This is a genomic window from Streptomyces sp. NPDC015346 (genome assembly GCF_043078785.1).
GTDB lineage: Bacteria > Actinomycetota > Actinomycetes > Streptomycetales > Streptomycetaceae > Streptomyces.
In genome coordinates this window covers 401,655-457,918 of the sequence record NZ_JBIBTW010000005.1, presented here as the reverse complement: position 1 = coordinate 457,918, position 56,264 = coordinate 401,655, and the positions used below count along the sequence as shown (strand labels likewise).

General features: G+C 69.2%; 56 protein-coding genes, 1 tRNA gene and 2 pseudogenes (2 of these 59 cut by a window edge). 44 read left to right on the top strand and 15 right to left on the bottom strand.

Annotated elements, in window-relative coordinates:
• Both ACF06X_RS21100 and ACF06X_RS21095 read left to right on the top strand, forming a co-directional pair.
• Positions 1 to 1,268, top strand: the 3' portion of a protein-coding gene (locus tag ACF06X_RS21100; RefSeq protein WP_392288785.1) for a DUF262 domain-containing protein. The gene continues 625 nt to the left of window position 1, outside the view; only the last 1,268 of its 1,893 coding nucleotides appear in the window; its start codon lies off the left edge, out of view; its stop codon occupies positions 1,266 to 1,268.
• Positions 1,252 to 2,283: a CBS domain-containing protein gene (locus ACF06X_RS21095; RefSeq protein WP_392288784.1), complete on the top strand. Its 1,032-nt coding sequence runs from the start codon at positions 1,252 to 1,254 to the stop codon at positions 2,281 to 2,283. Before ACF06X_RS21100 ends, ACF06X_RS21095 begins: the two co-directional genes overlap by 17 nt.
• A gap of 87 nt (positions 2,284 to 2,370) precedes the next feature.
• Here the strand turns inward: ACF06X_RS21095 and ACF06X_RS21090 are convergent.
• Positions 2,371 to 2,716, bottom strand: a pseudogene (locus ACF06X_RS21090) (DNA-binding protein); the annotation flags it as partial.
• 3 nt (positions 2,717 to 2,719) lie between these two features.
• Here ACF06X_RS21090 and ACF06X_RS21085 point away from each other — a divergent pair.
• Positions 2,720 to 4,085: pseudogene (locus tag ACF06X_RS21085) on the top strand (tyrosine-type recombinase/integrase).
• A 99-nt stretch (positions 4,086 to 4,184) separates the two neighbouring features.
• Here the strand turns inward: ACF06X_RS21085 and ACF06X_RS21080 are convergent.
• Positions 4,185 to 4,859, bottom strand: a complete 675-nt coding sequence (locus ACF06X_RS21080; RefSeq protein WP_392288783.1) for a DsbA family protein — start codon at positions 4,857 to 4,859, stop codon at positions 4,185 to 4,187.
• Between the two features lie 767 nt (positions 4,860 to 5,626).
• Between ACF06X_RS21080 and ACF06X_RS21075 the strand changes: the two genes are divergently transcribed.
• Positions 5,627 to 6,040 carry a hypothetical protein gene (locus tag ACF06X_RS21075; RefSeq protein ID WP_392288782.1) on the top strand — a complete coding sequence of 138 codons (414 nt, stop codon included), beginning with the start codon at positions 5,627 to 5,629 and terminating at the stop codon, positions 6,038 to 6,040.
• Positions 6,004 to 6,927, top strand: a complete 924-nt coding sequence (locus tag ACF06X_RS21070; protein WP_392288781.1) for a GNAT family N-acetyltransferase — start codon at positions 6,004 to 6,006, stop codon at positions 6,925 to 6,927. Before ACF06X_RS21075 ends, ACF06X_RS21070 begins: the two co-directional genes overlap by 37 nt.
• Positions 6,928 to 7,067: 140 nt before the next feature.
• Here ACF06X_RS21070 and ACF06X_RS21065 read toward each other — a convergent pair whose 3' ends face one another.
• The 4 genes from ACF06X_RS21065 to ACF06X_RS21050 form a co-directional block, all read right to left on the bottom strand.
• On the bottom strand, positions 7,068 to 7,520 hold the full coding sequence (locus tag ACF06X_RS21065; RefSeq protein ID WP_392288780.1) for a deaminase: 453 nt from the start codon (positions 7,518 to 7,520) through the stop codon (positions 7,068 to 7,070).
• Positions 7,517 to 8,200, bottom strand: coding sequence for a RibD family protein (locus ACF06X_RS21060; RefSeq protein WP_392288779.1), 684 nt, complete (start codon positions 8,198 to 8,200; stop codon positions 7,517 to 7,519). The genes ACF06X_RS21065 and ACF06X_RS21060 overlap by 4 nt, the downstream gene beginning before the upstream one ends.
• Positions 8,201 to 8,243: 43 nt before the next feature.
• Entirely contained in the window at positions 8,244 to 9,599 is a 1,356-nt protein-coding gene (locus tag ACF06X_RS21055; protein ID WP_392289034.1) for a helix-turn-helix domain-containing protein, read from the bottom strand.
• A 304-nt stretch (positions 9,600 to 9,903) separates the two neighbouring features.
• The gene (locus ACF06X_RS21050; RefSeq protein ID WP_392288778.1) at positions 9,904 to 10,287 is read right to left on the bottom strand and encodes a GntR family transcriptional regulator; all 384 of its coding nucleotides are present in this window, start codon (positions 10,285 to 10,287) and stop codon (positions 9,904 to 9,906) included.
• A gap of 402 nt (positions 10,288 to 10,689) precedes the next feature.
• Here ACF06X_RS21050 and ACF06X_RS21045 point away from each other — a divergent pair, with 402 nt between their 5' ends.
• From ACF06X_RS21045 to ACF06X_RS20985, 13 genes are all read left to right on the top strand, one after another.
• Positions 10,690 to 10,983 (top strand): hypothetical protein, encoded by a 294-nt coding sequence (locus tag ACF06X_RS21045; RefSeq protein WP_392288777.1) that lies wholly within the window; start codon positions 10,690 to 10,692, stop codon positions 10,981 to 10,983.
• Entirely contained in the window at positions 10,980 to 11,993 is a 1,014-nt protein-coding gene (locus ACF06X_RS21040) for a DUF2637 domain-containing protein (protein ID WP_392288776.1), read from the top strand. Before ACF06X_RS21045 ends, ACF06X_RS21040 begins: the two co-directional genes overlap by 4 nt.
• On the top strand, positions 11,990 to 12,640 hold the full coding sequence (locus tag ACF06X_RS21035; protein ID WP_392288775.1) for a GGDEF domain-containing protein: 651 nt from the start codon (positions 11,990 to 11,992) through the stop codon (positions 12,638 to 12,640). Before ACF06X_RS21040 ends, ACF06X_RS21035 begins: the two co-directional genes overlap by 4 nt.
• Positions 12,640 to 13,026 carry an RRQRL motif-containing zinc-binding protein gene (locus ACF06X_RS21030; RefSeq protein WP_392288774.1) on the top strand — a complete coding sequence of 129 codons (387 nt, stop codon included), beginning with the start codon at positions 12,640 to 12,642 and terminating at the stop codon, positions 13,024 to 13,026. Before ACF06X_RS21035 ends, ACF06X_RS21030 begins: the two co-directional genes overlap by 1 nt.
• Positions 13,027 to 13,185: 159 nt before the next feature.
• On the top strand, positions 13,186 to 15,429 hold the full coding sequence (locus tag ACF06X_RS21025; protein ID WP_392288773.1) for a cell division protein FtsK: 2,244 nt from the start codon (positions 13,186 to 13,188) through the stop codon (positions 15,427 to 15,429).
• Positions 15,430 to 15,569: 140 nt separating this feature from the next.
• Positions 15,570 to 15,821 carry a hypothetical protein gene (locus ACF06X_RS21020; protein WP_392288772.1) on the top strand — a complete coding sequence of 84 codons (252 nt, stop codon included), beginning with the start codon at positions 15,570 to 15,572 and terminating at the stop codon, positions 15,819 to 15,821.
• A gap of 22 nt (positions 15,822 to 15,843) precedes the next feature.
• Positions 15,844 to 16,035, top strand: coding sequence for a hypothetical protein (locus ACF06X_RS21015; RefSeq protein ID WP_392288771.1), 192 nt, complete (start codon positions 15,844 to 15,846; stop codon positions 16,033 to 16,035).
• 15 nt (positions 16,036 to 16,050) lie between these two features.
• Positions 16,051 to 16,659, top strand: a complete 609-nt coding sequence (locus tag ACF06X_RS21010) for a hypothetical protein (RefSeq protein ID WP_392288770.1) — start codon at positions 16,051 to 16,053, stop codon at positions 16,657 to 16,659.
• 3 nt (positions 16,660 to 16,662) lie between these two features.
• The gene (locus ACF06X_RS21005) at positions 16,663 to 17,178 is read left to right on the top strand and encodes a hypothetical protein (protein WP_392288769.1); all 516 of its coding nucleotides are present in this window, start codon (positions 16,663 to 16,665) and stop codon (positions 17,176 to 17,178) included.
• 84 nt (positions 17,179 to 17,262) lie between these two features.
• Entirely contained in the window at positions 17,263 to 18,168 is a 906-nt protein-coding gene (locus ACF06X_RS21000) for a bifunctional DNA primase/polymerase (protein ID WP_392288768.1), read from the top strand.
• Between the two features lie 112 nt (positions 18,169 to 18,280).
• The gene (locus tag ACF06X_RS20995; RefSeq protein WP_392288767.1) at positions 18,281 to 19,459 is read left to right on the top strand and encodes an AAA family ATPase; all 1,179 of its coding nucleotides are present in this window, start codon (positions 18,281 to 18,283) and stop codon (positions 19,457 to 19,459) included.
• Positions 19,460 to 19,517: 58 nt separating this feature from the next.
• Complete coding sequence (locus ACF06X_RS20990; RefSeq protein ID WP_392288766.1) at positions 19,518 to 19,724, top strand: helix-turn-helix transcriptional regulator; 207 nt, start codon at positions 19,518 to 19,520, stop codon at positions 19,722 to 19,724.
• Positions 19,721 to 21,181 (top strand): tyrosine-type recombinase/integrase, encoded by a 1,461-nt coding sequence (locus ACF06X_RS20985; RefSeq protein WP_392288765.1) that lies wholly within the window; start codon positions 19,721 to 19,723, stop codon positions 21,179 to 21,181. Before ACF06X_RS20990 ends, ACF06X_RS20985 begins: the two co-directional genes overlap by 4 nt.
• Positions 21,182 to 21,251: 70 nt before the next feature.
• Here ACF06X_RS20985 and ACF06X_RS20980 read toward each other — a convergent pair whose 3' ends face one another.
• Positions 21,252 to 22,535 (bottom strand): serine/threonine-protein kinase, encoded by a 1,284-nt coding sequence (locus ACF06X_RS20980; RefSeq protein ID WP_392288764.1) that lies wholly within the window; start codon positions 22,533 to 22,535, stop codon positions 21,252 to 21,254.
• A 230-nt stretch (positions 22,536 to 22,765) separates the two neighbouring features.
• A tRNA-Arg gene (locus ACF06X_RS20975) sits at positions 22,766 to 22,837 on the bottom strand.
• 169 nt (positions 22,838 to 23,006) lie between these two features.
• On the opposite strand from ACF06X_RS20975, the gene ACF06X_RS20970 reads away from it, so the two are divergent.
• From ACF06X_RS20970 to ACF06X_RS20850, 25 genes are all read left to right on the top strand, one after another.
• Positions 23,007 to 23,480: a response regulator gene (locus ACF06X_RS20970; RefSeq protein ID WP_392289033.1), complete on the top strand. Its 474-nt coding sequence runs from the start codon at positions 23,007 to 23,009 to the stop codon at positions 23,478 to 23,480.
• A 215-nt stretch (positions 23,481 to 23,695) separates the two neighbouring features.
• Positions 23,696 to 24,751, top strand: a complete 1,056-nt coding sequence (gene nrtL, locus ACF06X_RS20965) for an ArgS-related anticodon-binding protein NrtL (protein ID WP_392288763.1) — start codon at positions 23,696 to 23,698, stop codon at positions 24,749 to 24,751.
• A 13-nt stretch (positions 24,752 to 24,764) separates the two neighbouring features.
• Positions 24,765 to 26,156 carry a diaminopimelate decarboxylase gene (lysA, locus tag ACF06X_RS20960; protein WP_392288762.1) on the top strand — a complete coding sequence of 464 codons (1,392 nt, stop codon included), beginning with the start codon at positions 24,765 to 24,767 and terminating at the stop codon, positions 26,154 to 26,156.
• 114 nt (positions 26,157 to 26,270) lie between these two features.
• Entirely contained in the window at positions 26,271 to 27,563 is a 1,293-nt protein-coding gene (locus ACF06X_RS20955; RefSeq protein WP_392288761.1) for a homoserine dehydrogenase, read from the top strand.
• 6 nt (positions 27,564 to 27,569) lie between these two features.
• Complete coding sequence (thrC, locus tag ACF06X_RS20950; protein ID WP_158990476.1) at positions 27,570 to 28,640, top strand: threonine synthase; 1,071 nt, start codon at positions 27,570 to 27,572, stop codon at positions 28,638 to 28,640.
• 360 nt (positions 28,641 to 29,000) lie between these two features.
• The gene (gene thrB, locus ACF06X_RS20945) at positions 29,001 to 29,918 is read left to right on the top strand and encodes a homoserine kinase (protein WP_392288760.1); all 918 of its coding nucleotides are present in this window, start codon (positions 29,001 to 29,003) and stop codon (positions 29,916 to 29,918) included.
• 403 nt (positions 29,919 to 30,321) lie between these two features.
• Positions 30,322 to 32,421, top strand: coding sequence for a transcription termination factor Rho (gene rho, locus ACF06X_RS20940; protein WP_392288759.1), 2,100 nt, complete (start codon positions 30,322 to 30,324; stop codon positions 32,419 to 32,421).
• A 203-nt stretch (positions 32,422 to 32,624) separates the two neighbouring features.
• Entirely contained in the window at positions 32,625 to 33,725 is a 1,101-nt protein-coding gene (locus tag ACF06X_RS20935; RefSeq protein ID WP_392288758.1) for an LCP family protein, read from the top strand.
• 165 nt (positions 33,726 to 33,890) lie between these two features.
• Positions 33,891 to 34,109, top strand: coding sequence for a 50S ribosomal protein L31 (gene rpmE, locus ACF06X_RS20930; protein WP_046909139.1), 219 nt, complete (start codon positions 33,891 to 33,893; stop codon positions 34,107 to 34,109).
• 112 nt (positions 34,110 to 34,221) lie between these two features.
• Positions 34,222 to 35,301 carry a peptide chain release factor 1 gene (gene prfA, locus ACF06X_RS20925; RefSeq protein WP_392288757.1) on the top strand — a complete coding sequence of 360 codons (1,080 nt, stop codon included), beginning with the start codon at positions 34,222 to 34,224 and terminating at the stop codon, positions 35,299 to 35,301.
• Between the two features lie 55 nt (positions 35,302 to 35,356).
• Complete coding sequence (gene prmC / locus ACF06X_RS20920) at positions 35,357 to 36,202, top strand: peptide chain release factor N(5)-glutamine methyltransferase (RefSeq protein WP_158990488.1); 846 nt, start codon at positions 35,357 to 35,359, stop codon at positions 36,200 to 36,202.
• Positions 36,203 to 36,246: 44 nt separating this feature from the next.
• Positions 36,247 to 36,894 (top strand): L-threonylcarbamoyladenylate synthase, encoded by a 648-nt coding sequence (locus ACF06X_RS20915; protein ID WP_392288756.1) that lies wholly within the window; start codon positions 36,247 to 36,249, stop codon positions 36,892 to 36,894.
• Positions 36,891 to 37,535, top strand: a complete 645-nt coding sequence (locus tag ACF06X_RS20910; protein ID WP_158990492.1) for a protein-tyrosine-phosphatase — start codon at positions 36,891 to 36,893, stop codon at positions 37,533 to 37,535. The genes ACF06X_RS20915 and ACF06X_RS20910 overlap by 4 nt, the downstream gene beginning before the upstream one ends.
• Before the next feature lie 187 nt (positions 37,536 to 37,722).
• Positions 37,723 to 38,970: a serine hydroxymethyltransferase gene (gene glyA, locus ACF06X_RS20905; protein ID WP_392288755.1), complete on the top strand. Its 1,248-nt coding sequence runs from the start codon at positions 37,723 to 37,725 to the stop codon at positions 38,968 to 38,970.
• Positions 38,971 to 39,076: 106 nt separating this feature from the next.
• Positions 39,077 to 40,408 carry an MraY family glycosyltransferase gene (locus tag ACF06X_RS20900; RefSeq protein ID WP_392288754.1) on the top strand — a complete coding sequence of 444 codons (1,332 nt, stop codon included), beginning with the start codon at positions 39,077 to 39,079 and terminating at the stop codon, positions 40,406 to 40,408.
• A 263-nt stretch (positions 40,409 to 40,671) separates the two neighbouring features.
• Positions 40,672 to 41,088, top strand: a complete 417-nt coding sequence (locus ACF06X_RS20895) for a hypothetical protein (protein WP_392288753.1) — start codon at positions 40,672 to 40,674, stop codon at positions 41,086 to 41,088.
• Positions 41,089 to 41,313: 225 nt separating this feature from the next.
• Positions 41,314 to 42,123 carry a F0F1 ATP synthase subunit A gene (atpB, locus tag ACF06X_RS20890; RefSeq protein ID WP_392288752.1) on the top strand — a complete coding sequence of 270 codons (810 nt, stop codon included), beginning with the start codon at positions 41,314 to 41,316 and terminating at the stop codon, positions 42,121 to 42,123.
• Between the two features lie 89 nt (positions 42,124 to 42,212).
• A complete protein-coding gene (gene atpE / locus ACF06X_RS20885; protein ID WP_137993321.1) occupies positions 42,213 to 42,443 on the top strand; it encodes an ATP synthase F0 subunit C in 231 nt (76 codons plus the stop codon).
• Between the two features lie 42 nt (positions 42,444 to 42,485).
• Positions 42,486 to 43,031, top strand: a complete 546-nt coding sequence (locus ACF06X_RS20880) for a F0F1 ATP synthase subunit B (RefSeq protein WP_392288751.1) — start codon at positions 42,486 to 42,488, stop codon at positions 43,029 to 43,031.
• Positions 43,028 to 43,843, top strand: coding sequence for a F0F1 ATP synthase subunit delta (locus ACF06X_RS20875; RefSeq protein ID WP_392288750.1), 816 nt, complete (start codon positions 43,028 to 43,030; stop codon positions 43,841 to 43,843). Before ACF06X_RS20880 ends, ACF06X_RS20875 begins: the two co-directional genes overlap by 4 nt.
• Before the next feature lie 133 nt (positions 43,844 to 43,976).
• Positions 43,977 to 45,575, top strand: a complete 1,599-nt coding sequence (gene atpA / locus ACF06X_RS20870) for a F0F1 ATP synthase subunit alpha (RefSeq protein ID WP_158990508.1) — start codon at positions 43,977 to 43,979, stop codon at positions 45,573 to 45,575.
• A gap of 20 nt (positions 45,576 to 45,595) precedes the next feature.
• Complete coding sequence (locus tag ACF06X_RS20865; protein WP_392288749.1) at positions 45,596 to 46,513, top strand: F0F1 ATP synthase subunit gamma; 918 nt, start codon at positions 45,596 to 45,598, stop codon at positions 46,511 to 46,513.
• Positions 46,513 to 47,955, top strand: coding sequence for a F0F1 ATP synthase subunit beta (gene atpD, locus ACF06X_RS20860; protein ID WP_392288748.1), 1,443 nt, complete (start codon positions 46,513 to 46,515; stop codon positions 47,953 to 47,955). Before ACF06X_RS20865 ends, atpD begins: the two co-directional genes overlap by 1 nt.
• 108 nt (positions 47,956 to 48,063) lie before the next feature.
• Positions 48,064 to 48,438 carry a F0F1 ATP synthase subunit epsilon gene (locus tag ACF06X_RS20855; protein ID WP_158990514.1) on the top strand — a complete coding sequence of 125 codons (375 nt, stop codon included), beginning with the start codon at positions 48,064 to 48,066 and terminating at the stop codon, positions 48,436 to 48,438.
• A 145-nt stretch (positions 48,439 to 48,583) separates the two neighbouring features.
• Complete coding sequence (locus tag ACF06X_RS20850) at positions 48,584 to 49,030, top strand: DUF2550 domain-containing protein (RefSeq protein WP_392288747.1); 447 nt, start codon at positions 48,584 to 48,586, stop codon at positions 49,028 to 49,030.
• A gap of 64 nt (positions 49,031 to 49,094) precedes the next feature.
• On the opposite strand, the gene ACF06X_RS20845 is transcribed toward ACF06X_RS20850, so the two are convergent.
• The 3 genes from ACF06X_RS20845 to ACF06X_RS20835 all read right to left on the bottom strand — a co-directional run bounded on the left by ACF06X_RS20845 (position 49,095) and on the right by ACF06X_RS20835 (position 52,927).
• The gene (locus ACF06X_RS20845) at positions 49,095 to 50,942 is read right to left on the bottom strand and encodes a glycosyl hydrolase family 18 protein (RefSeq protein WP_392288746.1); all 1,848 of its coding nucleotides are present in this window, start codon (positions 50,940 to 50,942) and stop codon (positions 49,095 to 49,097) included.
• Between the two features lie 135 nt (positions 50,943 to 51,077).
• On the bottom strand, positions 51,078 to 51,728 hold the full coding sequence (locus ACF06X_RS20840; RefSeq protein WP_392288745.1) for a response regulator: 651 nt from the start codon (positions 51,726 to 51,728) through the stop codon (positions 51,078 to 51,080).
• Positions 51,716 to 52,927, bottom strand: coding sequence for a sensor histidine kinase (locus ACF06X_RS20835; protein ID WP_392288744.1), 1,212 nt, complete (start codon positions 52,925 to 52,927; stop codon positions 51,716 to 51,718). Before ACF06X_RS20835 ends, ACF06X_RS20840 begins: the two co-directional genes overlap by 13 nt.
• Positions 52,928 to 53,077: 150 nt before the next feature.
• Here ACF06X_RS20835 and ACF06X_RS20830 point away from each other — a divergent pair, with 150 nt between their 5' ends.
• Positions 53,078 to 53,707: a hypothetical protein gene (locus ACF06X_RS20830; RefSeq protein WP_392288743.1), complete on the top strand. Its 630-nt coding sequence runs from the start codon at positions 53,078 to 53,080 to the stop codon at positions 53,705 to 53,707.
• On the opposite strand, the gene ACF06X_RS20825 is transcribed toward ACF06X_RS20830, so the two are convergent.
• The 4 genes in view from ACF06X_RS20825 to ACF06X_RS20810 are tightly spaced (at most 57 nt apart) and all read right to left on the bottom strand, a layout consistent with a single transcriptional unit that may run on beyond the window.
• Positions 53,624 to 54,196: a cob(I)yrinic acid a,c-diamide adenosyltransferase gene (locus ACF06X_RS20825; protein ID WP_392288742.1), complete on the bottom strand. Its 573-nt coding sequence runs from the start codon at positions 54,194 to 54,196 to the stop codon at positions 53,624 to 53,626. The genes ACF06X_RS20830 and ACF06X_RS20825 overlap by 84 nt on opposite strands.
• Positions 54,197 to 54,209: 13 nt before the next feature.
• Complete coding sequence (locus tag ACF06X_RS20820) at positions 54,210 to 55,364, bottom strand: cysteine desulfurase family protein (RefSeq protein WP_392288741.1); 1,155 nt, start codon at positions 55,362 to 55,364, stop codon at positions 54,210 to 54,212.
• Positions 55,365 to 55,421: 57 nt separating this feature from the next.
• Positions 55,422 to 56,204, bottom strand: a complete 783-nt coding sequence (locus tag ACF06X_RS20815; RefSeq protein ID WP_392288740.1) for a hypothetical protein — start codon at positions 56,202 to 56,204, stop codon at positions 55,422 to 55,424.
• On the bottom strand, positions 56,201 to 56,264 hold the final stretch of the coding sequence (locus tag ACF06X_RS20810; protein WP_392288739.1) for a DMT family transporter. It continues 836 nt past the right edge of the window; only the last 64 of its 900 coding nucleotides appear in the window; the start codon falls outside the window, past its right edge — the gene reads right to left on this strand; the stop codon is at positions 56,201 to 56,203. The genes ACF06X_RS20815 and ACF06X_RS20810 overlap by 4 nt, the downstream gene beginning before the upstream one ends.

Below are 56,264 nucleotides of genomic sequence, written 5' to 3'. Positions count from 1 at the left end.
GGGACCTGTGGTCGGCCTTCCAGGCTCGGGTCATCGACACGGTCAAGGGCTTCAAGGTGCCGTTGATCCGCCTCCCGAAGGAAACCCGCAAGGAAGCGGTGTGCTCGGTGTTCGAGCGGGTGAACACCGGCGGCGTCGTCCTCAACGTCTTCGAGCTGCTCACAGCGACCTATGCGGGTGACACGCAGTACTCGGCGGACCATGGCGGCCAGGACTTCAGCCTCATCAAGGACTGGCAGGCCATCAAGGGCAAACTGTGTTCCGACCACCAGGTGTTCGGCACCTTGGACAAGGACAGCGGCCAGGAAACCGGGCTCACGAGTCTGGACTTCCTCCAAGCGATCGCGCTCGTGCGCACGTACCTGCGCAAACAGGAATTCCTGGCGGAGCACCCCGGCGCGTCGAACGCCCCGGCAGTGAGCTGCAAGCGCCGCGACCTGCTGCACCTTCCGTTGACCGACTACACGCAGATCGCTCCGAAGACGGCCGAGGCGCTGTCCTGGGTGGGCCGCTTCCTGGCCACACAGCACGTCTTCCGTGAGCGTGACCTGCCCTACGGGTCGCAGGTGGTGCCCCTGGCGGCCATCGCCGTCCTGCTCGGCGAGGCGCTGCAGGAGTCTGACGCTCAGGAGAAGCTGGCCCGCTGGTACTGGTGCGGCGTCCTCGGTGAACTCTATGGAGGGGTCACGGACACCCGGTTCGTGCGGGATGTCGAGCAGGTGGTCGGCTGGATCAGGGACAACGGTGCGGAACCCGACACCGTCACAGAAGCGACCTTCCAGGAACAACGCCTGCACCGGCTCGCCTCACGTAACAGTGCCGCGTACAAGGGCATCCACGCCCTCCTTCTCAAAGAGGGGGCGATCGACTGGTTCTTCCACGGGGAGCCGATCAACGAGCAGTTCCTGATCGGGCAGTACGTGGACATCCGGCAGGTCTTCCCGAAGGCATGGTTCGAGCAGAACGGCGTGGACGGCTCCCGGATGAGCAGCATCGTCAACAAGACGCCGTTGTCCTACCGGGCGCTGCAGGCGATGGGGGCCAGCGCGCCCTCGGCCTACCTGACCGCCTTCGAGCGGCACACCGGCAGCCCTGGGGACTGGTTCGACGACATCATCGGAACGCACCTCATCGACGCCAAGGCGTTGCGCACGGACGACTTCGACGCCTTCTACCGGAATCGGACGGCCAGGCTCCTGGAACTCGTGGAGCGAGAGATGGGCAAGGCCGCGGTGCGCGAGGGGACGAGCGATGCCGACGCCGGATGATGCCGCAGTCAAGGGACTGGAAGGTGTATCCCTGACGATCCGGGGCCTGTTGGCGGTGTGGGGCTACCGCATCCGCGACCATGCGTCCGTCCCTCAGATCCGGCTCGATCTGACGAACGCCGGCCTGAACACGGTGCCGGACTTCGCGGTCGGCTCATTGGACGACGAGGTCGCGATCGTCCCGTTCGCCCACGAGCGAGATATGGCCGCCGACGTCGGCGCCGGCGATGACGCAACTGACCAGGACCCGACCGATGACTCCGAGGAAGCCGTCGGAGTGTTCCCACAGGCGGCCATGCGGGTGCACGACCTGCCCTGCGCCCACAGGGTCACATCGATCACGCCCGACGAGCCTCTCTCCGCCGCGATGGGCAGGATGGCGGAGCACGGGTACTCACAGCTTCCCGTGATCGACACGTCGGGGACCCTGCACGGGGTCGTCACCTGGGCATCGATCGTTCACATGCACGCGACCGGACGTAAGACGTGTCTGGCCAGCGCGATCAGCACGGAGTACGAGATCGTCAACGCCTCGGCCCACCTGCTGCCGATATTGCCGGCGATCCGCGCGCACGAGTTCGTTCTCGTCCGAGCCGCGGACGGGCAGGTGAGCGGCATCGTCACCTCCGCCGATCTTGCCGGCGAGTTCGGCGCCGTGGCCCGTCCCTTCTTCACCCTGGGTGAGATCGAGCGGCGACTGCGGCGCTGCCTGGGGCGCGTTTACGACGAGGCCGACGTCCAGAAGGTACACAAGAAGAAGACCTCGGTCGACGAGATGATGTTCGGTGAGTACATCCGCCTCCTGAGCAACGAGGAACGCTGGGACAAACTAGGGTGGCCCCTCGTCGACAGGGACCACTTCATCGGACTGCTCAGCCGTGTGAAGGACGTCCGCAATACGGTCATGCACTTCAACGCACCGTCACTCAGGGCCGAACAGCTCGACCTGCTCGACAGCTTCGTCTCCATGCTGCGCCTGTATGACCCTGACTACGGCGCGACGGGCATGGGCTGAACCAATAGCACGGGGTCCTCACCAGCCGCCATCGCATTGATGCATGGAGGGTGGAAACGCCGCCCTCGGCCTCGACTGGTGGAGCGGTCAGACTTCGATGACGGTGACGCGTCCGTCGCACAGCGTCCTGAGGTCCTCGGGGTCGGAGGTGAGGATCGTGACCGGCCCTGGTGCGGCGAGGGCGGTGGCGGCGAGCATGGAGCCGATGGCGTGCTTGTGACCGGGCAGGCAGGGCCTCCGCCAGGAGGGTGGGGGCGTGGCGGGCGATCGGCTCGGTGATCGGCTCCACGACGAGGCGGGAGAGTGTCCACTCCAGGACCGGTCGGTTGATGCGGGGTTGGACCACCTCGACGAGGGTGGCCGCCGAGGTGACCACGCGTAGGTCGTCGGCGCGGGCCAGAGCGAGCCAGGCGGTGACCATAAGGTCGCGCAGGGACTGGATGTGCGTGTCTGGTCGATTCGGACCAAGAAGGGGGCTCGCCCTTCCTACGAGGTGCAATGGAAGGTCGCGGGTGAGCCTTTCTCCCAGACTCGGAAGACTAAGGCGCTTGCGGACAGCTTTCGATCCAAGCTCCTGCGCGCTGCGCGAGAGGGCGAGGAGTTCGACACGGAGTCGGGTCTGCCGGACTCGATGGTCGAGAAGAAGGCCACTCTGAGCTGGTACGACTTCGCGCTGAAGTACCTCGCGATGAAGTGGCCCCACGCTGCTCCGAACACCAGGGATGGCATCAACGAGTCGCTGACGTCAGTCACGATGGCCCTCCTGAGTGACCGCCCGGGCCGGCCTGCCGACAACGAGCTTCGCAAGATTCTCAGGACGTGGGCCTTTGTTCTTCCCGGGCCGGCGGAGAGGGAGCTCCCCATCGAGGCTGGCAACGTTCTGCATTGGGTCGCCAAGACCTCGCGGCCCCTGGCTGACCTCGGGGATCCGGTCGTCGGGCGCGCAGTGCTCGACTCGCTGAAGCTGAAGTTGGACGGCACCGCCGCAGCTGCCGAGACGGTACGTCGTAAGCGGCGCACGTTCGTAAACGCCTTGAATTACGCGATCGACCTCGGAGAGTTCTCGGAGAGCCCGCTCGCTGCCGTGCGCTGGCAGAAGCCCAAGGTGTCCGGCGAGGTGGACCCGCGCGTCGTAGCCAACCCGGAGCAAGCCCGGTCCCTCCTCCACGCGGTCTCGTACGTTGGCGGCTATCGCCGTGCCCGCGGCAGGCGTCTTGTCGCGCTCTTCGCCGGGATGTACTTCGGCGGCTTCCGGCCCGCTGAGGTGGTGGGCCTGGCCGAGCCTGACCTCACCCTCCCGGCCTCTGGGGGGGGGCACCGCTCTCCTCCACCGAACGCGCCCCAGCGTGGGTAAGCAGTGGAACGACTCGGGGGAGAGCCACGACGACCGAGGGCTGAAGAACCGCCCGACCGAAGACGTACGTCGGGTCCCCATCCCTCCCCAGCTCGTGAGCATGTTCCGCGAGCACATCGAGATCTTCGGCACTGCCGACGACGGCCGGCTGTTCTTCAGCGAGAACGGGGGAGTGGTCTCCTCCTCGACGTACTACCGGGCCTGGCAGGAAGCCCGGACCTTGGCCCTCCCGCCGGCCGTGGTCGCCTCGCCCCTCGCCCGACGGCCGTACGACCTGCGGCACTCGGCGCTCTCCACGTGGCTCAACGCGGGCGTCGGCGTCACCGAGGTCGCCGAGCGAGCAGGCAACAGTGTTGAGGTCCTCCTCAGTCGGTACGCGAAGTGCCTCGACGGCCGTCAGGACGTGGCGAATCGGCGTATCGAGGACCTGCTCCGCGAGTACGAGTGAGCCGCTAGCGAAGCAGATTGTGAGGCCCTGGGACCCGTCCCGGGGCCTTCGCCGTTCTCGTCTGGTTGAGTTCGGGTGACGTACAGAGAGCTGGAACCGTCAAGACGGCTCGGCATTCGCCACCTCGTCGATATAGCGAGTGAGGAATTCCGCGTCGAAGAGGATCGTGTCGTCCTGATGCTCCGGGAGCGGCACGTCATTGATCTCCATGGTCGGTTTATCGACGGATCCGGAGCCCTGGGATGCCTTCTCGGTGGCACCAACGAAGCTCCGGTACTTCATCGTTCTGACCGCGGTGTCGAAGCGCTCGCCACGCAGACCCTCGACACGAGAGGCCAGCGTCAGGAGGTGGGCGTCAGTGACACCTTCGGCCGGCTCCTTGGCATGATCGCCGTAGAGGGCTTCGTGGTACTCCACGAACTTGCCTTCCTCAAGGGCTGCGCGCAGGGCGTTCACGACCTTCTGTGAGGCGATGCCGCTGGAGGCCATGAACGAGTACTGAACCTTCGCTTCCCCTCTCTGAGCCATGCTGCGTAGTTTCGGCCCGGAACCGACGGTTTCGAACTCTTCGCAGGTAGAGCATCGAGGGTCCACATAGAGCTGCACCGTGGTCTTCGCGGCGGGACTTCCGATCACGATGCTCGACCCGTCAGAGCTGAGCGACTCCGGTATGTCTGCGGCCTTGGCGTGGCCCGTGCGTTCTCCGCAGGACGTCGCTGTCAGTCCGAAAGCGGCGATAGCGATCGCGCCCAGAATGCGGTGTTTCAGTAGCAACCATGCTCCCCGTAAGTAGCTAGCCGGGACTCTACGCTGTGGCATGACTCGAGCGGGCAGGTGGCCGGGTCAGTAGTGCAACCTGGCGGAGGGTGCGGCTCTTGCGGCACTTCACGTGGCCAACGTCGGTAGGGACGCCACGTCGATTGGCGAGGGCTTCGCCGGCAGCGTAGAGGTGCTGCCGAGTGGGTCTGCTAGGCGCCTGGACGGCCGCTAGGAAAGAGGCCGCAAGGCCTGGGACCCGCCCCGGGTCTTCTCTCGGTGCTGACCTGGGGCGATGCCACCACGGTCCAGGCCGCGAATAGGCCGCGGCGCCTGTCATACGCCCGCTCCGAGCGGCACACGCCTGCACACGCAAGAAGACCCCGTCCTCAGCGTTCGCGCTGACGGCGGGGTCTTTAGGCACTTCCTGCGAAGTGCCCCCGGCAGGATTCGAACCTGCGCACACGGCTCCGGAGGGCGTGATCGTCGGGCGTCCAATCATGCCGTCTACCTGCGTAAACGCGCGGGCCTCCCATGCCCGCCGCCTTTCTCACACGTTCTGTCGTCTCGGGCCCGGCCGGCGCAGCCCTCAACCTTGGAGTGGATTGGCACGTAGCGCACGCTTGCGGGACATCCCTCACCGTTGGTTAGCTCCGCGACCCTCCCCGCAAGGCAACGTATCCAAGCTGGCGCAATCGCCTCCGTCTGATTGAGCCCTTCCCGGCGCTTGTCGCAGCGGGAATGATCAACCCGAGCGATCTCGCTAGAGCACTGAAGGAGAGCGCATGGCTGAGCGGACTACGCACCTCAACCTTGATCCACGCACCCGCGACTCCCGGAAGATCCACGTCCGGGCTGCCCGCTGGTACGCCACCGTCGAGCTCAACCGCGATAAGTACGTTGATGCAGCGACCTCGCTGGGACACGACCCCGAGCTGCCGACTGCCTTCCTAGAAGCGGTTGACAGGGTGCGAGACGCGTGTACGGACCGCATCTGGTACGACGGCTACCCGGGCAGCTTCTCTTGGGGAGGGGGCTCGCGATGGGTCACTCTGTTCGTTCAGTTCCCGTACGTCGATGCTGCGGTCGAAGCATTGCGTGCAGCTGAGTCGATCGCGACTACAGCCAACTCCACGCGCTCGCCGAACGATTGGCCCTGCCCGTGGATGACTGGCTTGCTCCGGGCGAGCGAGAGCTGATCCGCGGCGTCGACTTTGACGCGCCGCCCAACGCATTCCTGAAGTTTCTGCGAGGCAAGGCCAAGCAATGCGGAGTGAGCCTCAATGGTCGGGCAACTGCTGGGAGCGTGTGGGTTCGCCCGACGCTGTCATCCGCTCAGAAGCAGATTCGGGAGATGTTTCCCGAGCAGTACCCCGGCTGGGTGGACCGTTGGACTGGATATGTCGATTCGGATGATGCACCCATCCGACCGTGGGTGGGCGGCAGCGAGCAGAACCTCAGCTACGGCTCGAAACCCGTACAGTTCCTCGCCGCGCAGACGCATCTCCGGGACGATTGCCCATGTGGCATGCGCCTAGGAGAGACCGCGCACGGCGGCAGAGACCACGCCGCCCATCATGCGCGGTGGGCGTTGGGTATCCAGGTGCCAAAGAACCTCGAATGGTGGAGCGACTTGGCCATCGTGACGACACAGTCGCCGATCACGTGGCGGCGGCTGACGTACAACGTGGCGAGGATGCCGCAGAGGGAGAATCACTACGACTTCGCATCCTGGTCCCACCTAGGTGAGCCCGAAGTGACCCCGGATAACGTGCGTGCGTACCTATTGCAGGCGAACGAGCGCGTCATCGGATACCTGACCGCCCGTGACCTGAACGATCACCGCCGCTGGGATCTGATCGACGGATCAACGTATGGCGCCAGTGACGGCGCTTTGCGCCCCAGCATCGACCTGATCTGGGTGGCGGGCGCCTACCGGCGCCAGGGCGTCGGGGCCACTCTGGTGAGAGCGCTCGCTGCCGACTTCGAGTGCGAGGTGGCTGATGTGTCCTGGTCGGATCCAATCAGTGACGCTGGCCGGCACCTCGCACGTCGGCTCGCACCCGAGGGTATTTGGGTCAACTGACCATCCATGCGCGCTAGCGCCCAGCTCAGGCTCGGTTCGTCACCTAGACCGGACAGCCCGGACAGCTCTCTGTGGAGCTGTCCGGGCTGTTCTTGCTGGTCAGAACGTCAGTCGGACAGTCGGACAGCTGGACACCCCAGCTACGGCAACAGGTGCGCGTTCACAGCGCGCGCAGCGTCGGCGACTTCTGGGAGTTCCAGAACCTCAACGCCTGCCTCACGGAGCATCTCGACGCCGACGCAGTCGGCCACGAGGAGACTCGGCTCCCGCCAGGCGATCACGACGCGACGGATGGGGGACCGGAGGATCAGCTGAGTGCACGTGAGTGGGCGGGAGCGCCGCTCCGAGCAAGGCTCCAGCGTGCTGTAGATCGTGGCCCCGGCGAGGCGGTGATCGTCCACGGGGAGCTTGGCGAGAGCCGACTCCTCAGCGTGGACGTGGGCGTCCGTCTCGCGGGAGTAGCCGTGAGAAAGCTCCTCGCCGTCGTTGCCCACGATGATGGCACCGACCGAGAAGGCACCGTCTGCCGGCGGGCACTTCCGCGAAAGGTCGATAGCCCGCTCCATCCAGGCCCGGTCCTCGGCATTCGTCATGCGGGGCTTCCCTGCTTGGGCAGGTAGCGGAGGAGGACGACGTCGCCGATGGTGCGAGCCTCGGCAAGGTGCATGCGGCGCGTTGAACCTCCGGGATAGCTGGCGGGGTGCAGGAACCGCGGCGCGTCAGCCTCGCCGACTACGAGCGGTGCAATCGCGAGGTGGATCTCGTCGGCAAGGCCCTGGGAGAGGAAGGCCGTGTGAATCTGTCCGCCACCCTCGACCATCAGACGCTCGACGCCGCGTCCGCCCAGATCATCGAGCAAAGCGGCGAAGTCGATGGAGGGCCCCAAGGTCACCACGTCGGCGAGGCCGGTCAGGCGTTCCCGGAGCTTCTCAACCCCGGCGTCGGTCGTGTAGGCGACCTTCTCACCGCCGTGGTGCCAAAACTTCAAGCCAGGGTCCAGGTCCCCACTGGCAGAGATGGTGACCTTCAGCGGGTACGCCGGCTTCCCGGCAGCGACGCGCAGGGCTCGCCGCTCCTCGCTGTTCACCAGGAGCCGCGGGTTATCGGCGCGCATCGTTCCGGCCCCGATCAGGATGGCGTCCGACTCGGCTCGCACCTGGTCGACACGGTCAAAGTCCTCGCTGTTACTGAGGAGGAGCCGATCGGCACTGGTGTCGTCGATGTGGCCGTCGACGGAGGTCGCGACGCTCAGCAGTACGTAGGGGCGGGGCACTGGGAATCTCCTTGGCATCGCTGGGTGAGGTTGGGTGCGACCATCAGGCTTGCTTCAGTACGGCTGCGGTCATGGCGTCTTTGAATTCGGCCACGCTCGGGACCGTACGCCACTGCGTCATGACGTCATCGAGCTGGGCCAGCTCCCGGTTGATGCGAGCTGAGCCGGTTTCCACTCCGATGCTCAGGGCTCGGAGTCCGATAGAGGCGGCCTGCTCAGCCTCCCCTGCAGCGGCCAGGGCCCCGGCTTCCCTGGCAAGGTAGACACCTCGGTCACGGTGGTACCCGGCTGGCAGGCGACCGATGGCACTGCGGAACCCCTCAGCCGCGCCCCAGTGATCCCCGAGGATGGCGAGGCTGTGGGCGCGCTGCACTTCTATGTACGCAGCGTCCAGCCACACACCCCAAGGTGAGCTTGGGTCGGGGTCCATGTTCGCGTGAAGGTTCAGCGCGTGCTCATACGCCTGCTGGGTCATCGACGGATCGCTCCGAAGAGCATGCCCGTGGGCGCCGTATGTCGCCGCGACAACCGCCAAGCGACTTTGAGGAGCGGCTAGGTCTTCTGCGGCCTCCGCGACGTCAACCGCTTCGATCGGATCCCGCATGTCGCCGGCCAGTTGGCTGCGCCTCGCGAGGATGTACGTGGTCAGGTCCGTGTCGCCCGACATGTGAGACGTTTCGAGAGCCTCGCGCATCCAGTGCTGAGCAGCGCGGAAGTCTCCAAGGTCTTGATAGAGCCAGCCGCAGAGTTCGGAGTACTGGGTCTGGAGCTGGAGGAGTTGGCGCCGGTCAGAACCACGTCGGTCGGTCCGGAGTTCCTTGATGGCCGCGATCTGTTGCTGGACGACCGGGATGACGCGGGCTGGACCAAAGCGGTTGTCGTTGTCGATCAGGACCTTACGCGTCGCTTGGAGAAGCTCGATCGGGTTCGCCCCTGACGCACTGAGGCTGGAGGGGAGGGGGTTCCGCGCGGCAGCCGGGAACTCGGAGGCAGCAGCGATCGCCGCCCCGGCTCCGAGCGCGCCGATCAGTGCCCTGCGTGAGAGCGACACGAAGATGATCCTTCCGTCATCGGTTCGTACAGGGACAGAAAGTCCCTCCGAAGACGGTGCCTCGCCATCCGATTCGCCAGCCAGGGGCGCAGGCGGGTTGGACACATGAGTCCTTGGATTGGCCACATGCCGTGTGCGCAGGGCGTCAAGGCTGGCCCCTTGGACGATCGATTCGTGGAGTCGCACCAGCGAGCCGCTCGCGCCCAAGGCGCTGACATACGCACGAACGAGATCGGCAGAGGCGGCTTGATCACCGCGCTCCACCCGCGCCATATAGCTGCTGTTGAACATGATGGCCTTGCCGAGCTTCCCCAGGGATAAGCCCCGCTGGGTCCTCCACGCCCGCATCTCGGCACCGAGGTAGTGCTGTGGGCTGGCATGAGGTGTCAGCTCATTCGGTCGCTGTCCCACTCCGTCCTCCCCGATGAGGCCTATGTGGCCGCCCGTGGGCGGACACATGGCGTATCTGTCGTCGAGTCAAGTCACTTCGCTACAACGGAGGTAGACGCAGATCCCAACCTATCGGCGCAGGTTGGGGCCCTGCATTCCATCCGAGTGAAGGGGCTGGATCGTGACCACGGCAATGGATTGCCAGAAGGGACCGGCGCCACTCCGCTGCCCGGTGAGCCCGGGCGCCGGACTCGCTGGCATGTCACTCGTCACGATGCGCCGCGAGAGCGGCTTGTTCCTCTTCAAGCTTCTTCACTCGCTCGAAGAGGTCGGTGAGTTGGGAGGTGACGTGCTTCATCTGGTCTTGGAGGTCGCGCAAGCCGGCGGCCGCCAGTTGGGCCGAGGGTTCGCCCTTTTTCGCGTCGATCACGTAGGTCCCACTTCCGGGGCGCCCCTCGACGAGTCCGTCCTCCGCAAGTTGCTTGTACGCGCTCTGGACCGTCATGAGTGCGACGCCCAGCCTCTTCGCGAGGCCCTGGGCGCCGGGCAGCCGCGCTCCTGGGCTGTATGTGCCGTCGGCGATGTCGGCCCTGAACTTTGCGGCGATGTCCTTGGCACTCGGGGGCGTATCAAGCTTCCAGTCCATAGCTAAAGCCTATCCAACCTAGGTCACTTCTAGCCTGCTGCTCACAGGCCTTGACCGCAAAGCAACCTAGGTAGCTTCTTCCTCGCCACCAATCGACCTAGGTTGTTTGGTGGTGGCGCTGAGGAGCCCCGTGCGAACGGGAGCCCTGACCAGGGGTTACCGCGCTCTTCAGAAGCCAGCGTTCCTTGACAACTCAACAGCGTGATGAGTTCACCGCCTTTCCAAAAGGCGGTCAGCGCGGCTCAGATCCGCGCAGCCCCGATGGTCTTCGGGCCGGGTTCGATTCCCGGCCGGGGCGCTGGCTCGCACGGCATTGGCCGCGTGAGCCGCCGAGGCAGTCGCCTCTCTCCAAAGACCGCGACTGTCCCGATCTCTGTCCCTTCGAAGCAGGAGAGATCAGTCATGCGTACGTACATCGGCGGTCATCAGGCCGTCAGCAGCAACGACTTCGTGGAACTGGCCCTCGGTACCCCGGTGGAGCTGTGGCTCGGGGTGGAGGGCGAGAGCGAGATGGAGCGCGCGGCCCGGCTGGACGCGGCGCGCGACATCCTCGCCGACAACCCGAACCTGCCGGACGACGTGTCCCGGGTCGCCGCCGAGGCGATCGAGGCGTACGCGCCGGAGCTGTTCAACGTGATCCCGCTGGTCCGGCCGGCGGTCCGCCGGAGCCGTTCCCGGAAGGGAGCGGCGGCATGAGCGCACTGTCAGTGGAGCGGGCGGGGGTTCCGCCGCTGACGCGTCCGGAGATGGGCCTTGCCGGGATCGGCGCGCTCGCCGCGGCCGGTGTCGGTGCGCTGGGGCTGATCTCCTCGTTCGATGCGGTGTCCGCCGCGGCTGCCCGGTGGGGATTCGGCGAGCCGTGGATGCTGCCGGTCGGTATCGACGTGGCGATCCCGGTGTTCACCGTGGCCAACCTGCTGCTGATCCGGATGGACATGGCCCTCGCCTGGGTCCGCTTCGTGCCCTGGGTCCTCACCCTGATCACCTGCGGCCTGAACGTGGCCGCTGGGCACGGGATGTGGGCGAAGGTCGCGCACGGCACGATGCCGCTGCTGTGGGTGGTGTTTTCCGAGATCGGCGCGCACATCTACGCCGTACGGATCGGAGCCGCGACCGGAAAGCGGATGGACAAGATCCGCGCCTCGCGCTGGCTGCTCGCCTTCCCCTCCACCTTCTCGCTGTGGCGCCGGATGACGCTGTGGGAGATCACCTCCTACGCGGACGCTCTCGCCCGGGAGAAGGAGCGGCAGCTCGCCCGCGCCGACCTGCGCGAGCAGTACGGGTGGCGGTGGAGGTCGAAGACACCACGACGCGAGCGCGTCCTGCTCCGCCTCGGTGACCTCGCTCCCGAGGGCACCGAGGCGGAGCCAGTGCCGGAGCCGGAAGTGGTTCCGGAGCCGCCCGTGCCGCCGAGTGAGCCGAAGGAGCGGGCGCCGCGCAAGCGGACCCCGCGCCCGAAGAGGAAGGCGGCGAAGACACCCCGGACCGCAGCCGAGCTGCTCGCTGAAGCTCGCGAGGTGACCGCCGAGTGGGCGGACGACGCGATCAATGCCGAGGCGATCCGGACCGCGCTGCACTGCTCGGCCGCCAACTCCCGCACCCTGCGGGACGCGCTGCTCGCCGAGCGGGCCGACGGCCGGCCGCTGCACTCCATCGACACCACCGAAACCGAGACAGCCGAGGCGGCCGAGGAGGTCGCGGCATGAACACGCTCTTAACTGCCCTGGCCGCTGCCGGGCCGGTCGCGGCCGGTTGGTCCGGCCACGTGCTGTGGCTGCGTCGCAGGCTCCACACCGCGCGCCGTGACCCGCTCACCGGGCTGCAGACCCGTGAGGGGTTCACCCGCCGCGCCACCGCGCTGTTGCGCGATGACCGGGCGGTCGTGATCCTCGCGGACGTTGACCGCTTCAAGCAGATCAACGACCGCCACGGCCACGCCGCAGGGGATGCGTTGCTGAAGGCTACGGCCGAACGGCTCGCCCACTACGTCGGCCCGAACGGCGTCGCCGGACGCCTCGGGGGCGACGAGTTCGCGGCCGTCGTCATCGACACCCACGGCACCGTCGCGGACCTCCTCGCCGTGCTCCATGGCGTACTGGCCCGCCCCGCCGACAACACCAACCCGCAGGTCGCCACCACGGTGTCGCTCGGATGGGTCCGCGCCGCCGACCACCCGGGCGACGACCTCTCCGCACTGCTCGGTCGGGCGGATGAGGCGATGTATGCGGCCAAGCAGGCTCGCGCCGGGGTCCGGCGAGCGGGGCTGGGGCGGCTGTTCGCCACGGTGGCCGGCCGCCGCTCCGGACGCCGAGGCGCCCGCACCGATGCCCCGGCGATCGTGGCGGCTGCCTGATGTCCCCGACGTTCGGCAAGTGTTTCGACCCGACCGGGGCGACGTTCGGGATACCGACCTACCCGTGGCGCTACGCCCCCGACGGCTACGCCACCCGCCGCCAGCTCCGCGCGCTCGGCCTGCGCCCCGGCGGCCAGCCGGTAGCCGCTCAGGTCATGCGTCGCAGCCGCGGACGCAAGACCGGCGTGCTGGTCGGCTACCTCTACCGGATCGACCTCGCCAAGCCCGTCCGGCCGATGACGTCCCGCAAGTGGGGAGCGCTCGCGCTGGCGATGCTCGCCCGCCGTACCTGCCCGCAGTGCCGCGCCGACGCCGGATACGTCATCCCGACCTCCCTCGGCACCTGCGTTCCCTGCGCCTACCCCGACGAACAGCGCGCCGCTTGATCACCTGAGGGGTGCAAACCCTGCCCTTCAGCAAGGGGGTGGAATCCGCCCCCTCTCTCCAGCCGTAACGGGCTGACGATTTCACCGCACGGGCCCGGTCGCCCACCTTCCACAGCACGCGTCCGGGCCCGCCGTTCCCTCCCGAGAGAAGGAAGCTCAGTGAAGCACCCCGACGAAGAGAACGAGTTCTTCAACCGACTCGAAGCTGACATGGCCACCGACTGGTCGCCCGACTCCGGGGCCGACGTGGTCGACCTCGACAAGGCCCGATCCGCCCGCACCGAGTCGACCAACCCCACCATCGACCCGTCGGCCGATCCGAACCCCGAGGGGTCGGGTGGCGAGTCGGGCGACCCGATGGCCCGCCGGTTGGTCGACGGCCCGGAGGTCGCCGGGCCCGGATATCTCGGCCGACTCATCGGCGCGAAGCGGCGAGCGATCGTTCCCGCGTGGCTGCGCTCCACGGCCGAACTCAAGACCGCCGCCAGGTGGGTCGCCTCGCACTACGCCCACCTCGCCGGGTACCACGCGCTCCGCTCCCCGGTCTACGCCGGACGCCTCGCGCTCCAGGCGCCGCGCGGGGCGGCGAAGTTCGTCGGCGGCACGCTGCGGTGGGTCGCCGACCGCGAGGGCGAGCCCGTCCGACTCGCTGCCGTGAGGCGCGAGGACGCGGGGGAGTACCTGAAGCTGTCGCGGCAGCGCGACGGCCGGGTCCGGCTGCGGACCCTGGTCGCCACCCTCGCGACGCTGATCGGCATGGGTGCCGCGCTCGCCCTCTACGTGCTGGCCCCGGGCTGGCTGCAGGCCGTCTCCGTCGGCGCGCTGCTGCTCGCCCTCGGGTCGGCCGGCGGGCAGGCGGATGCTCCGGTGGTCAACCGGGCGGTGGAGGTCACCAAGGCTCCCAAGCTCACCTCGGACATCGTGCTCCGCGCGCTGGGAGCGCTGGGGATCCCGGCGATCAACCAGGCGCAGGGCAAGGGCCGGGACGGGTTCACGTTCACCGCTCCGATCACCCGCGACGGGCCGGGCTGGCGCGCGGAGGGCGACCTCCCGTACGGCGTGACCGTCACGGACGTGATCGAGCGCCGCGATAAGCTCGCCTCCGGCCTGCGCCGTCCGCTCGGGTGTGTGTGGCCCGAGGCCGTTCCGGAGGAGCACACCGGGCACCTCGTTCTGTGGGTCGGGGATCAGGACATGTCGACCGCGAAGAAGCCCGTGTGGCCGCTGCTCAAGGGCGGGGGCACGGACTTGTTCAAGCCGGTCGCCTTCGGCACCGACCAGCGCGGACGCTGGGTGGAGATCACGCTCATGTACATCGCGGCCGTCATCGGCGCGATCCCCCGCATGGGCAAGACGTTCCTCCTGCGGCTGCTGCTCCTGATCGCCGCGCTCGACCCGCGGGCCGAGCTGCACACCTACGACCTGAAGGGCACCGGTGACCTCGACCCGGTCGGTGAGCGGGTCTCGCACCGCCACCGCGCCGGGGACGACGACGAGGACATCGAGTACGCGCTCGCTGACCTGCGCGAACTGCGCGAGGAGCTGCGTCGGCGGGCGAAGATGATCCGCTCGCTTCCGCGGGACATCTGCCCGGAGTCGAAGGTGACCAGCGAGCTGGCGAACAAGAAGAACCTCGGCCTGCACCCGATCGTGGTCGGGGTGGACGAGTGCCAGGTGTGGTTCGAGCACCCCAAGCACGGAGGGGAGTTCGAGGAGATCTGCACCGACCTCGTCAAGCGCGGTCCCGCCACCGGGATCGTGCTGCTGCTCGCCACGCAGCGCCCGGATGCCAAGGCGCTGCCGACCGGGATCAGCGCGAACGCCTCGGCCCGGTTCTGCCTGAAGGTCATGGGCCAGCTGGAGAACGACATGGTCCTGGGCACGTCCAGCTACAAGCGGGGCGTGCGGGCGACGATGTTCTCCTGGAAGGACAAGGGCATCCACTACTTCGTCGGCGAAGGCGCGGACGCCCGGATCGTCTCCTCCGTCTACGTCGACGCCCCGACCGCCGAGACCATCGGCCTGCGGGCCCGCAAGCTCCGCGAGCAGGCCGGCACCCTGTCCGGCCACGCGCTGGGGGAGTCGTTCGAGGACAGCAAGGCCAGCGCGTACGACCTGCTGCGCGACATCCTCGCCGTCGTCCCCGCCGAGGAGCCCAAGGTGTGGAACGAGACCGTCGTTGACCGCCTCGCCGAGCTGCGTCCCGACGTCTACGGCGCCTGGGCCCAGATGGAGCCCGAGGAGAAGACGGCCCAGCTCACCAGCGCCCTGAAGCCGTACGGCATCAAGACCGGGCAGGTGGGGCGCCGGGTGAGCGGCAAGCCCGTCAACAAGAAGGGCTTCGAGCGCTCCCACATCACGGCTGCCATCACGGACCGTGACGGAAAGCGGGACGTGGGCTGACCGTCCGGGGCCGCTAACGATAGCGGGCACCCTCGCTAACGTTAGCGGCCCCGATAGCGGCCCATCTCCACCCTGATCAGGCCGTTAATGGATAGCGGCCTACCTGCGGAAACCCCTGAAACCCGCCCGAGAGGCCCCTGATGCCCCCCTTCCTCGCCGCTAGCGCATGCCTTCTCGTCGTCACGCTGGGTTACGCCGCTCTGTGTGCTGCCTCGCCGTTCGGCCAGTGCCGCAGGTGCGACGGACTCGGCTTCGCCCTGACGCAGACCCGCAAGGGCAAGCCCAAGCGCGGCAAGACCTGCCGCCGCTGCAACGGCCACGGCATCCGCATACGCGCCGGCCGCTGGCTCTACAACCGCGCCGCCCGCATCCACCGCGACGGCACCCGCTGAGACCCCAAGGAGCCCTGCCGTGATGTTCGAGATCTCCGCCGTCCTCCTCTTCGCCGTCGCCTCCGTCTTCGCCGTCAAGACCAAGTCCGCCGGAGCCGGAGCCGCGACCGTCCTGTTCCTCTTCGGCTTCTTCACCGCCGGGACCGGCGCCTACGAGCCCATCACCAACCTCGTGAAGTCCACCGCCACCGCCGTCTCCGACCTCGCCAACTAGCCCAGGGAGCCTGAGATGAACGAACCGATCGTCCACCGCCACTGGCTCGCCCACCTCGCCCCGAAGGCCGCCCCCGCGGTCGCCACGTCCACGGTGCTGATCCTGGGCCGGATCTGGAACGCCAACGGGGCTGAACACTCCGTCGGCAACGCAGCTCTCATGGTCGTGCTCGCCGCCGGAGCCGCGACGGCCGGCGCCTTCGCCTCCGCCGGACGCCGCGGAGACAGCGTCATCGCCGGGACCGCGTTCGCCACCTCCGGAGGGCTCGCGCTTGCCGGAGTCGCCGGATACGCCGACGGGCTTTCGCTCCCTCTGCTGCTTTGGGCGCTGGCCACCGCGATCGCCTACGGGCTCGCCGCCCGCTACTGGCGCACCGACCGCCGCGACACCACCGCCCACGAGCGCCGCACCACTCAACGACGCGAGGACCACGCGCACGTCGAACGGGTCGAAGCCCTCCGGGCTGGAGCACAGATCGAGGTCGCCCGCTCCGGCGCCGCCTACGCCGAGCAGCTCGCCACCGCGCTGCTCACCCGCGCCGCCCTGCCTGGCTTCGACCCCAAGGCCCTCGCGAGCGCCGGACTCCCCGAACTCCCCGCTGCCGAGAGCACCAAGGAGCACTGACCCATGTTCGAGATCCGCATCATCTGCGACCCCGACGACACCGACCGAGTCACCACCGCGCTCGCGGAGACATTCACGACCGGAGCCGTCCGCCGCTCGCCCTCCCGCACCTCGGACAAGGAACGGTTGTACATCACGGCCGAGCACCGCGAGGACACCGCGCAGTGGCCCACGCCGGAGCAGGCGTACGCCAAGGCGCCGAACATCATCAGCGAGATCGGCTGGACCGCACAGCGGGCCCGCGAAGCCCTATGGCCCATCCGCTTCTCGGACATGCGGGAGTTCTGGCTCCGCAAGGCGGCCCTCCTCGACCGCATCGCCCTGGACGTCCGCACGGCCGGTATCCACACGGACGCACCCGAGCTGGCGCTCAACGCCGCCCGCAAACTTCTGGACGTCGACAGCGACGGAGATGGCAACTGCGGCGGCACCCCGTACTGGCCCGAGCACCCCGAGGCCATCGCCGACCCTCGCAGCTACGTCCGCCAGGAATACGCCCACTGGGCCAAGCACCACTAGATACGCCCGAGGCGGTCGCCTCTCTCCAAAGACCGCGACCGCCTCGGTTCTCCGTCCCTTCGACAGAAACAGGAGAACACCAGCATGACCCATCCGAACCAAGTCCGGCGAGACGGCCACCGGCCGCCCACATTGGATGCCGCGCTGGAACTCGCACGGAGTGGCGTACCGGTGCTGCCGCTGCGGGAGGGCAAGGTCCCGTTCGGCAACTGCTGCTCGTGCGCGGACAACGCGTGCGGCGGGCGGCCGAACATGAAGACCCCCGGCACCTGCTCGTGCCCCCGGCCGTGCCACGGCTGGGCCGCCGCTACCACCAACATCAATGTGCTCTCCTCTGCCGCGTGGGCCCCGACGTGGCGCCGGGCTGTGGCTGTGGCCTACCACCCGGCCGGAGCCGGGCTGACGGTCGTCGACCTAGACGACGCCGACGCCATCGCGTGGGCCCGCGCGACCCTGCCCGCGACGCGGATCGTGCCGACGACGCGCGGGGAGCACTGGCTCTACCGGGGAGTGATGCGCTCCGCGAACCACGTAAGGCCGGGCGTGGACGTCAAGTCCCGTATGGCCTACGCCCGCTGGCTCGGAACTGGCACCGGCACCATGACCGAGCTGCCTACCTCCGTCCTCACGCTGGTGGAGAGGGAAGAGACCACCCCGCCCCGCCAGGGGGTGGGCTCTTCGTCTCCAGCCCGCACCACGTGGGACCGGAGCGTTGCAACCGGCTGCCGCCACACCGGCACGTACGTACGCACCGGCCTGGAACGGGGCCTCGCCCGCGTCCTTACTCACCGCGAGACCGGTGCCGGATCGGCCGCATACGGGGTCGCCCGGTTCCTTGCCAGCCAGCACACCGGCTGCCCGGGGCCGTGCGGCCTGGCCGCGATCGGCGAGCAGATCGCCGATGCAGCCATCTCCGTCGGCGTCCCCGCGCCGTACGCCCACCGAGCCGTCACCAACGGCTTTCACGGAGCCCTGGGAGCCACGGTATGAGCGCCGCCGAACAGCCCCGGCTCACACCGACCGCGGGCGCCTCGAAGGGCGCCGCCTGTCAGGGCGTCCTTTCAGCTCTTGGTTCTGACTCGCAGGAAGGCAGGGCAGCAGCATGAGCGCCAACCCGATTCCGCCGCTGCACCTGTACTCCGTCCCGAGCGACCAGCCCGCCCCTGCCGAGGCTCCGCCGAAGCGTGAGCGTCCCCGGACCGCGTGGACCGCCGATCAGCTCATGGCGGCGGACTTCCCCGAGCCGAAATGGGCGGTGCCCGGCATCCTCGCCGAGGGCGTGAGCCTGCTCGCTGGTCCGCCGAAGGTGGGCAAGTCCTGGCTCTCGCTCGGTCTCGGCCTGTCGGTCGCGGCCGGGGGCAACGCCTTCGATTCGGTGCCCGTACAGGGTGGCCCGGTGCTCTACCTCGCCCTGGAGGACACCCCGCGACGCCTCCAGACCCGCATGGGGAAGCTCCTCGGAGGTCAGAAGGCGCCGGGCGGTCTCACTCTCGTGACCGAGTGCCCGCCCTTCCCTCAGGGCGGGGTGGAGGCCATCGCGGGATGGCTCGACCGCAACCCGGACGCCCGCATGGTCGTCATCGACGTCTTCGCCAAGATGCGCGGACAATCCCCGCAGGGCGCATCCGCGTACGACGCGGACTACGTGGCCGTGGGCTACGCCAAGCGGCTCGCCGACCACTACGGCATCGCCGTCGTCCTGGTCCACCACGTTCGCAAGATGGCTTCCGAGGACTTCCTGACCGAAGTCTCCGGCACGAACGGCATCGCGGGCGCCGCTGACGCCACGCTCGTGCTCAAGAGGGCCCGTGGGCAGGCTGACGGGATTCTCCACGTCACCGGTCGCGACGTAGACGAAGCCGAGTACGCGCTCCAGTTTCAAGCCGCTTCGGGGGCCTGGCAATTGCTCGACGGGCCGGTTTCCGACCACACCGTCGGCGATACCCGCGCCGCCATCCTCAAGTTCGTCCGGGGCAACCCCGGGGCGAAGCCGAAGGACATGGCCGCGGCGCTCCCGAACGTCGACGCCGACACCATTCGGCGCACCTGCTCCCGCATGGCCGCCGACGGACAGCTCACGAAGGACGCCGGCGGCCGGTACTTCCCGGACACCCAGAGCCGGACACAGAGCATCCCGCACGTGTCCGAGCTGTCCGACTGTCCGGCCACCCCGTCTGACCAGCCCGAACACCCCGGACAGTCGGAATTCGACCTGTCCGGGCTGTCCGGTGGCCCTTCACTCGGGACGCAAGCCCCGACAACCGGCGGTGAGTCGCGATGATCCGCGACTTACAGCAACGCACGCCCAACTTCCCTCGCGTACAGAAGGAGGCGAGCCGATGAGCTCGACCACCCGCCGGCCGCCCAGCGACGAGATGCTCACCATCGCTCAGGTTGTGGCGGAGATCCGTGTCCCTCTGGCGACCTTCTACCGATGGCGGCAGCTCAGGAAAGGCCCCAAGGCCATCAAGCTGCCCAACGGCTCGGTCCGCATCCGCCGCTCGGAGCTGGAGCGCTGGATCGAGTCCCTGGAGGACGTCGCGTGACCTACCGCAAGACCAGCGAGACCCAGGGCGCCCGCAGCGGCGGGCGCCCGCTCGCGTCCGAAGAACCGAACCTCTCCACTGACGTACGCGTCTGGAAGGTCAGCAAGATCTCCAGCAAGAAGGCTCCCTACCAGCTCCGTTGGGTGGTGGCTGGCAAGGTGTGCCACGCCTCCTTCTCCACGGTGGCTCTGGCGGAGAGCCGCCGCTCGGAACTGTGGCAGGCCATGAAGAGGGGCGAAGCATTCGATGGGGAGTCCGGCCTGCCGGAGTCCGAACTCCGTGCGGCCGCCGCGAGGGAGAACACCAGGCCCGATCCCTCGTGGTGGGACTTCAGCCGCGAATACATGGCGAGCCGGTGGCGCACCGCAGCCGCCAAGACCCGCGAGGGTCTGGCCGACAGCCTGGCTACCGTGGCGCTTGCCATGGTGGGGGAGGGGAAGAAGGCCCCGACCCCGGAGGAGACGCGGCTGGCGATGCGGTGGGCGGTCGTACCCACGCACAAGGGCGAGGAGCCTCCGGAGGAGCTGGCAGCTGCCTGCACGTGGCTCCAGAACCGCTCGCTGCCCCTGTCGTCCCTCGCTGACCCCAAGGTGGTGCGGGATGTCCAGTACCGGCTCTCGTTCAAGCTGGACGACACCCCGGCAGCGGGGGAGACGTACAAGCGCCGTCGCCGCGGCTTCAACACGGCCATGGAGTACGCCATCGAATGCGGCTACCTGGAGGAGAACCCCCTCTTAGGAGTGAAGCGCAAGGGCTCCACCAAGGGTGATGTCGTGGACCCCCGAGTCCTGGTCAACGCCGTCCAGGGCGAGCAGCTCCTCACGGCCGTCTCGTACGTGGGGTCCGTCCACCGGAACCGCGGGCGCCGACTCGTCGCCTTCTTCGCCTGCCAGCTGTATGCGGCGATGCGGCCGGCCGAGGCGGTGGGGCTGCGGAAGAAGGACTGCTACCTCCCCGAGAAGGGATGGGGAACGCTCACCCTCAAAGAGACCAGGCCGGTGTCCGGCAAGAGGTGGACAGACTCGGGACAGCGCCACGACAAGCGCGGGCTCAAGTCCCGGGAGCCAAAGGCGGACCGGCCGGTTCCAATTCCTCCGCCACTGGTCATCATGCTCCGCACGCACATAGCGGAGTTCGGTACGGCACCGGACGGCCGACTCTTCGCCAACGAGCGGGGAGCCGTGCTCGGGACGTCCAGTTACTGGAGGGTCTGGCAGGAGGCTCGACCGATCGCCCTTCCGCCGGAGAAGGTGGATTCCCCGCTCGCCCGCCGGCCGTACGACCTGCGGCACACCTGCATCACGAACTGGCTGAACGCGGGGGTCCCCGTCGCCGAAGTGGCCCGCCGCGCGGGCAACTCGCCCGAGGTCATCCACCGCCGGTACGAGGGCTGCATCGATGGCCATGAGGAGTTGAATAACCGGAAGATCGAGGAGGCGATGGGTTGGAGCCGCTAAGGGCAGCCCCGATCTGTCGCCCGAAACGTTGAGGTGGGGCGGCTCCAGGGCTTACCTGAGCCGCCTCAATTCACTGCAACGCTTGCGTAATTGGAACTGGCAAAGAATACCGACGGAGGTACGGTTCCATGAAGTCGGCGTTGGGTGGGTCGCTGCGCAGCAAGGAAGCGGCGACCGCAATATCCGCAGGATCAGTAAGATTGGCCACTGTGCGTGCGAAAACCTCGCCCACGTAGAAGCGGTTATGACTCCCGCCCACAACTAGGAGTCGGTTAAGGCTCACATGACGCAGAGCCGTGCCGGGCGGCGAGACCTCAAGTATCCGGGCGAAGAAGTTTGCGATTTCATCCGTATAGTGGAATGGATGGCTGCCTGCCGAGTAATCGTCGAACGTTCGAACCATCTGCTCGAAGGCGAACGGATCGCTTTGTATCATCTCCCGCAAGAGTTCACGTGGTAGTGAGGGTGTGAACTCCTTGATGAATACTTCGTCGTCGGAAGCGTCCAGCATTAGGCGTAGGAGAGCCCCGGCGGACTGGGGATGGCCATCCAGTGCTTCCGCCTTTAGCTCGTTGGCGCGAATGGTAGGTGGTGCGACCTCGTCGTCAGGCGCCGACAGTAGCTCCAACTCCCTGCGCAGCTCCTGCACTGAACGGAAGCGTTCACTAGGCTCCTCGGCGACGCAGCGACTTACCAGGTAGCGGAACTTGAGGTCGAGCTTGCTGATTCGAGCGCGAGGGAAGGGGACTTCACCGGTGAGGCAGTGATAGAGGATTTGCCCGATCGCATAAATGTCGGCAGCGGCCGTGACGGCGTGCGCGTCATCGAACTGCTCGGGCGCCATGTAGGCGAGTGACCCCAACGCGGTATTGGCGCGAGTGATGGTCGCGCTTTCGGAGGTGATGCGTCTGCATAGTCCGAAATCAGAAATTACCCAACGGCCTTCCAAGTAGAGCAGGTTGGCGGGCTTAAGGTCCCGGTGAAGCACTCCTTGCTGATGGGCGTGCTCTACGGCGTAAAGTACATCCGCAAGGATGGCGACCGTTTCGTCGGCAGGTATCGGCCCCAACTTGAGGAGATCGTCCAGTGAGCCTTCGGCGACGGGCATGACAAAGAAGGGGTTATCCCGCTTCAGATTCATTGCAATGATCGGCATGATTCCGGGGTGCTTCAACGACGACTGGTATCTTGCCTCGCGCTCGAAGCGCTTGCGGTCGTCGGAGCCAGGGGTCATGTCCAGAGAGTCAAGCGGAAACTTCATGATCACTTCGGCGCCTGTGTCGAGGTAGATCGCGCGCCAAACTACGCCGTAGCCACCCCCACCCAGCCGTTCCGTCTTCTTGAATCTCGGCATGAACCCTCCCGCCCCAGATGCGTTCAGGCGAGTCTAGGGCGGTGACGGGTCCATGGCAGGGCTTCGTGGGCGGTAGGGGAGGGCGCCTGGGAGGGCAGCGGCCCACACGCCACTCACACGGGACCAGTGATAGACAACGACAAAGAGCCGGACCCAGTGGGACTGGGTCCGGCTCTTGATGTCTGGCACTTCCGCAGGTCAGCGGGTTGATCACGCTGGTCCGGCTTCTGTGCCCCCGGCAGGATTCGAACCTGCGCACACGGCTCCGGAGGCCGTTGCTCTATCCCCTGAGCTACGGGGGCGTCCGCCGCGTTCGGCGGCGACGGGTAGAACCCTACCAGCATCCGGGGGATGGCTGTGAACAGGTATTTCCGTCGCGTCACCAGGGTCCCGTTCCCCCTCACGGGTCGGAAGTGGGCAAAACCCGGACGCAGCCACTTCCGGCGACCTACTCTCGTTCGTGTGTCAGGCGTGTCCGGCCGCGTGCTCGTTGTCGATGACAACCGAGTGATCCGGCAGTTGATCAGGGTCAATCTCGAGCTCGAGGGCTTCGAGGTCGTGACCGCGGCCGATGGTGCCGAGTGTCTGGATGTCGTGCATCAGGTTTGTCCTGATGTCGTCACCCTCGACGTCGTCATGCCCCGGCTCGACGGGTTGAAGACCGCGGAGCGGTTGCGGTCCGATCCGCGGACCAGTCATGTGCCGGTGGCGATCGTCAGCGCCTGTACCCCGTACGAGGTGGACGGCGGCGTCGCCACCGGGGTCGACGCGTTTCTGGCCAAGCCCTTCGAACCCGCCGACCTCGTTCGCGTCGTGCGGCAGCTCATGCATCGGGACCGGCGGGAGCGCGGCGAGCGGCGCGACGGACAGGAGGGGCCGTCTTCCGTCGACGGCGGCAGCAGACACGGGGCCGGGTGGGCGGGGAGCCCTAGCGGATCCCACTAGCGGACCCCACTAGTGGATGCCACTAGCGGATCGCACGAGCGGCTCCCACCAGCAGGTCGCACCAGCCGCTAGCCGCCCCATGAGTGGAGCCCCAAAGCCGGCGGGTCCCGCCGACCCGCCCCACCCGGCCCCCAGCCCCACCCCCGCCCCCCCCGAAATCCCGCATCGCGAAACCCGTTCGCGTACCCACCCCCCCTCTCCCATACGCTTGTCCCGTGACCCCCGCGGACCTCTCCCTCACCGTGCTGCGCGCCGTGCGCAGCGCGGTCGACGACGGTGTGCTCGCGATTCCCGCCGCCGACGTGCCGCGGGCGGTCAAGGTCGAGCGGCCGCGGCCGGGTGGGCACGGGGACTACGCCAGTAGCGTCGCGCTCTCCCTCGCCCGGGCCGCCGGACGCGCGCCGATCGATGTCGCCGAGGTGTTGCGGGAGCGGCTCCGTCGCAGTCCCGGGATCGGGGCCGTCGACATCTCCGGGCCCGGCTTCCTCAACTTCACCCTCCGTGACGATGCCCAGCTGGACCTCGTACGCCACATCCTCGCGATCGGACCGAAGTACGGCCGGCGGCCGCCGACGGGGGAGCGGGACCAGCCCTGCTACCGCGCCGACGTCCGGGCCGCCGTCACCGCCGACGCGGTGCGGCGGATCCTCGTCTCGCAGGGCGTGCTCGTTCGCACCGGCTGCGAGGACGCCGCCGACCCCGACTGGGCCCTGCTCGGGGTACGGATCGAGGCCCAGGGCAGCCGCGGCCACCTGCCCACCGACATCGCCCCGCTGCCCGTCCCGTACACCGCGCGGGAGCTGCTGGGGCGGCTCGGGGTCGACGCCGCCCGCTGGGGACTGCTCTCCGCCGCCGCGCACGACCAGGCCCGGCTCGGCGACGAGCTCCTCCACCAGCACGAGGGCAACCCCCTCTTCCGTGTCCGGTACGCCCACTCCCGTACCCGGGCCCTCCTCCGTAACGCCGAGCAGCTGGGATTCCACAGCGCGGCCGAGCGACACGTCGAGGACGGGCAGACGCTTGCCGGACTCCTCGGCGACCACCCCCTCGTCCTCGCCTCCGCCGCCCGCCTCCGCGCCCCCGACCGGGTCGCCCGGCACCTCGAGGCCACCGCCGACGCACTGCTCGACTTCCAGCACACCGTGCTGCCCCTCGGCGACGAGAAACCCTCGGCCGCCCACCGTTCCCGGCTCGCGCTCGCCGAAGCCGCCGGGACGGTGCTCGCCGGTGGCCTCGCCCTGCTCGGCATCAGCGCACCCGATCAGATGTGAAAGAGCTGTAGACATGAGCCGTTCCGCCCACCCCGCCGGGCCCCGCCACGCCGACGTCCTGCCCGAGGGGCACTACTCCGCCCCGCCCACCGACCTCAACCACCTCGACCCGAAGGTGTGGGCGAGGACCGTCAGCCGTGGCGACGACGGGGTCGTGGAGGTCGGCGGCATCCCGGTGACCCAGCTCGCCGCCGAGTTCGGCACCCCCGCCTACTTCCTCGACGAAGCCGACTTCCGCGCCCGCTGCCGCGCCTGGTCCGACGCCTTCGGCAGCGACGCGGACGTGTTCTACGCGGGCAAGGCGTTTCTCTCCCGCGCCGTCGTCCGCTGGCTCACGGAGGAGGGGCTCAACCTGGACGTCTGCTCCGGCGGCGAGCTCACCACCGCCCTCTCCGCCGGCATGCCCGCCGAGCGCATCGCCTTCCACGGGAACAACAAGAGCGAGAGCGAGATCCACCGGGCGGTGAGCGTCGGCGTCGGACGCATCGTCCTCGACTCCTTCCAGGAGATCGCCCGCGTCGCCCACATCGCCCAGTCCCTCGGCAAGCGGCAGCGCGTCCAGATCCGGGTGACCGTCGGCGTCGAGGCCCACACCCACGAGTTCATCGCCACCGCCCACGAGGACCAGAAGTTCGGCATCGCCCTCGCCGGCGGACAGGCCGCCGAGGCCGTGCGCCGCGCGCTCAAGCTGGACGGGCTCGAGCTCATCGGGATCCACTCGCACATCGGCTCGCAGATCTTCGACATGGCTGGCTTCGAGGTCTCCGCCCGGCGCGTCGTGCAGCTGCTCGCCGAGGTACGCGACGAGCACGGCGTCGAGCTCCCCGAGATCGACCTCGGCGGCGGCCTCGGCATCGCGTACACCTCGGACGACGACCCCCGTGAGCCGCACCACATCGCCAAGGCGCTCAACGAGATCGTGACGCGCGAGTGCGAGGCCGCCGGGCTCCGCACGCCCCGCATCTCCGTCGAGCCGGGGCGCGCCATCGTCGGCCCCACCGCCTTCACCCTCTACGAGGTCGGCACCGTCAAGCCCCTGGAGGGGCTGCGGACGTACGTCAGCGTCGACGGCGGCATGTCGGACAACATCCGCACCGCGCTCTACGACGCCGAGTACAGCGTCGCCCTCGTGTCGCGGACGAGTGACGCCGGTCCCATGCTCGCCCGTGTCGTCGGCAAGCACTGCGAGAGTGGGGACATCGTCGTCAAGGACGCGTTCCTCCCCGCCGACCTGGCGCTCGGCGATCTCATCGCCGTGCCCGCCACCGGCGCGTACTGCCGCTCGATGGCGAGCAACTACAACCACGCGCTGCGCCCGCCCGTCGTCGCCGTCCGCGACGGCGAGGCCCGGGTGATCGTCCGGCGCGAGACGGAGGAAGATCTCCTGCGTCTCGATGTCGGGTGATGAAATAGATGTCTCAGGATCCGGACGAAGGACAGAAACCGTCGTCCGGTGAGTGAGACTGGACAACCGTAGAGATACGAAGAAGTACCGAAGAAGTACGAGAAACGAGGTCGGATGATGCGTACGCGTCCGCTGAAGGTGGCGCTGCTGGGCTGTGGTGTGGTCGGCTCAGAGGTGGCGCGCATCATGACGACGCACGCCGACGACCTCGCCGCGCGCATCGGCGCCCCGGTCGAGCTCGCCGGCGTCGCGGTCCGCCGCCCGGACAAGGTCCGCGAGGGCATCCCCGCGGAGCTGATCACCACCGACGCCACCGCCCTGGTCAAACGGGGCGACATCGACGTCGTCGTCGAGGTCATCGGCGGGGTCGAGCCGGCCCGAACCCTCATCACCACCGCCTTCGAGCACGGCGCCTCCGTCGTCTCGGCCAACAAGGCGCTCCTCGCCCAGGACGGTACGAGCCTCTACGCCTCCGCCGACCAGCACGGCCAGGACCTCTACTACGAGGCCGCCGTCGCCGGGGCCATCCCGCTGATCCGGCCGCTGCGCGAGTCCCTCGCCGGCGACAAGATCAACCGCGTCATGGGCATCGTCAACGGCACCACCAACTTCATCCTCGACCGGATGGACACCAACGGCGCCGGGTACTCCGAGGCGCTCGACGAGGCCACCGCCCTCGGGTACGCGGAGGCCGACCCGACCGCCGACGTCGAGGGCTTCGACGCCGCCGCCAAGGCCGCCATCCTCGCCGGTATCGCCTTCCACACGCGCGTGCGTCTCGACGACGTCTACCGCGAGGGCATGACCGAGGTCACCGCCGCCGACTTCGCCTCGGCCAAGCGCATGGGCTGCACCATCAAGCTGCTCGCCATCTGCGAGCGCTCCGCCGACGGCGAGTCCGTCACCGCGCGCGTGCACCCCGCGATGATCCCGCTCAGCCACCCGCTCGCCTCCGTCCGCGAGGCGTACAACGCCGTCTTCGTCGAGGCCGAGGCCGCCGGGCGGCTCATGTTCTACGGCCCCGGCGCCGGCGGTTCTCCGACCGCCTCGGCCGTCCTCGGCGACCTGGTCGCCGTGTGCCGGAACAAGCTCAACGAGGCCACCGGCCCCGGCGAGTCCGCGTACACCCAGCTGCCCGTGAGCCCCATGGGCGACGTGGTGACGCGGTACCACATCAGCCTCGACGTGGCCGACAAGCCGGGTGTCCTCGCCCAGGTCGCGACGGTCTTCGCCGAGCACGGGGTGTCGATCGACACCGTCCGCCAGACCGGCAAGGACGGCGAGGCCTCCCTCGTCGTCGTCACCCACCGCGCGCCCGACGCCGCCCTCTCCGGGACCGTCGAAGCGCTGCGCAAGCTCGACACCGTGCGCGGTGTCGCCAGCATCATGCGTGTTGAAGGGGAGTAAGGACCCATGACCAGCAAGGGCACCCACCAGTGGCGCGGCATCATCGAGGAGTACCGGGACCGCCTTCCGGTCACGGACACGACGCCCGTCGTCACCCTCCGTGAGGGCGGCACGCCGCTCGTCCCGGCTCAGGTCCTCTCCGAGCGCACGGGCTGCGAGGTGCACCTCAAGGTCGAGGGCGCCAACCCCACCGGGTCCTTCAAGGACCGCGGCATGACCATGGCCATCACCCGGGCCAAGGAGGAGGGCGCGCAGGCCGTCATCTGCGCCTCCACCGGCAACACCTCCGCCTCGGCCGCCGCCTACGCGGTACGCGCCGGGATGGTCTGCGCCGTCCTCGTGCCGCAGGGCAAGATCGCGCTCGGCAAGATGGGCCAGGCCCTCGTGCACGGCGCGAAGATCCTCCAGGTCGACGGCAACTTCGACGACTGCCTGACGCTGGCCCGCGGCCTCTCCGAGAACTACCCCGTGGCGCTGGTCAATTCGGTCAACCCGGTCCGTATCGAGGGCCAGAAGACCGCCGCGTTCGAGATCGTCGACATGCTCGGCGACGCCCCCGACATCCACGTGCTGCCCGTCGGCAACGCCGGCAACATCACGGCGTACTGGAAGGGGTACGGCGAGTACGCCGCGGACGGGCTCTCCACGCACCGGCCGCGCATGTGGGGCTTCCAGGCCTCCGGGTCCGCCCCGCTGGTGCGCGGCGAGGTCGTCAAGGACCCGTCGACCATCGCCACCGCGATCCGCATCGGCAACCCGGCCTCCTGGGACTTCGCGATCGCCGCGCGCGACGAGTCGGGCGGCTTCATCGACGAGGTGACGGACCGTGAGATCCTGCGCGCCTACCGCCTGTTGGCCGCCCAGGAGGGTGTCTTCGTCGAGCCCGCCTCCGCGGCCTCCGTCGCCGGCCTCCTGAAGGCCGCCGAGCAGGGCAAGGTCGACCCGGGCCAGCGGATCGTCTGCACCGTCACCGGCAACGGTCTGAAGGACCCCGACTGGGCGGTCGCCGGAGCGCCCCAGCCGGTCACCGTCCCGGTCGACGCCGCGGCCGCCGCCGAGCGCCTCGGTCTCGCGTAATTCCCCGGCAGGGCCCTCCCCGACGCGTCGCGGAGGGCCCTGCGGGTCATCCCGGAAGGGAACCCGGAGGGCGACCCCGGAAGGTGTCCCCGACGGGCGAATCCGTCAGGAACGTACATAGGCGCACAGGATGGCTCGCGACACGCATCGTGCGCCTCCTGTGCGCCCTATGTCGCCACAGAACCTTCCTTCGATAGGCTGTACCGAACCCGCCCCGTCGCATATGCGCGGTGTCGTTGCCGTTGTCGCCCCCCGAGGCAGACACGGCCCCCGGGTCCCGCGTACATCCCCCGCACAACCCCGTAACACCACCACGTAGTCGAACCCCCGCAGTCGCAAGTCAAGGAGAGTCATCGAGCGATGGCCGGTCCCGCGTTCCGCGCCGCCGCCGTACGGGTGCGCGTTCCCGCCACCAGCGCCAATCTCGGCCCGGGCTTCGATGCCTTCGGCCTGTCGCTGGGTCTCTACGACGACGTCGTCGTCCGGGTCGCCGACTCCGGGCTGCACATCGACATCGCCGGCGAGGGTGCCGACACCCTCCCGCGCGACGAGAGCCACCTGCTCGTACGTTCCCTGCGCACCGCCTTCGACCTGCTCGGCGGACAGCCGCGCGGCCTCGAGGTCGTCTGCGCCAACCGCATCCCGCACGGCCGCGGCCTCGGCTCCTCCTCCGCCGCCATTTGCGCCGGAATCGTCGCCGCCCGCGCCGTGACCATAGGCGGTGACGCCCGCCTCGACGAGGCCGCCCTCCTGGAGCTGGCCACCGAGATCGAGGGACACCCCGACAACGTCGCCGCCTGTCTGCTCGGCGGCTTCACGCTCGCCTGGACCGAGTCGGGCGCCGCCCGGGCGATCAGGATGGACCCCGCCGATTCCATCGTTCCGGTGGTTTTCGTGCCCGGAAAGCCCGTGCTGACCGAGACCGCCCGCGGTCTCCTGCCGCGCACCGTCCCGCACGTCGACGCCGCGGCCAACGCCGGTCGCGCCGCGCTCCTCGTGGAGGCGCTGACCCGCCGCCCCGAGCTGCTGCTCGCGGCGACCGAGGACCGGTTGCACCAGGAGTACCGGGCCCCGGCGATGCCCGAGAGCATCGCCCTTGTGAACCGACTGCGGGCGGACGGAGTCCCCGCGGTCATCTCCGGCGCGGGCCCCACGGTGCTCGCGCTGGCCGAACACGGGACGGCCGACAAGGTCGCCCGGCTGGCGGGCGAGGGATGGGCCGCGAACCGGCTCGACCTCGATGTGTCCGGAGCGAGCGTTCTGCCGCTCGCGCCCTAGGGACGTGCGCGGACACGTCCGGACACGGGATTGCCGGTGAGTGAGAGGGGGAATGTTTGTTGGAGCCGGTAGTGTTAACCTCAAGTCTGCACCCGACGTCTTTGTGGCGCGGTGCTGAGTGTCCCCATCAGGGACCACCCATTCTTCCGGGAGCCTCCCCAACTGCCTGAGCAGCCTGCCTGAGCAGTTTCGAGCACGCTCCGGAACCGGCACGACACCCCTCGCTCTTTCCCCGTGAGGGCCGAGCAGGGGGCCTCGGGCCGGACCCACAGCACGTTTTTTCTCTTCCGCCGTACCCGGCGGGACCACCGCCCCGACCCGGTCCACAAGCAGGATCGTCGTCGGACAGCACAACCGGTCGCCGAGCCAGATGGCCGACGTCCGCTCCAGGGAAGGACCCTTCGTGAGCGACACCACCGATCTGATGGGCGTGACTGCCGACAACAGTGTCGACAACGCCGCGCCCGCCGCAGGTGCTGCCACTGGCACCACCGCACGGCGCCGCCGCTCCGGCACCGGCCTCGAGGGCATGGTCCTGGCCGAGCTGCAGCAGGTCGCGTCCGGCCTCGGCATCAGGGGCACCGCGCGGATGCGCAAGAGCCAGCTGATCGAGGTCATCAAGGAGGCGCAGGCTGGGGGCACCTCCCAGGCCGCAGGCTCTGGGGGAGGGGGCTCCGCCGCTCCCGCCAAGGCCGACGCCGACACGGCCGAGACCAAGCCGAAGCGCCGCGCCACCTCCAAGGCCCGTACGGGCGAGGGCGCGGCCGAGGCCGCCGCCCCCAAGGTGGAGAAGGCCGAGAAGGCCGTCGCCCAGCAGCAGATCGACATCCCGGGCCAGCCCGCGTCCGACGACCAGCCGGTCGGCGAGCGCCGCCGTCGCCGGGCCACCGCCCCGGTCGGCAGCCCGGAGGGCGAGGTCAGGACCGAGTCCGCCCAGGCCGTGAAGACCGAGGCCAAGGTCGAGACCCGCACCGACGCCCGTACGGACGCGTCGGGCGAGGCCAGGGCCGAGACCGCCGTCGACACCGCCGAGGGCCGCGGCCGTCGTGACCGCGGTGAGCGGGGTGACCGCCAGCGTGACCGTGGTGACCGCGGCGAGCGTGGTGACCGCGGTGACCGTGGTGAGCGCGGCGACCGTCAGCGCGACCGCCGTGACCGCGCCAAGGGCGACGAGCAGCAGGGTGGTGGCCAGGGCGGCCAGCGCCAGCAGCGTCAGGGCGGCCAGCCGCAGAACACCGGCCCGCAGGACGACTTCGACGACGAGGGCGGCCGCCGTGGCCGTCGCGGCCGCTACCGCGACCGCCGTGGCCGTCGTGGGCGTGACGAGTTCCAGGCCGGCGAGCCGCAGGTCTCGGAGGACGACGTCCTGATCCCCGTCGCGGGCATCCTGGACATCCTCGACAACTACGCGTTCATCCGGACCTCCGGCTACCTGCCCGGCCCGAACGACGTGTACGTCTCCCTCGCCCAGGTCCGCAAGAACGGTCTGCGCAAGGGTGACCACGTCACCGGCGCCGTGCGTCAGCCGAAGGAGGGCGAGCGCCGCGAGAAGTTCAACGCGCTGGTCCGCCTCGACTCCTCGAACGGCATGGCGGCCGACTCCGGCCGTGGCCGCCCGGAGTTCAACAAGCTGACCCCGCTCTACCCGCAGGACCGGCTCCGCCTGGAGACCGACCCGGGCGTGCTGACCACGCGGATCATCGACCTCGTGTCGCCGATCGGCAAGGGCCAGCGAGGCCTGATCGTGGCCCCGCCGAAGACCGGCAAGACCATGATCATGCAGGCGATCGCCAACGCGATCACCCACAACAACCCCGAGTGCCACCTGATGGTCGTCCTGGTCGACGAGCGTCCGGAAGAGGTCACCGACATGCAGCGGTCGGTCAAGGGCGAGGTCATCTCCTCGACCTTCGACCGTCCGGCCGAGGACCACACCACGGTCGCCGAGCTGGCCATCGAGCGCGCCAAGCGTCTCGTGGAGCTGGGCCACGACGTGGTCGTCCTGCTCGACTCGATCACCCGCCTGGGCCGTGCGTACAACCTCGCGGCGCCGGCCTCCGGCCGCATCCTGTCCGGTGGTGTCGACTCGACCGCGCTCTACCCGCCGAAGCGCTTCTTCGGTGCCGCGCGGAACATCGAGGACGGCGGCTCGCTGACCATCCTGGCCACCGCGCTGGTCGACACCGGCTCGCGGATGGACGAGGTGATCTTCGAGGAGTTCAAGGGCACCGGCAACATGGAGCTCAAGCTCGACCGGAAGCTCGCCGACAAGCGCATCTTCCCGGCGGTGGACGTCGACGCGTCCGGTACCCGTAAGGAAGAGATCCTGCTCGGCGCGGACGAGCTCGCCGTCACCTGGAAGCTGCGTCGCGTGCTGCACGCGCTCGACCAGCAGCAGGCGATCGAGCTGCTGCTCGACAAGATGAAGCAGACGAAGTCGAACGGCGAGTTCCTGCTGCAGATCCAGAAGACGACCCCGGGCGTCGGCAACAACAACGACTGACCCGAGACCTCCGTCACACGGCGGGGTCCGGCCCCCGGGCCGCCCTCCCGCCGTGACCTGGTCGAACACCGCGCCCACCGTGCCCCGCACGGTGGGCGCGGTGCGTTGCGGACCGTCGCGCGGCCACACCTCACAGGCTCGTATGCAACCCTTTCGGCTGTTTCGCCGTCACAGAAGGTGAACCGAGGACCCGAGGTGGGCAGATGACCGAGCAGAGCAGCGGCGGCCGAATAGGCCCCCTACGCGCGAGCGGCCGACGCCGCAAGCCGCCCCCCAAGGGCCGCCGCGCGGCGACCGCCGCCGCCTGGAGCGCGGCCGTGCTCGTCCTCGTCGGCGGCTCCGGACTCGGTTACGTCTACGTCAAGCTCAACGGCAACCTCCAGGGCGTCGACATCAACGCCCGGCTCGGCACCGACCGCCCCAAGAACCTCGACAACGGCTCGATGGACATCCTCGTCCTCGGCTCCGACTCCCGCTCCGGCGACAACGCGGCCTACGGCGCGGACGAGGGCGGCGCCCGCTCCGACACCGCCATGGTCGTCCACGTCTTCCAGGGCCACCAGAAGGCGAGCGTCGTCTCCATCCCCCGCGACACCCTCGTCGAACGCCCCTCGTGCACGGACGCGAAGGGCACCGCCGTCGCCGGCGAGCGACGGGCGATGTTCAACACGGCGTACGAGGTCGGCGGCCCGGCCTGCGCGGTGAAGACCGTCGAGTCGATGTCCGGCATCCGTATGGACCACTACATCGAGGTCGACTTCACCGGCTTCAAGAAGCTCATCGACGAGCTCGGCGGCGTGGAGATCACCACCACCCGGCCGATCAAGGACACCAAGAGCCACCTCGACCTCGCGCCGGGCCCCCACACCCTCGACGGCGAGCAGTCCCTCGGCCTGGTCCGCACCCGCAAGAGCGTCGGCGACGGCAGCGACCTCGGCCGGATCCAGCTTCAGCAGGCCTTCATCAAGGCCTTCGTCGACCAGGTCAAGGACGTCGGCGTCCTCGGCAACCCGAAGAAGCTCCTGGACCTCGCCGACACCGCCACCAAGGCCATCACGCCCGACTCGGAGCTCGACTCCGCGGGTGAGCTGATGAGCTTCGCCAAGGGCCTCTCCGCGCTCGGCGCCGAGGACGTCCACATGATCACGATGCCGGTACGGTACGACCCCGCCGACCCGAACCGCGTCGTACCGCTGGAGGCCCAGTCCCGGCAGGTCTGGCAGGCCCTGAAGAACGACCGGCCGATCCCGGCCTCCGCCACGAAGGACGCGGCCACCGGACAGGCCGACGGGCTCGTGAGATAGCCCCGGCCGTGGCCCCGCCGACGCCCGGGCCGGCGCCGGAATAGTTTCACCCTGGACCCGGTTTTGGGAGATACGGCCGGTCCTGGCAGACTGGTACGTCGGCCCCGGTTCACGCATGTGCATCCCGCACGGCGACCCGGTGCCCTCCCGAAACTAGGAGACACCTTGAAGCGCGAGATCCACCCCGAGTACGTCGAGACCCAGGTCAGCTGCACCTGTGGCGCGTCGTTCACCACCCGTAGCACCCTCACCGAGGGCACCATCCGTGCCGAGGTCTGCTCCGAGTGCCACCCGTTCTACACGGGCAAGCAGAAGATCCTCGACACCGGCGGCCGCGTCGCCCGCTTCGAGGCCCGCTTCGGCAAGGCTGCGGCCAAGAAGTAGCACGTCACTGCGCCGGTCCTTGGTCGCTCCCGCAGGGGGGACCGGACCGGCGCTTTGCCGTCCCCGCAGTCCTTCACGCAGCAGCCCTTCACGAATCCACCAGGAGCACCCGATGTTCGAAGCGGTCGAGGAACTGGTCGGCGAGCACGCCGACCTCGAGAAGAAGCTCGCCGACCCTTCGGTCCACTCCGACCAGGCGAACGCGCGCAAGCTCAACAAGCGTTACGCGGAGCTGACCCCGATCATCGGCACGTACAAGGCGTGGAAGCAGACGGCGGAAGACATCGAGACGGCCAAGGAGTTCGCCGCCGACGACCCCGACTTCGCCGCCGAGGTGAAGGAGCTGGAGAAGCAGCGCGAGGTGCTCACGGACAAGCTCCGTCTGCTCCTCGTCCCGCGCGACCCCAGCGACGACAAGGACGTCATCCTGGAGATCAAGGCCGGCGCGGGCGGCGACGAGTCCGCCCTGTTCGCCGGCGACCTGCTCCGGATGTACCTGCGCTACGCCGAGCGCGTCGGCTGGAAGACCGAGATCATCGACTCCACCGAGTCCGAGCTGGGCGGCTACAAGGACGTCCAGGTCGCGGTCAAGACGAAGGGCGGCAACGGCGCGACCGAGCCCGGACAGGGCGTCTGGGCGCGGCTGAAGTACGAGGGCGGGGTGCACCGCGTGCAGCGCGTGCCCGCGACCGAGTCCCAGGGCCGGATCCACACCTCCGCGGCCGGTGTCCTCGTGACCCCCGAGGCCGAGGAGATCGACGTCGAGATCCACGCCAACGACCTGCGGATCGACGTCTACCGCTCGTCCGGTCCCGGCGGCCAGTCCGTCAACACGACCGACTCCGCGGTCCGCATCACGCACCTGCCGACCGGTATCGTCGCCTCCTGCCAGAACGAGAAGAGCCAGCTCCAGAACAAGGAGCAGGCCATGCGTATCCTCCGGTCCAGGCTGCTCGCCGCGGCCCAGGAGAAGGCCGAGGCCGAGGCCGCCGACGCCCGTCGCAGCCAGGTCCGCACCGTCGACCGGTCCGAGAAGATCCGGACGTACAACTACCCGGAAAACCGGATCTCGGACCACCGTGTCGGGTTCAAGGCGTACAACTTGGACCAGGTGCTCGACGGCGACCTGGACGCGATGATCCAGGCCTGCGTCGACGCCGACTCGGCCGCCAAGCTCGCGGCCGCAGCCTAGGACCAGGTCCCGAGGACCTTGTCGTAAGCCCCACCCCGTACCACGGAGGACCAGCGTGAACCTGCTGCTTGCCGAGGTGGCCCAGGCCACCCAGCGGCTGGCCGACGCCGGCGTTCCCTCACCGCGTTTCGACGCGGAGGAGCTCGCCGCGTTCGTGCACGGCGTCAAGCGGGGGGAGCTGCACAACGTCAAGGACGTGGACTTCGACGCCCGCTACTGGGAGACGGTGGCCCGGCGCGAGGCCCGCGAACCGCTTCAGCACATCACCGGCCGGGCGTTCTTCCGCTATCTGGAGCTCCAGGTGGGGCCCGGCGTCTTCGTGCCCCGGCCGGAGACCGAGTCGGTCGTCGGCTGGGCGATAGACGCCGTACGGGCGATGGACGTGGTCGAGCCGCTGATCGTCGACCTGTGCACGGGTTCGGGCGCCATCGCGCTCGCCATGGCGCAGGAGGTGCCGCGCTCGCGCGTGCACGCCGTGGAGCTCTCCGACGACGCGCTGGTGTGGACCCGTAAGAACGCCGAGGGCTCGCGCGTCACGGTCCACCAGGGCGACGCGCTGAGCGCGCTTCCGGAGCTCGACGGCCAGGTCGACCTGGTCATCTCCAACCCGCCGTACATCCCGCTCACCGAGTGGGAGTACGTGGCGCCCGAGGCCCGCGACCACGACCCGGAGATGGCGCTGTTCTCCGGCGAGGACGGCCTCGACACGATCCGGGGGATCGAGCGCACCGCGCACCGCCTGCTGCGTCCCGGCGGCCTCGTCGTGATCGAGCACGCGGACACCCAGGGCGGCCAGGTCCCGTGGATCTTCAACGAGGAGGCCGGCTGGGCGGACGCGGCCGACCACCCGGACCTGAACAACCGCCCGCGCTTCGCGACGGCTCGTAAGGCGATGCCGTGACGCGCACTGCCATGACCACGCTTGTGTACGAGGAGGCCTGCTAGATGGCTCGGCGATACGACTGCAACGAGGCGACCGACCGTGTGACCGGTCTGCGCGAGGCCGCGTCCGCCGTTCGCCGTGGCGAGCTGGTCGTGCTGCCCACGGACACCGTGTACGGGATCGGTGCGGACGCCTTCAGCTCGGAGGCGGTCGCGGACCTGCTGGCGGCGAAGGGCCGGGGCCGTAACATGCCCACGCCCGTCCTGATCGGCTCCCCGAACACGCTGCACGGGCTCGTCACCGACTTCTCCGAGAAGGCGTGGGAGCTCGTCGACGCCTTCTGGCCGGGCGCCCTGACGCTCGTCGCGCGCCACCAGCCCTCCCTGCAGTGGGACCTGGGGGACACCCGGGGCACCGTCGCGATCCGGATGCCGCTGCACCCGGTCGCGATCGAGCTGCTGACCGAGGTCGGCCCGATGGCCGTGTCGTCGGCGAACCTGACCGGGCACCCCTCGCCGGAGGACTGTGACGCGGCCCAGCAGATGCTCGGCGACTCGGTGTCGGTGTACCTCGACGGCGGCCCGACGCCGGGGATCGTCCCCTCCTCGATCGTGGACGTCACGGGCGAGGTGCCCCTGCTGCTCCGTCAGGGAGCGCTGTCGCCCGAGGAGCTCCGGAAGGTCGTACCCGACCTCGAGGTGGCCAGTTGACCGCCCCTGAGGGGCGTGGCATAGCGGGGCACGAGAGCAGTTCCTTCCGCATCCTCCACGTCAGCACCGGCAACGTCTGCCGCTCGCCGATCACCGAGCGGCTGACCCGCCATGCCCTGAGCGACCGCCTGGGCGATCCCCGGGGCGGCGGCCTGATCGTGGAGAGCGCGGGTACGTGGGGCCACGAAGGGGCCCCCATGGAGGCCAACGCGGAACTGGTCCTCGCCGACTTCGGCGCGGACTCCAGCGGCTTCGTCGGCCGTGAGCTCCTCGACGAGCACGTCATCCGCGCGGACCTCGTCCTGACCGCGACCCGTGACCACCGGGCCCAGGTCATCTCGATGGGGCACTCGGCGGGTCTGCGGACCTTCACCCTGAAGGAGTTCACCCGGCTGGTGCGGGCGATAGACCCCGCGACACTGCCCGACCCCCTGGGGGAGGGGGTGGTGGAGCGCGCGCGTGCGCTGGTGCGTGCGGCGGCGGCTCTACGCGGGTGGCTCCTGGCGCCCTCGGTGGAGGCGGACGAGGTCAACGACCCGTACGGCGCCCCGATCACGTTCTTCCGCTCGATCGGCGAGGAGATCAACACGGCGCTGGACCCCGTGGTGACGGCGATGACGGGCGTACCGGCGCGACGCTGAGCCGCCGGTCACCGGCGACGTACGCCCGGGCGGCCGGCGCCCGCCGGACCATGCCCTTCGCCCGACCGCCCCCCACGCCGGGCGCCCACGCGGCCATACGGCCCAGAATCACGCCGTAAACCGGGCGAACCGCCCCCCACGCGCCTACATTGGAGCTGAAGCCCAGCCCACGCGCCTGGAGCCACAGATGCCGGTCACCGCTCCCCCCGATGAGGAACTCGACGTCCTGCGCCGGCAGGACCCGGAGATCGCCGACGTGCTGCTGGGGGAGGTGCGCCGGCAGGCCGACAGCCTCCAGCTGATCGCCGCCGAGAACTTCACCTCGGCCGCCGTCCTCGCCGCGCTCGGCTCCCCGCTCGCCAACAAGTACGCGGAGGGCTATCCCGGCGCCCGCCACCACGGTGGCTGCGAGTTCGCCGACGCCGCCGAACGGATCGCGGTCGAACGGGCGATGTCCCTCTTCGGCGCCGAACACGCCAACGTCCAGTCCCACTCCGGCTCTTCCGCCGTCCTCGCCGCCTACGCGGCCCTGCTGCGGCCGGGGGACACGGTCCTCGCCATGGGCCTCTCGCACGGCGGTCACCTCACCCACGGCTCGCCCGCCAACTTCTCCGGCCGCTGGTTCGAGTTCGTGCCGTACGGCGTCGACGCCGAGTCCGGGCTCGTCGACTACGAGCAGGTCGCCGCCCTCGCCCGACACCACCGCCCCAAGGCGATCGTCTGCGGGTCGATCTGCTACCCCCGCCACCTCGACTACGCGATCTTCCGGGAGATCGCCGACGAGGTCGGCGCCTACCTCATCGCCGACGCCGCCCACCCCATCGGCCTGGTCGCCGGCGGAGCGGCCCCCAGCCCCGTCCCGTACGCCGACGTCGTCTGCGCCACCACGCACAAGGTGCTCCGCGGGCCCCGCGGCGGGATGCTCCTGTGCGGCGCCGACCTGGCGGGACGCGTCGACCGGGCGGTCTTCCCGTTCACCCAGGGCGGCGCGCAGATGCACACCATCGCCGCCAAGGCCGTCGCCTTCGGCGAGGCCGCCTCACCCTCCTTCGCCGACTACACCCACCGGGTGGTCGCGCACGCCCGCGTCCTCGCCGACGCGCTCGCCGCCGAGGGCTTCGCGATCACCACCGGCGGCACCGACACCCATCTGATCACCGCCGACCCGGCGCCCCTCGGCGTCGACGGCCGCACCGCCCGGATGCGGCTCGCGGCCGCCGGGATGGTGCTCGACACCTGCGCCCTGCCGCACGACGACGGGCGCGGCCTCCGCCTCGGCACCGCCGCCGTCACCACCCAGGGGATGGGCGCCGCCGAGATGGCCCGGATCGCCGCCCTCTTCTCGATCGCGCTACGCGACGACCCCGAGGAGACGGCGCGCGTACGCGCGGAAGTGCGCGAACTTGCGGGGCGATTTCCCCCGTATGGCCGATAGCGGAGCACCGCCGCAACCATCCTGAGCGCCCCGATGTCCTCAACCACATGGACAGCACGGCTAGGGTGTGGGGCTGAGATGGCCAGCGATTCCTGTGGGGCAGCCCGTGCGTGATTACCTGCTGACGCTCTGTGTCACGGCCGCGGTGACCTATCTGCTCACCGGTCCGGTGCGGAAGTTCGCCATCGCGACCGGGGCGATGCCGGAGATCCGCGCCCGCGACGTACACCGAGAACCGACTCCGCGGCTCGGTGGCATCGCCATGTTCTTCGGGCTGTGCGCGGGTCTGCTGGTCGCGGACCACCTGCAGAACCTCAACAGCGTCTTCGAGCTCTCCAACGAGCCCCGCGCGCTGCTCTCCGGCGCCGCCCTGATCTGGCTGATCGGCGTCCTCGACGACAAGTTCGAGCTGGACGCCCTGATCAAGCTGGGCGCGCAGATGATCTCGGCCGGCGTGATGGTGATCCAGGGTCTGACGATCCTGTGGCTGCCGATCCCCGGTGTCGGCACGGTGGCGCTCACCCCCGGGCAGGGCACGCTGCTCACGGTCGCCCTGGTGGTCCTCACCATCAACGCCGTGAACTTCGTCGACGGCCTCGACGGACTCGCCGCCGGCATGGTCTGCATCGCCGCCGCGGCCTTCTTCCTGTACGCGTACCGCCTCTGGTACGGCTACACGATCGAGGCGGCCGCGCCGGCCACCCTCTTCGCCGCCATCCTCATGGGCATGTGCCTGGGCTTCCTGCCGCACAACATGCACCCGGCGCGGATCTTCATGGGCGACTCGGGCTCGATGCTGATCGGCCTGATCCTGGCCGCCTCCGCGATCTCGATCACCGGCCAGGTCGACCCGGACACCCTGAAGATCTTCTTCGAGGGCTCGACCCGGCAGGCGACCCACGCCGCCCTGCCGGTCTTCATCCCGCTCCTGCTGCCGCTGACGATCATCGCGATCCCGATGGCGGACCTGGTCCTCGCCATCGTGCGTCGGACCTGGAACGGCCAGTCGCCGTTCGCCGCCGACCGCGGCCATCTGCACCACCGGCTCCTGGAGATCGGCCACTCGCACAGCCGGGCCGTCCTGATCATGTACTTCTGGTCGGCGCTGATCGCCTTCGGGACGCTCGCGTACTCGGTGCACTCGACGTCGATGTGGATCGTGCTCGGGGTCGTCATGCTGAGCGCGATCGGTCTGGTGCTGCTCCTGCTGCCGCGCTTCTCCCCGCGGGCCCCGCGGTGGGCGGAGTCCTTCGTCCCGCCCCGCTACCGGCGTCGCCGTCCGGTCCCGCGCATGGAGACCGTCCCGCCGGTCGCCGCCCACCCCGTCGAGGCTCCGCCGGAGGAGCGCGTACCGGTTCCGGCCGGAGTCAACGGCTCCACCGCCATCGGCCACCGTTCGCGCTTCACCGACCGGCGGAAGGCCGGAACGCCGAGTTGACGAATGCCGTATCGGCGTCCAATACCAGACAACTCGGCCTTCTGTCCCGCACACACGCGCGCGGTAACTCTCATGTGTGACAGTCCGCACACCTCCCGGGTAAAGAACTACTCAAATAGTTTGTGATACCGTTCACGAGACCCGGCGACAGAGCCGAAAGACCGTAGTGCGACGGTCTCTTGGCCCCGAGACACACCTCGGACCGGGCTTACGCTCGTCCCTGACGACACCATCGCCCCCACCAGCAACGCGGAGACACCGCCATGCCGTCCAACGACGCACGCATCCTTCTGTCAGCTGCCATTCCCGCTGCTGCCACCGGCGCCATCGCCGCGGTCGTCAGCGGCGTGGTCGCCGGCGGCAAGGGTGCGCTCGGCGCCGTCATCGGCTGCGCCGTCGTCCTCCTGTTCATGGGGATCGGGCTCGTGGTGCTCCAGCGGACCGCGAAGTCGTTTCCGCATCTGTTCCAGGCCATGGGGCTGATGCTCTACACGGCCCAGCTGCTCCTTCTCCTCTTCCTGATCATCCTGTTCAAGAAGACCACCTTCTTCGACTTCAAGGCCTTCGCGTTCACCGTGCTCGCCGCGACCATCGTGTGGGTCGCCGCGCAGGCGCGTGCGTACATGAAGGCCAAGATCATGTACATCGACGACCCCAAGAAGCCGGGGTCGTCGACGTGAGGGGTAGGGCCGGGATAAAGGCGTGTTCGGCTTCCTGCTATCGTCCGGTGCCAACTGCGGCACTGCGGGCGCGGGCATCCGAGCTGACGCCTGTCCCAGCGCGAGGCTCGACGCCGAACCGCCGCCCCCTTATCCGTAAGACCAGTCCAGTGCCGACCCGCGGCTGCGTGCCGCGCCGACACAACGAGGTTGCCGTACCTATGCGCCACGCTGAAGGAGCCCGCGGTGAGTGCTGACCAGACGCTTGCCTTCGACCCGGATTGCCAGATCTTCACTGGCTGTGGCTTTCCGGCGCCGGGCCTGCACACGTTCATGTACGAGCCGATCGCCACGTGGGGCGGCTTCGAGTTCACGAAGCCCATGCTGCTCGCGCTGATCAGCTCGCTCGTGGTCGTCGGGTTCTTCTGGGCGGCGTTCGCCAAGCCCAAGCTGATCCCGGGCAAGATGCAGATGGTCGGCGAGGCCGGTTACGACTTCGTGCGTCGCGGCATCGTCTACGAGATCATCGGCAAGAAGCAGGGCGAGAAGTACGTCCCCTTCATGGTGTCGCTGTTCTTCTTCGTCTGGATCATGAACCTCTGGTCCATCATCCCGCTCGCGCAGTTCCCGGTCACCTCGCTGATCGCCTTCCCGGCGGCGCTGGCCCTGATCGTGTACGTGCTGTGGGTCAGCCTGACCTTCAAGAAGCACGGCTTCGTCGGCGGCTGGAAGAACATCACCGGCTACGACAAGTCGCTCGGCCCGATCCTGCCGCTGATCATGTTCCTCGAGTTCTTCTCGAACCTGCTGATCAGGCCCTTCACCCACGCGGTCCGACTGTTCGCGAACATGTTCGCCGGTCACCTGCTGATCGTGATGTTCTCCCTCGCGAGCTGGTACCTGCTGAACGGCATGGGCGTCGTCTACGCCGCCACCTCGTTCGTCATGGTTCTCGTGATGACCGCCTTCGAGCTCTTCATCCAGGCTGTCCAGGCGTACGTCTTCGTCCTCCTGGCCTGCAGCTACGTCCAGGGCGCGCTCTCCGAGCACCACTGAGCCAGTCCGGCATCCAGCTCCACCCCCAATCCAACAATCGTCCGGTGGCCAACCCCCACCGGGTCCTTGAAAGAGAAGGAAGAACCGGCATGTCCGCTCTCCAGACCCTTGCCGCCGTCGAAGGTAACGTCGCCTCCATCGGTTACGGTCTCGCCGCGATCGGCCCCGGCGTCGGCGTCGGCATCATCTTCGGTAACGGCACCCAGGCCCTCGCCCGCCAGCCCGAGGCTGCCGGCCTGATCCGCACCAACCAGATCATGGGCTTCGCGTTCTGTGAGGCGCTCGCCCTCATCGGCATCGTCATGGGCTTCGTCTACTAAGCCTGACCCGACGACAGCCCAATTTTCACGGAAGGCACTGATGTGAACGCTCTGCTTCTTGCGGCAGCGGAGGAGCCCCAGCCTCCTCTTGTCCCGCATCTCGACGAGCTCGTCATCGGCCTGATCGCCTTCGTCATCGTCTTCGGCCTCCTCGCCAAGAAGCTCCTCCCGAACATCAACAAGGTTCTGGAGCAGCGCCGCGAGGCCATCGAGGGTGGTATCGAGAAGGCCGAGTCGGCCCAGATCGAGGCCCAGAGTGTGCTGGAGCAGTACAAGGCCCAGCTCGCCGAGGCCCGCCACGAGGCCGCGCGTCTTCGCCAGGAGGCGACGGAGCAGGGCACCGCGATCATCCAGGAGATGAAGGCGGAAGGCCAGCGCCAGCGCGAGGAGATCATCGCGGCCGGCCACGCGCAGATCGAGGCCGACCGCAAGTCCGCGGCAGCCTCGCTGCGCCGGGACGTGGGCAAGCTCGCCACCGACCTGGCCGGCAAGCTGGTCGGCGAGTCCCTCGAGGACACCGCCCGCCAGAGCCGCACGATCGACCGCTTCCTCGACGAGCTCGAGGAGAAGGCCGAGGCTGTCCGATGAACGGAGCGAGCCGCGAGGCACTGGCCGCCGCACGTGAGTCCCTCGACGCGCTGACCGACAACACCTCGGTCGACGCGGCGAAGCTCTCGGGCGAGCTGGCAGCCGTCACCGCGCTGCTCGACCGCGAGGTGTCGCTGCGTCGGGTCCTGACCGACCCGGCGCAGGCGGGCGAGGCCAAGGCCGAGCTCGCCGGGCGACTGCTCAGCGGTCAGGTGGGCGGCGAGACCGTCGACCTGGTGTCCGGCATGGTCCGGTCCCGCTGGTCGCAGTCGCGTGACCTGGTCGACTCGGTCGAGGAGCTGGCGAACACCGCCGACCTCACCGCGGCGCAGCAGGCCGGCGCGCTGGACGACGTCGAGGACGAGCTGTTCCGGTTCGGCCGGATCGTCTCCTCCAGCACCGAGCTCCGCTCGGCGCTGACCGACAAGGCCGCCACGGCCTCCGCCAAGAGCGAGCTGCTGCGCGGCCTGCTCGGCGGCAAGGCCAACCCGGTCACCGAGCGACTGGTCGTCCGTCTCGTGACCCAGCCCCGGGGACGTAGCCTGGAAGCGGGACTCGAGTCCCTCTCCAAGCTCGCCGCGGCGCGCCGGGACCGGATGGTCGCGGTCGTCACCTCGGCGGTGCCGCTGTCCGACCAGCAGAAGCAGCGCCTCGGTGCCGTTCTGGCCAAGCTGTACGGCCGCCAGATGCACCTGAACCTCGACGTGGACCCCACGGTCCTCGGCGGGATCTCGGTGCAGGTCGGCGACGAGGTCATCAACGGGACCATCGCGGAGCGCCTCGACGAGGCGACCCGGCGACTGGCCGGCTGACGTCAGCCACCAACTGAACACAGCATCACCTGCGGCCCGGTTGGGCCGTGCAGAGATTGCAGAAGATTCCTGGGGGTCGGCCCCCAGACCCCCTAAGAAACTTCGGGCCCAACAAGGAGAGCAGGGAACCCAGATGGCGGAGCTCACGATCCGGCCGGAGGAGATCCGGGACGCGCTGGAGAACTTTGTCCAGTCGTACCAGCCGGACGCGGCCTCGCGCGAGGAGGTCGGAACGGTCAGCCTGGCCGGCGACGGCATTGCCAAGATCGAGGGTCTGCCCTCGGCCATGGCGAACGAGCTGCTGAAGTTCGAGGACGGCACCCTCGGTCTCGCCCTCAACCTCGAGGAGCGCGAGATCGGTGCGATCGTCCTCGGCGAGTTCAGCGGTATCGAGGAGGGGCAGCCGGTGCAGCGCACCGGTGAGGTCCTCTCCGTCGGTGTCGGCGAGGGATACCTGGGTCGCGTCGTCGACCCGCTCGGCAACCCGATCGACGGCCTCGGCGAGATCGCGACCGAGGGCCGCCGCGCCCTCGAGCTGCAGGCCCCGGGCGTCATGGCCCGTAAGTCGGTCCACGAGCCCATGGAGACCGGCTACAAGGCCGTCGACGCCATGACGCCGGTCGGCCGTGGTCAGCGTCAGCTGATCATCGGTGACCGTCAGACCGGCAAGACCGCGCTGTGTGTCGACACGATCATCAACCAGCGTGACAACTGGCGCTCGGGCGACGTGAACAAGCAGGTCCGCTGCATCTACGTCGCCATCGGCCAGAAGGGCTCCACCATCGCGTCCGTGCGCGGCGCCCTGGAGGAGGCCGGCGCGCTCGAGTACACGACGATCGTCGCCGCCCCGGCGTCCGACCCGGCCGGCTTCAAGTACCTGGCGCCGTACACCGGCTCCGCCATCGGCCAGCACTGGATGTACCAGGGCAAGCACGTCCTGATCGTCTTCGACGACCTGTCGAAGCAGGCCGACGCCTACCGCGCCGTGTCGCTGCTGCTGCGCCGCCCGCCGGGCCGTGAGGCCTACCCGGGTGACGTCTTCTACCTGCACTCCCGTCTGCTCGAGCGCTGCGCGAAGCTCTCGGACGAGCTGGGCGCGGGTTCGATGACCGGTCTGCCGATCGTCGAGACCAAGGCGAACGACGTGTCGGCGTTCATCCCGACCAACGTCATCTCCATCACCGACGGCCAGTGCTTCCTGGAGTCCGACCTGTTCAACGCCGGCCAGCGCCCGGCTCTGAACGTCGGTATCTCGGTCTCCCGTGTCGGTGGCTCCGCCCAGCACAAGGCGATGAAGCAGATCTCCGGTCGCCTCCGTGTCGACCTCGCCCAGTTCCGTGAGCTGGAGGCGTTCGCCGCCTTCGGTTCCGACCTGGACGCGGCCTCGAAGGCGCAGCTGGAGCGTGGTCAGCGCATGGTCGAGCTGCTCAAGCAGGCTCAGTACCAGCCGATGCCGACCGAGAACCAGGTCGTCTCCATCTGGGCCGGCACCACCGGCAAGATGGACGACGTCCCGGTCGCCGACATCCGTCGCTTCGAGGCCGAGCTCCTCGCGTACCTGCGTCAGAACCACGCGGGTCTCATGAGCTCGATCCGCGAGGGCGGCAAGATGTCGGACGACACCCTGCAGTCCGTCGGTGACGCCATCGCGGAGTTCAAGAAGCAGTTCGAGACCTCTGACGGGAAGCTGCTGGGCGACGACGCTTCCGCTGCCGTCAACGTCTCGAAGTGACGACGGAAGGGACCTGACTCATGGGAGCGCAGCTCCGGGTCTACAAGCGTCGCATCAAATCCGTCACCGCGACGAAGAAGATCACCAAGGCGATGGAGATGATCGCCGCCTCGCGCGTCGTCAAGGCGCAGCGCAAGGTGCAGGCGTCGACCCCGTACGCGACCGAGCTGACCCGCGCGGTCACCGCGGTGGCCACGGGTGCGAACGACAAGCACCCGCTGACCACCGAGGCGGAGAACCCGACCCGTGCCGCGGTCCTGCTCCTGTCGAGCGACCGCGGTCTGGCCGGCGCGTTCAACTCCAACGCCATCAAGGCGGCGGAGCAGCTCACGAGGAAGCTGGAGAGCGAGGGGCGCGAGGTCGACATCTACGTCGTCGGCCGTCGTGGCATCGCGCACTACAACTTCCGTGAGCGCAAGCTGGCCGACTCGTGGACCGGCTTCACGGATCAGCCGGAGTACGCGGACGCCAAGAAGATCGCCGCTCCGCTGATCGAGGCGATCGAGAAGGACACGGCCGAGGGCGGAGTGGACGAGCTCCACATCGTCTACACCGAGTTCGTCTCGATGATGACGCAGACGGCGGTCGAGGCCCGGCTGCTGCCCCTCAGCCTCGACGAGGTGGCGAAGGAGGCGGGCGAGCAGGACACGCTCCGTCCGCTGTACGACTTCGAGCCGTCGGCGGAGGACGTCCTCGACGCCCTGCTGCCGCGCTACGTCGAGAGCCGTATCTACAACGCGCTGCTCCAGTCGGCTGCCTCCAAGCACGCCGCCACGCGCCGCGCGATGAAGTCGGCGACCGACAACGCGGGAGACTTGATCAACAATCTCTCCCGACTTGCCAACGCGGCCCGCCAGGCCGAAATCACCCAGGAAATCAGCGAGATCGTCGGCGGCTCGGCAGCCCTGGCCGACGCGACCGCGGGGAGTGACAAGTAATGACGACCACTGTTGAGACGGCCGCCGCCACGGGCCGCGTCGCCCGGGTCATCGGCCCGGTCGTCGACGTGGAGTTCCCCGTCGACGCGATGCCGGAGATCTACAACGCGCTGCACGTCGAGGTTCCGGACCCGGCCGAGGAGGGCGCGAAGAAGACGCTGACCCTCGAGGTCGCCCAGCACCTCGGTGACGGCATCGTCCGCACCATCTCGATGCAGCCCACCGACGGTCTGGTCCGCCAGGCCCCGGTGACCGACACCGGCTCCGGCATCACCGTGCCGGTCGGCGATGTCACCAAGGGCCGTGTGTTCAACACGCTGGGTCAGGTGCTGAACGACGACGCCTCCACCGTCGCGGACGCCCCGCGCTGGACGATCCACCGCAAGGCCCCGGCCTTCGACCAGCTCGAGTCCAAGACCGAGATGTTCGAGACCGGCCTGAAGGTCGTCGACCTTCTCACCCCGTACGTCAAGGGTGGAAAGATCGGTCTGTTCGGTGGCGCCGGTGTCGGCAAGACCGTTCTGATCCAGGAAATGATCGTCCGTGTGGCCAAGCTGCACGACGGTGTGTCGGTCTTCGCGGGCGTCGGCGAGCGCACCCGTGAGGGCAACGACCTCATGGTGGAGATGGAGGAGGCCGGCGTTCTGGACAAGACCGCGCTGGTCTTCGGCCAGATGGACGAGCCCCCGGGCACCCGTCTGCGTGTGGCCCTGGCCGGTCTGACCATGGCGGAGTACTTCCGCGATGTGCAGAAGCAGGACGTGCTGTTCTTCATCGACAACATCTTCCGCTTCACCCAGGCCGGTTCCGAGGTCTCGACCCTGCTCGGCCGTATGCCCTCCGCGGTGGGTTACCAGCCGAACCTGGCCGACGAGATGGGTCTCCTCCAGGAGCGCATCACCTCGACCCGTGGTCACTCGATCACCTCGATGCAGGCGATCTACGTCCCCGCGGACGACCTGACCGACCCGGCCCCGGCCACCACCTTCGCCCACCTCGACGCGACGACGGTTCTCTCCCGTCCGATCTCCGAGAAGGGCATCTACCCGGCCGTGGACCCGCTGGACTCCACGTCCCGGATCCTGGACCCGCGCTACATCGCGCAGGAGCACTACGACGCCGCCACGCGCGTCAAGGGAATCCTGCAGAAGTACAAGGACCTCCAGGACATCATCGCGATTCTCGGTATCGACGAGCTGAGCGAGGAGGACAAGCTCGTTGTCCACCGCGCCCGCCGTGTCGAGCGCTTCCTGTCCCAGAACACCCACGCGGCGAAGCAGTTCACCGGTGTGGACGGTTCGGACGTTCCGCTCGACGAGTCGATCGCCGCGTTCAACGCGATCTGCGACGGTGAGTACGACCACTTCCCCGAGCAGGCCTTCTTCATGTGTGGTGGTCTCGAGGACCTCAAGAAGAACGCCAAGGAGCTCGGCGTCTCCTGAGCCTCGTGCTCCTGAGGGGGGCGGGTGTGCCCGCCCCCCTCGCCACGCCCCTTAGAATTGACCCCAACACCCGGCACGACCGCCGGGTGGTGACCCGAGGAGCCACCCTTGGCTGCTGAGCTGCACGTCGAGCTGGTCGCCGCCGACCGGAATGTCTGGTCCGGCGAGGCCACTCTGGTCATCGCGCGTACCACCTCCGGCGACATCGGCGTCATGCCCGGCCACCAGCCGCTGCTCGGTGTGCTGGAGTCGGGCCCGGTGACCATCCGTACCAGCGAGGGCGCGACCGTCGTCGCCGCTGTGCACGGCGGGTTCATCTCGTTCGCCGACGACAAGCTGTCTCTGCTCGCGGAGATCGCCGAGCTGGCGGACGAGATCGACGCCCAGCGCGCCGAGCGCGCGCTGGAGCGCGCCAAGTCGGAGTCGGACGCCGCCGCCGAGCGTCGCGCCGACGTCCGACTGCGTGCGGTAGCGGTCCGCTGACGGACCGCGCCGAGAGTTGTGCCCTCAGCCGCGGCACGGCCTGGAGAACTCCAGACCGTGTCGCGGCTGAGGCGATGCAGATGCGGGTTGTATTCGGTTACGCCGGCGGAGCCGGTCACGGGACGCAGCGAGGAGGTCGGTGAAGATGTTCCTCGCTCTGCTCCTGAGCGGACTGGTCGTCGCACTGGTGGTGATCGGGCTCTTCGTCTTCGGCTTGCGCCGCCGGTTGATCCAGCGCGCCGGCGGCACCTTCGACTGTTCGCTGCGGTGGGACGTCCCCGAGGAGCCGGACGTCTCCGGCAAGGGGTGGGTGTACGGAGTCGCCCGCTACAGCGGTGATCAGGTCGCCTGGTTCCGGGTCTTCTCGTACGCGCCCCGGCCGCGCCGGGTCCTCGAACGCTCGGCGATCGAGGTCCTGGAGCGCCGGATGCCGGAGGGCGAGGAGGAGCTGGCGCTGCTCTCCGACGCGGTGATCCAGCGCTGTATGCACCGGGGGACCCGCCTGGAGCTGGCGATGAGCGAGGACGCCCTCACCGGTTTCCTCGCCTGGCTGGAGGCGGCGCCTCCCGGCCAGCGGGTCAATGTGGCGTAACCGATCGTGAAACGACGAAGGCGGGGACGGCGTGCTGCGCCGTCCCCGCCTTCTGTTTCCCTGGCTAGTTCAGCCCGTTGTTGATGGCGCCGACCAGCTCGCCGCCGGTGGTGTCACCGCTGAACTCCCAGAAGAAGGCTCCGCCCAGGCCCTGGTTCTTGGCCCAGCTCATCTTGGACGTGACCGTGGCCGGGGTGTCGTAGCTCCACCAGTTGGTGCCGCAGTGGGCGTAGGCCGTGCCGGCGATCGTGCCGGTGGCCGGGCAGGAGCTCTTGAGGACCTTGTAGTCCTCGATGCCCTGCTCGTACGTGCCGGCCGCCGGGCCCGTCGCCGTGCCGCCCGGGGCGGACTGGGTGACGCCCGTCCAGCCGCGGCCGTAGAAGCCGATGCCGAGCAGCAGCTTGTTGGCCGGGACGCCCTTCGCCTTGAACTTGGCGATCGCCTCGGCGGAGTTGAAGCCCGCCTGCGGGATGCCGGGGTAGGAGGTGAGCGGGGAGTGCGGGGCCGTCGGGCCCTTCGCCGCCCAGGCGCCGAAGAAGTCGTAGGTCATCACGTTGAACCAGTTCATGTACGGCGCGGCGCCCGCGTAGTCGGCGGCGTCGATCTTGCCGCCGGCGGAGGCGTCGGCCGTGACGGCCGCCGTGACCAGGTTGTTCGCGCCGAACTTGGCGCGCATGGCCTGCATCATGTTCTTGAAGGCCGCCGGTCCGCTGGTGTCGCAGGACAGACCGCAGGCGTTCGGGTACTCCCAGTCGAGGTCGATGCCGTCGAAGACGTCGGCCCAGCGCGGGTCCTCGACCAGGTCGTAGCAGGACTGGGCGAAGGCGGTCGGGTTCTGCACGGCCTGGCCGAAGCCGCCGGACCAGGTCCAGCCGCCGAAGGACCACAGCACCTTGATGTTCGGGTAGGCCTTCTTCAGCTTGCGCAGCTGGTTGAAGTTGCCGCGCAGCGGCTGGTCCCAGGTGTCGGCGACGCCGTCGACGGACTGGTCGGCGGTGTAGGCCTTGTCGTAGTCGGCGTAGGCGTCGCCGATGGTGCACTTGCCGCCGGTGACGTTGCCGAAGGCGTAGTTGATGTGCGTGATCTTGGACGCGGAGCCGGACGTCACGATGTTCTTGACGTGGTAGTTACGGCCGTAGACGCCCCAGTTGGTGAAGTACCCCAGCTTGACCGTGGACCCGGGGTTCGGGTTGGTGCCGCCGCCCGTGGTGCGGACGCTCGCGGCGCCGCTGGCCGGGCCGGTCTGGTCGATGGTGTCGCGGGCGACGACCGTGTAGCTGTAGTTCGTGCCGGCGGTCAGGCCCGTGTTGGTGTACGTGAGTCCGGTGACCGTGGCGACCTTCGTGCCGTCGCGCAGGACGTCGTAGTTCTTGACGCCCTTGTCGTCGGTGGCGGCGGTCCAGGTCAGCTTGACCGAGGTGTTGGTGATCTCGGAGGCGACGGGGGTGCCGGGGGCGGAGGGGGCGCTGTCGCCGGGCTGGGTGGACCCGTCGCAGGAGGCTCCGTTGACCTTGCAGCCGCTGGGGGCGCCGGTGCCGGAGCCGTTGAAGCCGAAGGAGACGGTGGCGCCGGGGGCCAGGGTGCCGTTCCAGCCGACGTTCTTGGCGGTCCAGTGGGTGCCGGAGCCGGTGACGGTGGCGTCCCAGGCGGAGGTGACGGTGGTGCCGGCGGGGTAGTCCCACTCGACGGTCCAGGAGGAGAGGGTGGTGGTGCCGGTGTTCTTCACCGTCCACTTGCCCTCGAAGCCGGAGCCCCAGTCGGAGACCTTGGTGTAGGTGGCGGTGGCCGCCGTGGCGGCCTCGGCGGGTGCGGCGAGGCCGACCATCGCGGCCAGCGGCAGGATCAGGGCGGTCAGACCGGCGGCGGCCCGGTGTCTGAACCCTGTTCGGCGCCTCGGTGCTTGAGTGCTCAACGGTGCTCCTCAAGTTGCGGACGGACAAGATGGGGGTGGTCCGTGAAGGGTGCGCGCGCCCCGCGAGCGTAGAAAGGTCTGGACCAACCGTCAAGAGGTCCAGACCAACGTCGGCGTACCGGCTTCCGTTCCCGCTCAGACCCCCAACTCCTGTGCGAGCACGGCCGCTTGCACCCTGCTGCGCAGCCGCAGCTTCCCCAGCACCTTGCTGACGTGCGTCTTCACCGTCGCCTCCGCCATGTCGAGGCGTACCGCGATCTCCGCGTTCGACAGACCCCGGCCCAGCGCGGAGAGCACCTCCCGCTCCCGGGGCGTCAGCGCGTCCAGTACGGACGGGTCCGCCGCGCCCGGCGCCCGTACCGGTCGGCTCGGCGCCGCGAACTCGGCGATCAGCCGCCGGGTCACCGCCGGCGCGATCAGCCCCTCGCCGCGCGCCACCGTCCGTACCGCCTCGATCAGGTCCTTCGCGTCGGTGTTCTTCAGCAGGAACCCCGCCGCCCCGGCCCGCAGCGCCCCGAAGACGTACTCGTCCAGGTCGAAGGTGGTCAGCACCAGCACATCGGCGAGCCCCTCGGAGACCACCAGCCGGGTCGCGCTCACCCCGTCCATCCGGGGCATCTGCACATCCATCAGGACCAGGTCCGGGCGCAGCTCGCGGGCGAGTTCCACCGCCCGCTCGCCGTCCGCGGCCTCGCCGACCACCTCGATGTCCGGCGCGCTGCCCAGGATGAGGACAAGCCCCGCCCGCACCGCGCTCTGATCCTCGGCCACGATCACCCGTACCACGCCTGCGGCTCCTCGTCCCTCGTCCCGACGGGCAGGACCGCCCGTACCCGCCACACCTTGCCCCCGTCGCCGGCCGGCACGGCACCGGCCTCGAACTCCCCGTCCAGGAGCGCCACCCGCTCCCGCATGCCGACCAGACCCGCCCCCGATCCGGGCGCGCGCGGCCCCGGCTGCCCGCCGAACGGACTCGTCACCCCCACCGTCAGCGCCCCGTCCGGACGGCGGCCCAGCTCCACCCGGACCTCGCCGGGCGCCGCGTGCTTGAGGGCGTTGGTCAGCGACTCCTGCACGATCCGGTACGCGGCGAGCTCGACCGGCGCCGGCAGCGGACCGCCCGGGGGCCGGGTGTCGTCGAGCGCGAACGTCAGCCCGCTCGGCTCCCCGTTCGTCCTGGCCTGGGCGACCAGCGCCTCCAGGCCGTCCAGGGTGGGCGCGGCCGCCGGCGCGGTGTCACCACTGCTGTCCCGCAGCAGCCCGATCAGCCGCCGCATCTCGGCCAGCCCCTCGACGCTGTTCTCCCGGATGACGGTGAGCGCCTGCCGGGTCGTCCCCGGGTCGTCGATCGACAGGGCGGCGGTGGAGTGGATCGCGATGGCGGACAGATGGTTGGCGACCATGTCGTGCAGCTCGCGGGCCATCCGGGCGCGCTCGGCGACGACCGCCTGGCTCCGGTCCATCTCGGCGAGCAGCGCGGTCTGGTCCGCGCGCAGCCGCGCGGCGTCGGCCGCCTGGCGGTGGTTGCGCACCACCGCGCCGGTGACGGCCGGAAGGAACGAGACCATGCCCGTGACCAGGCCGACCAGCAGGGCGATCGCGTTCTGCCACCAGACGAGGAAGCCGATCGTCACGCCGACCGTGATCAGTCCGGTGGTGTACGGGATGCGCCGGGCGGAGGCGGGCGAGCCGTAGACCACGGCCGCGTAGACCACGTCCGTGAACATCAGCGCGGTCACGAGGCTGCCGTAGGTGAACTGGTCCGCCACGAGCGCCAGCGTGGCGACGGTCAGGGCGGTCTGCGGCCTGGAACGGCGCAGGGCCTCCATCGCCGCCATGACGACGAGCGGGACCAGCGTCGCCCAGCGCGCCGTGACCGGCGCGTCGTTCTGGGTGTGCAGACCGAAGGACCACATCAGCAGACCGATGGCGAGGCCGCCGGCGGCGATCAGCAGGTCGTGGCGGTGCGGTCGGGGCAGGGTCACCTCCCCATCCAACACGGTGGGAGGCGCCCCGGCCTCGCCGTCCGGGCCGATGCGCCCTCCGTCGAAGGATGTAGGCGCGGTTCGTCACCGCCGACGACGATTCGGGCCCGGCGCCACGGGAGGCTGAGAGGGAACCGAAAGGGGAGTGCCGTGATCGTCACGCTGATCGTGATCTGCGAAGTCGGCTTCTGGGTCCTGCTGGCCGCCGGCCTCGCCACCCGCTATCTGCTGAGGATGCCCCGGACGGGTCTCGCCCTGCTGCTGTGCGAGCCGCTCCTGGAGGTCCTGCTCCTCGTCGTCACCGCGATCGACCTCAAGAACGGCGCCGACCCCAGCTGGCGGCACGGCCTCGCCGCGGTCTACATCGGCTACACCGTCGGCCACGGCCACCGCACCGTGAAGTGGCTCGACGGCCACGCCGCCCACCGCTTCGGCGGCGCCCCGCCGCCCGCGAAGCCGCCGCGCTACGGCATGGCGCGCGCCCGCCACGAGGGCAAGGTCTGGTCGGGCTCGGTGGTCGCCGCGGCCGTCGCCAGCGGACTGCTGCTCCTGGCGGCCTGGTACGTCGGCCCGGACGGGAACACCGACTCCCTCAAGAGCTGGATCGTCGTCGCCTGGCGGGCCGCCGGCATCCACGGCCTGATCGCGCTCAGCTACGCGATCTGGCCGAAGAGGGCACCGGCGGCGGAAACCGGCTCAGCGCTCCCCGCCCGGAACCCACAGCACGTCCCCGACCTCCTTGTTCGCCGTCCGGGCGAGGATGAAGAGCAGGTCCGATAGCCGGTTGAGGTAGGTCGCGGTGAGCACGTTCATCGTCTCGCCGTGCACCTCGATCGCGGCCCACGTGGAACGCTCCGCGCGCCGGACCACCGTGCACGCCTGGTGCAGCAGCGCCGCACCGGGCGTGCCGCCCGGCAGGATGAAGGAGCGCAGCTTCTCCAGCTCCTCCAGGAAGCGGTCGCAGTCCGCCTCCAGCTTGTCGATGTAGGACTGCTCCACCCGCAGCGGCGGATACTTCGGGTCCTCCACCACCGGGGTGGAGAGGTCCGCGCCGACGTCGAACAGGTCGTTCTGGACACGGACGAGGACCTTCACGACCTCCTCGTCGAGCTGCCCGAGCGCGATGGCCGTACCGATGACGGCGTTGGCCTCGTTGGCGTCGGCGTAGGCCGAGATCCGCAGATCGGTCTTGGCGGTCCGGCTCATGTCGCCCAGCGCGGTGGTGCCCTGGTCGCCGGTACGGGTGTAGATGCGCGTCAGATTGACCATGACCCCAGCCTAGTTACGCTCCGGCCGTCCGGAGCGCCCGTGTGCCGACCGTCACGGCGAGGCGGCGGGCCGCACGCGAGACGTCCTCCTCCGTGGTGAAGCGCCCGAAGCCGATCCGGACGCTGCCCCGGATCCGCTCCGGCGACAGACCGATCGCCGTGAGGACGTGCGAGGGCTCCTGGGCCGAACTGTTGCAGGCCGAACCCGTCGAGACGGCGATGTCCGTGGCCTCCAGGAGCAGGTGCTGCGCGTCCACGCCCTCGAAGGAGAGATTCACCGCGTGCGGCAGGAAACCGGGGCCCGTACCGCTGTTGAGGGTGTACGGGACCAGCTCCGCCAGCTCGGCGAGGAACCGCGCGCGCAGCCCGGCCAGCCGGACCGCCTCCTCGTCCCGGCACGCCGCGAGGACGCCCACGGCCGCGCCCAGACCGATCACGGCGGCCGTGTTCACGGTGCCGGCGCGCAGGCCGCGCTCCTGACCGCCGCCGTGCAGCAGGGGCACCAGGGGCGCCCGGTCCGACAGGCCGTTGGAGACGTACAGCACGCCGATGCCCTTCGGGCCGTAGATCTTGTGGCCGGAGAAGGTCAGCAGATCGACGCCGAGCGCCCGGACGTCGACCGGCAGCGAGCCGACGCCCTGGGTCGCGTCGCAGTGCAGCGGTACCCCGGCCGCCCGGGTCACGGCGGCGATGTCCGCCACCGGCTGGACGGTGGAGATCTCGTTGTTCGCCAGCATCACTGAGACCAGCGCGGTGTCCGGCCGCAGCGCGTCCGCCACCTGCCGTGCGCCGACCCGCCCCTCGGCGTCCACGGGCAGCACGGTCACCTCGTGCCCGGCCGACCGCAGGGAACGGCAGGTGTCCAGCACCGATTTGTGCTCCACGGCCGTCGTCACCACATGGCGGCGGCTTTCGGAACGGACGACCCCTTTGATCGCGAGGTTGTTGCCCTCCGTGGCACCGGAGGTGAAGTAGATCTCGGTACGGGCGGCGCCGATGAGGCGGGCCACCGCGCCGCGCGCCCGTTCGACCTCGCGGAAGGCGCGGATGCCGGCCGCGTGCGGGCTGGACGGATTGGCGAAGCAGTCGGTGGCGGCGACGTTCATCGCCTCGACGACCGCCGGGTCCATCGGGGTGGTCGCCTGGTGGTCGAGATAGATCGTGGCCATGCCGGTTCTCCCTCTCCGGGGCGCAGGTGGCTCGGACGCTGTGGCTCGGACGGGTCGTCAGAAGTCGTACGCGGTGTAGGGCAGGGCGATCGGATCGGCGCAGGCGGCGTCCGCGAAGACCAGCACGATCTCCTCCCCGGGCCGGGCCTCGGTGCGGAGGTAGATCTCGGCCCCCTTGGTGACCTTGTCGCGGTCGGCGAGCGAGTTGATGTCGACGACGTGGCGGCGGTCGCAGTCGGGAAAGGCCCGCAGCCGGGCGAAGTAGCGCGCGAAGTACTCGGCCACGATCAGCGGGCAGCGCGGCACCACATGGTCGTCCTTGACGACTCCGGCGAGCACCTTCTCGTACGTACGGGAGCGGAAGAGGATCTCGTCGCCCTCCCGCGAGAACAGGGGATGGTCCCCGGCCTCGCGCAGCCGGTGTTTCATGGCGCGGGCCGCGCGGTTGCGCAGGGTCCGCTCGCGGGTGACGGTGAAGGCGGTTCCCGCCTCGGCGGCCGAGGCGCGCAGCGGCGCGAGATCACTCTCGACGAAACCGGCGCGGGCCGCCGCCGGCGTACAGACGTCGGTGGAGCAGGACATGCCGAGGTCGTTGACGATGACGTCGTACAGCACCTTGTTGCCGCGGTGCAGCCGGCGGGCGGCTGCACCCGTCTCCTGGGCCAGGGCGAAGGAGCTGAGCGCGAACTCCCCGACGCCGGCGCCCGTTTCGAAGTAGCCGCCCGCGACGAGGACCGCCGAGCGGGCGGAGCGGGAGACGGTCTCCAGAAGGGGCGCGACCCGTGGCGGGACGGTGCGGTTCCGGGAGGTGGTGCCGGAGAGGGTGGCGGGGGTGGTCATGTGTGCACTCCGTTCTTCGGTGAGGGGGAGGGATCGGCCGGGACGGCGGGCGGCTGCCGT

Excerpts from the sequence above, each read along its gene's own strand:
- ACF06X_RS21095 (WP_392288784.1), top strand. The coding sequence starts at position 1,252 with ATGCCGACGCCGGATGATGCCGCAGTCAAGGGACTGGAAGGTGTATCC.
- ACF06X_RS21075 (WP_392288782.1), top strand. The coding sequence starts at position 5,627 with ATGGCTGAGCGGACTACGCACCTCAACCTTGATCCACGCACCCGCGAC.
- ACF06X_RS21065 (WP_392288780.1), bottom strand. The coding sequence starts at position 7,520 with ATGACGAATGCCGAGGACCGGGCCTGGATGGAGCGGGCTATCGACCTT.
- ACF06X_RS21055 (WP_392289034.1), bottom strand. The coding sequence starts at position 9,599 with ATGCGGGCGTGGAGGACCCAGCGGGGCTTATCCCTGGGGAAGCTCGGC.
- ACF06X_RS21050 (WP_392288778.1), bottom strand. The coding sequence starts at position 10,287 with ATGGACTGGAAGCTTGATACGCCCCCGAGTGCCAAGGACATCGCCGCA.
- ACF06X_RS21045 (WP_392288777.1), top strand. The coding sequence starts at position 10,690 with ATGCGTACGTACATCGGCGGTCATCAGGCCGTCAGCAGCAACGACTTC.
- ACF06X_RS21040 (WP_392288776.1), top strand. The coding sequence starts at position 10,980 with ATGAGCGCACTGTCAGTGGAGCGGGCGGGGGTTCCGCCGCTGACGCGT.
- ACF06X_RS21035 (WP_392288775.1), top strand. The coding sequence starts at position 11,990 with ATGAACACGCTCTTAACTGCCCTGGCCGCTGCCGGGCCGGTCGCGGCC.
- ACF06X_RS21030 (WP_392288774.1), top strand. The coding sequence starts at position 12,640 with ATGTCCCCGACGTTCGGCAAGTGTTTCGACCCGACCGGGGCGACGTTC.
- ACF06X_RS21020 (WP_392288772.1), top strand. The coding sequence starts at position 15,570 with ATGCCCCCCTTCCTCGCCGCTAGCGCATGCCTTCTCGTCGTCACGCTG.
- ACF06X_RS21015 (WP_392288771.1), top strand. The coding sequence starts at position 15,844 with ATGTTCGAGATCTCCGCCGTCCTCCTCTTCGCCGTCGCCTCCGTCTTC.
- ACF06X_RS21010 (WP_392288770.1), top strand. The coding sequence starts at position 16,051 with ATGAACGAACCGATCGTCCACCGCCACTGGCTCGCCCACCTCGCCCCG.
- ACF06X_RS21005 (WP_392288769.1), top strand. The coding sequence starts at position 16,663 with ATGTTCGAGATCCGCATCATCTGCGACCCCGACGACACCGACCGAGTC.
- ACF06X_RS21000 (WP_392288768.1), top strand. The coding sequence starts at position 17,263 with ATGACCCATCCGAACCAAGTCCGGCGAGACGGCCACCGGCCGCCCACA.
- ACF06X_RS20995 (WP_392288767.1), top strand. The coding sequence starts at position 18,281 with ATGAGCGCCAACCCGATTCCGCCGCTGCACCTGTACTCCGTCCCGAGC.
- ACF06X_RS20990 (WP_392288766.1), top strand. The coding sequence starts at position 19,518 with ATGAGCTCGACCACCCGCCGGCCGCCCAGCGACGAGATGCTCACCATC.
- ACF06X_RS20980 (WP_392288764.1), bottom strand. The coding sequence starts at position 22,535 with ATGCCGAGATTCAAGAAGACGGAACGGCTGGGTGGGGGTGGCTACGGC.
- lysA (WP_392288762.1), top strand. The coding sequence starts at position 24,765 with ATGAGCCGTTCCGCCCACCCCGCCGGGCCCCGCCACGCCGACGTCCTG.
- ACF06X_RS20955 (WP_392288761.1), top strand. The coding sequence starts at position 26,271 with ATGATGCGTACGCGTCCGCTGAAGGTGGCGCTGCTGGGCTGTGGTGTG.
- thrC (WP_158990476.1), top strand. The coding sequence starts at position 27,570 with ATGACCAGCAAGGGCACCCACCAGTGGCGCGGCATCATCGAGGAGTAC.
- thrB (WP_392288760.1), top strand. The coding sequence starts at position 29,001 with ATGGCCGGTCCCGCGTTCCGCGCCGCCGCCGTACGGGTGCGCGTTCCC.
- ACF06X_RS20935 (WP_392288758.1), top strand. The coding sequence starts at position 32,625 with ATGACCGAGCAGAGCAGCGGCGGCCGAATAGGCCCCCTACGCGCGAGC.
- prfA (WP_392288757.1), top strand. The coding sequence starts at position 34,222 with ATGTTCGAAGCGGTCGAGGAACTGGTCGGCGAGCACGCCGACCTCGAG.
- ACF06X_RS20915 (WP_392288756.1), top strand. The coding sequence starts at position 36,247 with ATGGCTCGGCGATACGACTGCAACGAGGCGACCGACCGTGTGACCGGT.
- glyA (WP_392288755.1), top strand. The coding sequence starts at position 37,723 with ATGCCGGTCACCGCTCCCCCCGATGAGGAACTCGACGTCCTGCGCCGG.
- ACF06X_RS20895 (WP_392288753.1), top strand. The coding sequence starts at position 40,672 with ATGCCGTCCAACGACGCACGCATCCTTCTGTCAGCTGCCATTCCCGCT.
- atpE (WP_137993321.1), top strand. The coding sequence starts at position 42,213 with ATGTCCGCTCTCCAGACCCTTGCCGCCGTCGAAGGTAACGTCGCCTCC.
- ACF06X_RS20875 (WP_392288750.1), top strand. The coding sequence starts at position 43,028 with ATGAACGGAGCGAGCCGCGAGGCACTGGCCGCCGCACGTGAGTCCCTC.
- atpA (WP_158990508.1), top strand. The coding sequence starts at position 43,977 with ATGGCGGAGCTCACGATCCGGCCGGAGGAGATCCGGGACGCGCTGGAG.
- ACF06X_RS20865 (WP_392288749.1), top strand. The coding sequence starts at position 45,596 with ATGGGAGCGCAGCTCCGGGTCTACAAGCGTCGCATCAAATCCGTCACC.
- atpD (WP_392288748.1), top strand. The coding sequence starts at position 46,513 with ATGACGACCACTGTTGAGACGGCCGCCGCCACGGGCCGCGTCGCCCGG.
- ACF06X_RS20850 (WP_392288747.1), top strand. The coding sequence starts at position 48,584 with ATGTTCCTCGCTCTGCTCCTGAGCGGACTGGTCGTCGCACTGGTGGTG.
- ACF06X_RS20825 (WP_392288742.1), bottom strand. The coding sequence starts at position 54,196 with ATGGTCAATCTGACGCGCATCTACACCCGTACCGGCGACCAGGGCACC.
- ACF06X_RS20820 (WP_392288741.1), bottom strand. The coding sequence starts at position 55,364 with ATGGCCACGATCTATCTCGACCACCAGGCGACCACCCCGATGGACCCG.
- ACF06X_RS20815 (WP_392288740.1), bottom strand. The coding sequence starts at position 56,204 with ATGACCACCCCCGCCACCCTCTCCGGCACCACCTCCCGGAACCGCACC.